Here is a 56944-nt window from a genome sequence, read left to right on the forward strand (position 1 = left end):
GCGGCAACGACGCCCGCGCCACCGCCGAAGCCGTGGCCGCCAACCCCGCCAACATCGTGGCGCTGACCACTGCGGGTGCCACAGCCTACGCCACGGCCACGGCCCAGATGGTGGGCACGCTGCGCGCCGCGGGTGCCAGCAACATCGTGGTGTGGAACACGCCCGATCTCAGCAAATCGCCCGCGGCCCTGGCCGGCGGGGCGGGTGCGGTTGGGGCGGCGAGCTTCATCACCGGCGCCTACAACAGCGCGCTGAACAGCGCCCTGGCCGGCAGCGGCGCGCAGATCTTCGACCTGGCCGGTCTGGTCGGCAGCTACGTGGCCAACCCGGGGGCCTTCGGCTTCACCAACGTCACCCAGGCCTGCGGCTTCAGCGGCAACAACTGCGATGCCGCCAGCGCGCTGTTCTGGGACGCCATCCACCCCACGGCCTACGCCCAGGGCCTGCTGGCCGGTGCGATGCTGAGTGCCGTGCCCGAGGCCGGCACCGTGTGGATGTTCATGGCCGGCCTGCTGGCCCTGGGCGTGATGGTGAAGCGCCGCCGCGCCTGAATCTCTTCAGACCTCCCACGCTGGCCGCGCCGGGTCGACCTCAAGGGGTCAGACGCCCGCCGCGGCCAGCGCGTTTTCCAGGGCCTGCAGTTCGCTGTCCAGCGTGTAGGCCTGCACGGACACACGCACGAACACCTGGCCGGCGTGTTGCGTCACCGGCACCTCGATGCGGTGCTGGTCGAACAGCCAGGCGCGCAGGCCTGCTGGGTCGCTGCTGCGCACGGGAATGGGCACCATCTGGCCGAAATCGGTGCCGTGGGCGATGGGCTGCAGCCCGTTGCGCGCCAGCACGCGCGCCTGCAGGGCCAGCGCGCGCTGGTGGCTCGCGCTGCGGTGCGCCGGCCAGTGGTTCGCGGCCAGGAAGTCCAGTGCCGCCGGCACGCTGAGCCAGGCCGCGATGTCGCGCGTGCCCTGCCATTGCAGGCGGCGCTCCAGCAGCGTGCTGCCGACGTAGGCGTCGAAACCCGTGTGGCCGCCGGTGCTGCCCGCACCGTCTTCACCCGCCACATAGCCCCAGCTCACCACCGGCGCGTGCACCTCGCGCTGGCGTTCGGGCCGCACGTGCAGGAAAGCCGCGCCCTTCGGCGCGCACAGCCACTTGTGGCAGTTGCCGGTGTAGAAGTCCGCGCCCAGCGTGTCGAGGTGCAGGTCGATCTGCCCGGGCGCATGGGCGCCGTCCACCAAGGTCGCAATGCCGCGTTCCCGCGCCGCGGCGCACAGTGCCGCCAGTGGGAAGACCAGCGCCGTGGTCGAGGTGAGGTGGCTCACGAAGATCAACCGCGTGCGCGGCGTCACCGCGGCCATCAGGCGATCGGCGAACTCGCTGGCCTCGAAAGGCAGCGGTATCTCCACGCGCCGGTAGACCGCGCCCGTGCGCTGGCAGACGTGGTGCCAGGTGGCGTCGCAGGCACCGTACTCGTGGTCGGTGGTGAGGATCTCGTCGCCCGGCTGCAGCGCGAGTGACTGCGCCACCGTGTTCACGCCGGTGGTGGCGTTGGGTACGAAAACCAGGTCGTCGGCCTGCGCGCCCAGGTGGGCCGCCAGCCGCTCGCGGGCCGTGCGCAGCAGCGCGGCCGAACGACGACCGAGAAACTCCACCGGGTTGCGTTCCATCGCCAGCTGCCACTGCTGCAGCGCCTCGAACACGGGCTTGGGGCAGGCGCCGAAGCTGCCATGGTTGAGGAAGTGGACGGTGGGGTCGAGCAGGAAGTGCTCGCGCATCTGTTCGGGCGTCGGTGCTGGCATGGTGCCGCCATCTTCTCACCCGGGGCGCTCATGCAGAATCGGCGCCATGGCCAGCAGTCTTCTCGCACTCCTCGACGACATCGCTACCGTGCTGGACGATGTCGCCATCCTCAGCAAGGTGGCGGCCAAGAAGTCGGCCGGCGTTCTGGGCGATGACCTCGCACTCAACGCGCAGCAGGTCACTGGCGTCAGTGCCGACCGCGAACTGCCCGTGGTGTGGGCGGTGGCCAAGGGCTCCTTCGTCAACAAGGCCATCCTCGTGCCGGCGGCGCTGGCCATCGGGGCTTTTGCGCCCTGGCTGATCACGCCTTTGCTGATGCTGGGCGGCGCCTTCCTGTGTTTCGAGGGCTTCGAGAAGCTCGCCCACCGCTTCCTGCACAGCCAGGAAGAAGACGAGGCCCACCGCGCCGCGCTGAGCGCCGCCTTGCAAGACCCGCAGGTCGACCTGGTGGCCTTCGAGCGCGACAAGATCAAGGGCGCCGTGCGCACCGACTTCATCCTCTCGGCCGAGATCATCGCCATCACGCTCGGCGCGGCCGCCGCGGCGCCCTTCACCACGCAGGCGCTGGTGCTGACCAGCGTGGCCATCGCCATCACCGCCGGTGTCTACGGCTTGGTGGCGGGCATCGTGAAGCTGGACGATCTGGGCCTGTGGCTCAGCCGCCGCCCGGGCGGCGCTGCGCAGGCCGTGGGCCGGGGCGTGCTGGCCGCCGCGCCGCTGCTGATGAAGACGCTGGGCATCGTCGGCACGGCCGCGATGTTCCTGGTGGGCGGCGGCATCCTGGTGCACGGTGTGCCGCCGCTGCACCACGGCATCGAACATGCCATCGCCGGCCTGCCGGGCGCGGTGAAGTGGCTGGCCGGCACGCTGGCCGAAGGCGCCACGGGCGTGGTGGCCGGTGGCGTGATCGTGGCCGTGTTCACGGCCTTCCAGAAGCTGCGTGGCAAGAAGGCCGCCTCGGCCTGAGGGCCGGCGGCGCTTCCCTCAGGGCATCACTTGTCGTTGATGCCCAGCAGTTCCACCTCGAACACCAGCGTCGCGCCGCCCGGGATGGGCCCGCGGCCGTTCGGGCCGTAGGCGATGGCCGAGGGGCAGGTGAGCTTGGCCTTGCCGCCGACCTTGAGCTTCTGCACGCCTTCGGTCCAGCACTTGATGACGCGGTTCAGCGGGAAGCTGGCAGGCTCGCCGCGCGAGTAGCTGCTGTCGAACTCGCGCCCGTCGGTGAAGGTGCCGCGGTAGTGCACCTTGACGGTGTCGGTGGCGGCGGGGCTGGCGCCCTGGCCTTCACGCAGCGACAGGTAAATGAGGCCGGAGTCGCTGACCACGGCCCCCTTTTCTGCGGCCGCCTTCTTCAGCGGGTCGGCGGTCTGGGCCCAAGCAGCCGTGCCCAGGCTCAGGCAGAGGGCCAGGGCGCCGGCCAAGGCCAGCAAGCGGGGGCGGGGTGAAGCGTGGAACAAGGCGGGTTCTCCAGGGGGGGACAGGGGTTGCGCTCAAGGCGCAGGGATGAAGGTGGCTTCGAACCAGCGCCGCACCAGCCGGCGTTCGTAGGCCATCTCGCCATCGGCGCTGTCGCGCGCTTGCAGCGAGCGGTGCAGGTAGTTCATGTCGACCAGGCGCTCTTCGCCGGTCTTGACCGTGCGCTCGCCGTCCTGCAGCGTGTAGCGCAGGGTGAGCACGGGCCAGTCGACGGTGCCGCGCATCACGCGCAGTTCGTGCCAGCCCCAGGGGCGGATCTCGCCGGCGAGGTCGACGTCGGTGACGTCGATGCGCAGGGTCTGCCCGTCGGGCAGGCGTGCCGCCAGGGTCTCGAACTGGGTGCTCAGTGTCTTCAGCACGCGTTCGCGGTCCCAGGTGCTGCGGCCGATGTCGGCGAACTGCTCGGGCTGCTGGTAGTTCACCACCACCTTGCCCGCGGCGTGCGCGGCAGGGGTGGCGCAGGCGGCAGCGGCCAGCAGCGCGGCGGTGCAGGCCGCGCGCGGCTTCGTCCAGAAGGTGCATCCGGTCATGGTTGGCTCCATCGCAGTGACGATGGCGCTCACTCTACGCCGCCCAGCTGTCCCTGAGGGTGGTGATGCGATTGAAGACCGGCGCCTCGGCCGAATGGTCGATGCGGTCGCTGATGAAGTAGCCGTGGCGCTCGAACTGGTAACGCGCTTCCCTCGGCGCACCGGCCAGCGAAGGCTCCAGCCAGCCCTGGGTGACGACCTTGCTCTTCGGGTTCAGCACCGTCAGGTGGTCTCGGCCGCCGGCCTCGGGCTGCGGCTCGCTGTAGAGCCGGTCGTAGAGGTTCAGCGTGGCCGGCACGCCGTCGGCCGCGGCCACCCAGGTGATGGTGCCCTTGACCTTCACGGCATCGGCGCCCGGCGTGCCGCTGCGGGTGTCGGGCACCACGCGGGCCAGCACGTTGTAGATCTCGCCGGTGTGCTGGTTGATCTCGTAGCCCGTGCACTCGATGACCAAGCCGTACTTCAGGCGCACGCGGTTGCCGGGGGTGACGTCGCCATCGGGCAGCAGGCGCGGCGGGAAGAGGCGGAAGAAGCCCTTGGGCGGCTCCATTTCGAAGTCGTCGCGCTCGATCCACAGCTCCTTGCCGAGCATGAAGCGGCGCTCGCCCAGTTCCGGCCGGGCCGGGTGTGCGGGGGCGGTGCAGGGCTCCAGGTGTTCATCGCTGCCGTAGACCTCGGCCCAGTTGGTGAGCACCAACTTGAGCGGGTCGAGCACGGCCATCGCCCGCGGCGCCTGGCCTTCCAGGTCGTTGCGCAGGCAGCCGTCGAGCACGCTGTAGTCGAGCCAGATGTTGCTCTTGCTGGCACCGCTGCCGTCGGCCATGGCGCGGATGGCCGCCGGCGTGTAGCCGCGCCGGCGCATGCCGAAGAGCGTGGGCATGCGCGGGTCGTCCCAGCCGGCCACGTGCCCTTCTTCCACCAGCTGGCGCAGCTTGCGCTTGCTGGTGACCACGTAGCTCAGGTTCAGGCGGCCGAACTCGTGCTGCCGGGGCAGCGGGTGGGCCAGCAGGCCGAGCGTGGCCAGGTTCTCGAGCAGCCAGTCGTAGAAGGGGCGCTGGTCTTCGAATTCCAGCGTGCAGATGCTGTGGGTGATCTGCTCCAGCGCGTCTTCGATGGGGTGCGCGTAGGTGTACATCGGGTAGATGCACCACCGGTCGCCGGTGTTGTGGTGGGTGGCGCGCTTGATGCGGTAGAGCGTGGGGTCGCGCAGGTTGATGTTGGGCGAGGCGAGGTCGATCTTGGCGCGCAGCACGGCGGCGCCGTCAGCAAGTTCGCCATCGCGCATCTGGCGCAGCCGGGCCAGGTTCTCTTCGGGCGTGCGGCTGCGGTAGACGCTGGGCGTGCCCGGCGTGGTGAAGTCGCCGCGGTTGGCGCGCATCTCCTCGGCGCTCTGCTCGTCCACGTAGGCCAGGCCGGCCGTCACCAGCGCCTCGGCGGCGCGGTACATGAAATCGAAGTAGTGGCTGGCGTAGAAAAGGTGGCTGGTGGTCTGGCCGCCGACTTCGGCGTTCCAGTCGAAACCCAGCCAATGCACGGCTTCCTTGATGGCGTCGACGTACTCCTGCTCTTCCTTCTCGGGGTTGGTGTCGTCGAAGCGCAGGTGGCACACGCCGCCGTAGTCGCGCGCCAGCCCGAAGTTCAGGCAGATGCTCTTGGCGTGGCCGACGTGCAGGTAGCCGTTGGGCTCGGGCGGGAAGCGGGTGCGGACCTTGGCGGCGTCCAGCGGGCCGGCGGCGTGGTGGGCGGCGTCGCCCGGCGTGCCGGCGAAACGGCGGCCTTGGTAAGTGCCCGCTTCCAGATCGCGCTCGATGATGCCGCGCAGGAAGTTGCTGGGCTTGGCCACCGCGGCGGCGCTGGGGACGGATTTTTTCGGGTCGGAGGCCATGCGTTCGCCGGGGCAACGGAGGCGCCGGATTCTATCGGGCGCCGGTGTGGCAAAACTTGAGGGCTGCAGGCTGGGCAGACTGCACGGTGCATCGAAGATGCGGGTGCACCGACATGTAATTCCACTCAAGCGTCCAGGAAGTGCTGCCGACAATAAATCATCGCCCTCAAGCGCCGTCGTGCCCCGTATCGAGGCCTTCGGCACAGCTCAGCAGTACCCGAGCACGTTGCAGGGTCTGCTGGCCGCACGGAGGGCACTTCTGGAGTGCCTGCAGTGAACGCCTTGAACAAACTGAATCTCGGTCCGCGCCTGGGCGTGGCCTTCGCCGCTGTCATCGGCCTGGCGGCGGTGGTGGTCGGCATCGGCATCAACCGCCTGGGGACGGTGACCGACGAACTCACGCTGATCGGCACCGACCGCGTGCCCAAAGTGCAGCAGGTGACGGCAGTCACCGACGACATGAACCTCGTCGCCCGCGAGTTGCGCAACGCCATCATCTTCAGCGAGGCGCAGAAGACCAGCGCTGCCATCGATGCAGCGGCGGCCGCCACCGAGAACATCGCCAAGACGCTGTCGGCTCTGGCGCCCACCATCACCAGCGACGAAGGCAAGCAGGTCCTGGCCGCGGTGATGGCGGCACGCGAGGCCTACATGCCGAAGCAGCAGCGTTTCATCGAGACCGTGCGGGGCGACAAGGAAAGCGCCATCGTGATGCTCGACACCGAGCTGCGCCCGGCCCAGCTGGCCTACATCGCGGCGCTGGACAAGCTGGAAGAACTGCAGATCGGGTTGATCAACGACGCGGCGCGCGCCGGCGAAGCGCAGTACGCCAAGGCCCGTGCGCTGATGCTGGGCCTGCTGGTGGCCATGGCGGCCCTCGGTGGCCTGCTCGGCTGGTGGATCACACGCTCCATCACCGGGCCCATCCTGGCGGCGGTGAACGTGGCCGAGCGCGTGGCCGACGGCGACCTGGGTTCGCGCATCGAGGCCCATGGCAACGACGAGACGGCCCGCCTGCTGGCCGCGCTGAAGCGCATGAACGAAGCGCTGGTGCGCATCGTCAGCACGGTGCGCAACAGCAGCGACAGCATCGCCACCGGCAGCGCCGAGATCGCCAGCGGCAATGCCGACCTGAGCCAGCGCACCGAAGAGCAGGCCAGCGCGCTGGAGCAGACCGCGGCCTCGATGGAGCAGCTGGGCAGCACCGTCAAACAGAACGCCGACAACGCCCGTCAGGCCAACCAGCTGGCCCAGAGCGCCAGCAGCGTGGCCGTGCAGGGGGGCGAGGTGGTCGGCCAGGTGGTCGACACCATGAAGGGCATCAACGAAAGCAGCCGCAAGATCGCCGACATCATCAGCGTCATCGACGGCATCGCCTTCCAGACCAACATCCTGGCGCTGAATGCCGCGGTGGAAGCGGCGCGCGCTGGCGAGCAGGGCCGCGGCTTCGCGGTGGTGGCTTCCGAAGTGCGCAGCCTGGCGCAGCGCAGTGCCGATGCGGCCAAGGAGATCAAGAGCCTGATCACCGCCAGCGTCGAGCGCGTGGAGCAGGGCACCGTGCTGGTGGACCGTGCGGGCAGCACGATGGAAGAAGTGGTGAATTCCATCCGCCGCGTGACCGACATCATGGGCGAGATCAGCAGCGCCAGCACCGAGCAGAGCCAGGGCGTGAACCAGGTCAGCGAGGCCGTGGGCCAGATGGACCAGGTGACGCAGCAGAACGCCGCGCTGGTGGAGCAAAGCGCCGCCGCGGCCGACAGCCTGAAACAGCAGGCGCAGCAACTGGTTTCGGCCGTGGCGGTGTTCAAGCTGGGCAGCGAAGGTGGCGCGCACGGCGGGGCCGCGAACGCGCCTCTGCCGGCGCTGAAGCACGCCACGCCTGCATTCACCAGCCCCACCAGCCTGCCAGCCGCTGCCTTGAAGGTGGAGCGCCGCGGCCCGAACCGCGCCACCAACGTGACACGCCCTGACTTCGGCAGCCGCAAGCCCGCCGCGGCCGCGCCCAGCCCGGCGGCCACGCCCGAACCGGCCGCGCGCACGGGCACGACCGACGAGTGGGAATCGTTCTGAGGCCGGCGCGCTGAAGCGCGCCGGGTCGAGAAAAAGGCGGCCCGCGGGCCGCCTTTGCTCTTCAGGGGCAGGACGCGCAGGTCCTGGACAGTGGCCCTGTCAGCAGCTGGCCGCCGGTGCCAGCGTTCGCGCGGTCTCCGCGTACTCCTCGATCTGGTCGAAGTTCATGTAGCGGTAGACCTTCTCGCCGTCCTTGTTGATCACGCCCATGTCGGCGTGGTACTCGGCCACCGTGGGCAGGCGGCCCAGCTTGGAGGCGATGGCCGCCAGTTCGGCCGAGGCCAGGAACACGTTGGTGTTCTTGCCCAGGCGGTTGGGGAAGTTGCGCGTGCTGGTGCTGACCACCGTGGCGCCTTCACGCACCTGGGCCTGGTTGCCCATGCACAGGCTGCAGCCCGGCATCTCGGTGCGTGCACCGGCGCTGCCGAAGTTGGCGTAGTGGCCTTCCTTGATCAGCTCGTCCTGGTCCATCTTGGTGGGCGGGGCCACCCACAGCTTGACCGGGATGTCGCGCTTGCCGGCCAGCAGGGTGCTGGCGGCGCGGAAGTGGCCGATGTTGGTCATGCAGCTGCCGATGAAGGCCTCGTCGATCTTGGTGCCCGCCACGTCCGACAGGAACTTCGCGTCGTCGGGGTCGTTGGGGCAGCAGAGGATGGGCTCCTTGATGGTGTCCATGTCGATCTCGATGACGTGCGCGTACTCGGCGTCGGCATCGGCCTCCAGCAGCGTGGGCGCGGCCAGCCAGGCTTCCATCTTCTCGATGCGGCGCTCCAGGCTGCGGCGGTCCTGGTAGCCGCCCGCGATCATGTTCTTCAGCAGCACGATGTTGCTGTTGAGGTACTCGATGATCGGTTCCTTGTTCAGCTTGATGGTGCAGCCGGCGGCGCTGCGCTCGGCGCTGGCGTCGCTGAGTTCAAAAGCCTGTTCCACCTTCAGGTTGGGCAGGCCTTCGATTTCCAGGATGCGGCCCGAGAACTCGTTGACCTTGCCGGCCTTGGCCACCGTCAGCAGGCCCTGCTTGATGGCAAACAGCGGAATCGCGTGCACCAGGTCGCGCAGCGTGATGCCGGGCTGCATGGTGCCCTTGAAGCGCACCAGCACGCTCTCGGGCATGTCCAGCGGCATCACGCCGGTGGCCGCGCCGAAGGCCACCAGGCCCGAGCCGGCCGGGAAGCTGATGCCGATGGGGAAACGCGTGTGGCTGTCGCCGCCGGTGCCCACGGTGTCGGGCAGCAGCATGCGGTTGAGCCAGCTGTGGATGACGCCGTCGCCCGGGCGCAGGCTGATGCCGCCGCGGTTGCTGATGAAGGCCGGCAGCTCGCGGTGCGTCTTCACGTCCACGGGCTTCGGGTAGGCCGCGGTGTGGCAGAAGCTCTGCATCACGAGGTCGGCGCTGAAGCCCAGGCAGGCCAGGTCCTTCAACTCGTCGCGTGTCATCGGGCCGGTGGTGTCCTGGCTGCCCACGCTGGTCATCTTGGGTTCGCAGTAGGTGCCGGGGCGCATGCCGGTGCCTTCGGGCAGGCCGCAGGCGCGGCCCACCATCTTCTGCGCCAGCGTGTACCCGGCCTTCGTGGCGGCCGGGGCCTGGGGCAGGCGGAACACGGTGCTGGCCGGCAGGCCCAGGAACTCGCGCGCCTTGGCCGTGAGGCTGCGGCCGATGATCAGGTTGATGCGGCCGCCGGCGCGCACCTCGTCGAAGAGCACGTCGCTGCGCAGCTTGAACTCGGTGACGGTCTGGCCACCCTTGGTGATCTTGCCGGCGTAGGGGTGGATGTCGATGACGTCGCCCATCTCCAGCGCCGTCACGTCCAGCTCGATGGGCAGCGCGCCGCTGTCTTCCTGCGTGTTGAAGAAGATCGGGGCGATCTTGCCGCCTAAAGTGACGCCGCCGAAGCGCTTGTTCGGCACGAAGGGGATGTCCTGCCCCGTGGCCCAGATCACGCTGTTGGTGGCGCTCTTGCGGCTGCTGCCGGTGCCCACCACGTCGCCGACGTAGGCCACGAGGTGGCCCTTCTTCTTCAGGTCTTCGATGAACTGCATCGGCCCGCGCTTGCCGTCTTCCTCGGGCTTGAAGGCCGCGCCGGGACGCGTGTTCTTCAGCATCGCCAGGTAGTGCAGCGGGATGTCGGGGCGGCTCCAGGCGTCGGGTGCCGGGCTCAGGTCGTCGGTGTTGGTCTCGCCCGGCACCTTGAAGACGGTGACGGTGATCGTCTGCGGCACCTCGGGGCGGGTGGTGAACCACTCGGCCTCGGCCCAGCTCTTCATCACTTCCTGTGCCTTGGCGTTGCCGGCCTTCGCCTTGGCGGCCACGTCGTTGAAGAAGTCGAACATCAGCAAGGTCTTCTTCAGGCCTTCGGCCGCGACGCCGGCCACTTCGGCGTCGTCCAGCAGTTCGATCAGCGGGTGGACGTTGTAGCCGCCGACCATGGTGCCCAGCAACTCGGTGGCCTTGGTCTTGCTGATCAGCGCCACGGCGATGTCGCCGTGCGCCACGGCGGCCAGGAAGCTGGCCTTCACCTTGGCGGCGTCGTCCACGCCCGGGGGCACGCGGTGCGTGAGCAGGTCCAGCAGGAACGCCTCTTCACCGGCGGGCGGGGCCTTGATCAGCTCGATGAGGGCGGCCACCTGCTTGGCGTCGAGCGGCAGCGGCGGGATGCCGAGCGCGGCGCGTTCGGCGGCATGTTGGCGGTAGGCTTGCAGCATGGGGTACGGCTCCGGAAGAAAGTGGGGAGTGGCGGGGTCAGCGCGTCATCAGGCCTGCGGCACGATGAGCTTGAGGCCCTTGAAGTAGTCGCGGTAGAAGCCCGCGTCACGGGTGATGAGGCCCTGGCACTGCAGCAGGGCGTGGGCGCCGATGAGGAAGTCGGCCACCACGCGCTCGCGACGGCCGCCGCGGTCGCGGAAGCGCCGCTGCATGTGGCCCGCGCGCACGGCGGCCTGTTCGCTGGTGGCCAGGTAGCGCACGCCAAAGGTGGCCAGCGGGTCCATCGCCGTCTCGCGCGTGTCGAGCATGGTCTGCACTTCGGCAATGACCGCGTCACAGACCACCACGTCGCCCTGGGCCAGCGCGTCGCCGATGGCATCGGCCGAGGCGGCGGCGAAGCGGGGGTCGTCGGTGAGCACGTCCAGCAGCACCGACGAATCGACGGCGATCAAGACCCGCCCTCCTCGGGCGGCGGGAAGGGGTCGCCGGGGGCGCGACCGCGCAGCGCCCGCATGGCTTCGTCGGTGCTTCTGAAGCCCTCGGCCAACTTGTAGCGGCCGCGCAGCTGGGCCAGGGCGACCGACACGTCCTTGCGCAGCACGATGCGGCCGCCTTCGAGCTCGATCTTGAGCTTGGTGCCTTTCGTCAGGCCCAAGGCATCACGCACGGCCTTGGGCAGGGTGATCTGCCCGCGTTCGGCAACGGTGGCTTCCATGCACGGCCTTTCTCGGTGAAGCCGGGTTGTCTGACAAACCCGGTATGCATCAACTATACATACTTGGGCCGGGCGTCACAAGGCACGGCCCCGCCGGCAGGCGGGCCGCGTAGCATGGCGCGGCCCCATCCGCCTGCCCTCGCCACAAGGCCGCCATGCCTGCTTCCGGGTCTGCCGAAGACGATCCCGACGCCACCGTCGTGCGGCCGCGCGCGGGCAGCACCATCACGCGCACGCAGGCGCTGCCGCCGCGCGCCCACCTCGGCCCCGACCCCAGCCTCGACCCCGATGCCACGGTGGTGAAGCCGCGCACGGCCCCGGTGGACCCCGACGCCACCGTGATCCTGCGCCCCGGCGCGGCGCCTGCCGTGCGCCTGCCCGAGCCGCGCCAGCTGCCGCTGGCGCTGGCGCTGGCGCCCGGCTTCCGGCTGCACGAGTACCGCATCGAGCGCGTGCTGGGCCAGGGCGGCTTCGGCATCACCTACCTGGCCACCGACGTGCACCTGAACAGCCAGGTGGCCATCAAGGAGTACCTGCCGGAGGAGATCGCCTTCCGCACCGGCGACCGCAGCATCAGCCCCAACGCCACCCAGCACCGCGACCGCTACCGCGAGGGGCTGGAGAGCTTCCTGGTGGAGGCGCGCACGCTGGCCACCTTCCGCCACCCCGCCATCGTGCGCGTGGCGCGCTTCTTCGAGGCCCACCGCACCGCCTACATGGTGCTGGAGTACGAGCAGGGCCAGCCCTTCAAGACCTGGTGGCCCGAGAACCGCCACCTCGGCGAGGCCGGCCTGATCGAACTGCTGCTGCCGCTGCTGGACGGCCTGGCCGCGGTGCACGAAGCCGGCTTCCTGCACCGCGACATCAAGCCCGACAACATCCAGGTGCGCGCCGCCGATGGCCGCCTGGTACTGCTGGACTTCGGCAGCGCGGGCCAGACCGTGGCCGTCGCCGGGCAGGGTGCCGTGGTGGTGACGCCGGGCTACGCGCCGCTGGAGCAGTACGGCTTCGGCCGCCAGGGCGCCTGGACCGATCTGTATGCGCTGGGCGCCACGCTCTACTGGGCCGTGACGGGCCGCAAGCCGCCCGACGCCGAGCTGCGCATGGCGAACCCGCGCAGCCACACGCCCGCCCTGGAGGCCGGCGCTGCCGCTGCTGGCGGCGTGGTCTACGGCCAGGCCTTCCTGCAGGCCATCGACTGGGCGCTGACGGTGGAGGTGGCCGAGCGCCCGCAGAGCGTGGCCGCGCTGCGCCGTGCGTTGTGCACCGACCACGTGGCCAGCCTCGACCTGCAGGAGGCCCTGCGCGACGGCGACACCCAGCCCGACGAAGCCCACCGCCCGCTGCGCGAGCGCCTGCGCACGCGGCTGCGGCGTTTCTTCGACACGCTGCTGCACCCGCCCTCGTGGCCGCTGGCGCTGAAGATGACGCTGGCGATGGTGGCCACGGCGCTGCTGCCCATGGGCGTGACGGCCGTCTACAACCTGCGCGCCGCGCAGGACGCGCTGACGGCGGGCGAGTTGCGCTTCGTCGAGCAAATCGCGCTGAGCTCGGCCGGGCGCATCTCGCAGTTCATCACCGACCACCGGCATCTCGCGCGGGTGCTGGCCAGCGAAGGCGAGTTGCTGCAGGCCGTGGCCTCGGCGCCGGCCGCCTCGGCATCGGCGCCCGCCGCGCCGGCGGTGGACGAGAAGTTCGGCCGCTTCGTGCGGGCCAACCCCGACCTCGAGCGCGTCTGGCTGGCCGATGCCCGCGGCCTGGTGCGGGCCAGCAGCGACGCCGCGCTGCTGGGGGCCGATGTCGCGCAGGCCGCGTGGTTCCGTGAAGCCGTGCAGGGCCGCGCCCACACGGGCGACCTCGCCCTGGGCCGTGACGAGACGCTGCCCGGCATGGTGCTCGCGCAGCCGGTGGCCGCGGCCGACGGCACGGTGGCCGGTGTGCTGGCGCTGCGCGTTCGCGGCAGCTCGCTGGTCACCATCGTGGACGAGGTGCGCAACGACGCCTCGCTCACGCCTTTCCTGCTCGACCGCGATGGCGTGGTGCTGCACCACCTGCAGGAAGACCTGGTCTACCGCAGCCTGGTGCCCCTGCCCCCCGAGCGCCAGGCCGCGCTGGCGGCCGAGCAGCGTTTTCGGCGCGAGCGCATCGAGAGCCTGGACGAGACCGCACTGGCCGCGGCCGTGCTGGGGGCGCAGCGCACCGGCCATGTGGCCTACCGCTCGGCCGTGCACGGGCGTGAAGAGATCGCCGGCTACGCCCCGGTGGCGGCGCACGACTGGGTGGTGGGCGTGGCCAAGAGCCGCACCGACTTCGAGGCGCCGCTGCAGCCGCTGAACACCCAGCTCTTGTGGAGCGTGCTGCTGGTCGGCCTGCTCTTCACCGGCCTGGCGCTGCGCTTCGCGCGCAGCATCGTGCGCCCGGTGCGCGCGCTGACGCAGGCCGCGGCGGCGCTGAAGGAAGGCCAGTACGAGGCCGCCGGCGTGGAGGTGAAGCGCCGCGATGAGCTGGGCCAGCTGGGCCGCACCTTCAACGTGATGATCGACGTGCTGCGTCAGCGCGACCGCGAGCGCCGGCGCGAAGGCGGCTGAACGCGGGCCGCTCAGGCCGGCGGCGGTGGCGCCTCGGGTTCGCCGGCGTCCAGCATGCGCTGCAGCAGCTCGTCGAAGCGCGCCAGGTCCAGGGGTTTGGCGATGTAGCCGTCGAAGCCGGCGGCCAGCACGCGCTTCACGTCGTCGGCCATGGCCTGCGCCGTCACGGCCACCACCGGCATGCGGCGCGTGGACTCGTCGGCACGCAGCCGTGCCAGCACCTGGAAGCCGTCGAGATCGGGCAGGTGGATGTCGAGCAGCAGCAGGTCGGGCTGGTGCGAACGCGCCAGGTCCAGGCCCAGGCTGCCCGAGGGCGCCATCAGCAGCTCCACGCCGACGTGGCGCGCCACGATCTGTTCCACCAGCTTCAGGTTGGCCGGGTTGTCCTCGACGTAGAGCACCCGCCCGCGGCGGCCCGGCCGCGGCGGCGGTGCGGCCACGCCCGGCGTCAGCAGCGGCGGGGGCGGGTCGGCGAGCTGGTCGCTGGGCAGCTCCACCCAGAACTCGCTGCCCACGCCAGGGGTGCTGTGCACGCCGATGCGCCCGCCCATCATCGCCACCAGGCGCTGGCTGATGCTCAGGCCGATGCCGGTGCCCTCGGCCGTGCTGCCGCTGACGCGGCTGAAGGGCTGGAAGAGCTGCGGCAGGCTGTGCGCCGCGATGCCGATGCCGCTGTCGCGCACGCGGATGCGCACGGTGAACATGTCCTGCACCTGCGCTTCCACCTGCACCGTGCCGCCGGCGCGGTTGTACTTGACGGCGTTGCTCAGCAGGTTGAGCAGCACCTGCTTCAGGCGCAGGCGGTCGGCGCGCACCACCAGGCCCTGCAGCGGCGCCACGCCGAGCGTGACCTCGCGCTGCTGCGCCAGCGGCTGCACCAGCGCGTGCGTCTCGCGCACCAGGTCGGCCAGGGGCAGCGGCTCGGGTGAGAGGCTCAGCCGGCCCGATTCGATGCGTGCGAGGTCGAGCACCTCGTTGATCAGCGTCAGCAGGTGGTGCCCGGCACGCAGGATCTCGTGCACGTAGCCGGCACTGCGTGCATCGAGATGGCGGTCGAGCTGCAGCAGCTGCGAGAAGCCCAGGATGGCGTTCATCGGCGTGCGCAGCTCGTGGCTCATGCTGCTGAGGAACTCGCCCTTGGCGCGGCTGGCCTGCTCGGCCAGGTCGCGCGCGGCGATGAGCTCGTGCGTGCGCTCCTCCACCAGGCGTTCGAGCTCGTCGCGGTGGCGTTGCAGCTCCTGCTCGGCGGCCACGCGCTCGGTCACGTCCAGCAGCGTGCCCACCATGCTGAGCGGAACGCCCGTGGCCGGGTCGCGCACCAGCTCTGCACGGGCGTGCAGGGTGCGAAGCTGGCCTTCGCGCGTGAGGGCGCGGTACTGCACGTCATAGGGACCCGTGCCCTGCAGGGCCTCGAGGTGGTGTTGAACGACCTTCTCGGCGTCTTCGGGGTGCACATAGCGCATGAACTCGGCGTCGGGCACCACGTTCTCCGACGTGGGCACGCCGAAGAGCCGGCAGGTCTCGTCCGACCACACGCTCTGGCGCGAGGCGGCGTCCCAGCGCCAGCTGCCCAGGTGCGCCAGGCGCTGCGCCTGCTGCAGCACGGTGTCGCGCTCGCGCAGCTGGTGCTCGGCCTGCTTGCGCTGCGTGATGTCGCTGATGAAGCCGCTCCAGACCGTGCTGCCGTCGGGCAGGCGCTCGGGCATGGCCCGCCCGTGCAGCCACTTCGGCGCCTCGCCGGGGACGATCACCCGGTACTCGCAGTCCCAGATCGCCAGCGACTGCGCAGAGGCCTGGATGCTCTGCACCACCCGGGGCAGGTCATCGGGGTGTCCGATGGCGAAGGCTGCGGACGCGTCTTCGCGCACGCTCTCGGGGCTGAGGCCATAGATTTCGCGCAGGCGATCGCTGGCATAGCTGAAGAACGAGCTGCCGTCGGGCCGCAGCACGAACTGGTAGACGACGCCCGGCACCTGCGCCGCGATGCGGCTCAGTCGCTGCTCGCGCTCTGCCAGGGCGGCCTGCAGCGCCTGCTGCTGGGCGATGTCGGCGTTGCGCTGGGCCACGGTCTGCTGCAGCTCTCGGCGCTGCCGGCGCAACTCCAGCTGCGTCATGACCTGGCGCGACAGCGCGGCCAGGGCCTGCGACTGGGCGGGCGTGATCTGGCGCGGCGCGTGGTCCAGCACGCACAGCGTGCCCAAGGCGTGGCCTTCGGGGCTGAGCAGCGGTGCCCCGGCGTAGAAGCGGATGTGATCGGCACCCTGCACCAGCCGGTTGTCGGTGAACCGCGGGTCGGTGCTGGCGTCGTTGACCACCATCACCTCGCCGGGCCGGCGCAGCGCGTGGTCGCAGAAGGCCTCGCTGCGGGGGGTGCTCTCCAGCGCCGTGCCGACACGGGCCTTGAACCACTGTCGGCCGGTGTCCACCAGGCTCACCAGCGCGATGGGCGTGCCCAGCATCGACGCGGCCAGTTGCGCGATGTCGTCGAAGTCCTGCTCGGGCCCGGTGTCGAGCACCTCGTAGCGCTGCAGGGCGGCGAGGCGTTCGGTTTCGTCGGGGAGCGGGGGGAGGTCGGCCACGGTGTCTGCAAGTCGGCGGCGCCAATGTACCCGAGGCACCCCGGTGGCATCGAAGAAGCTCAGCCGGGCCACAGCCCTTGCAGCGTGGCCCTGAAGCGTTCGGCCGCGGTCGGTGGGGGCGTGCGGCGGCGACCGGCGCTGTAGACGGCCGCGAAAGGCCTTGTGGGCGCTGCGAAGACAGTCGCGTCGAGCAGCCTTGCAGCGGGCAGGCCGATGAGCGCGGGGTCTGCGGTGTCCAGCACGACGAAGTCGGCCCGCGCGCCAGCCTGCAGGCCCCATGCGCCGAGACCCGCGGCGGCCGCGCCGCCGGCCCGCACGGTCTCGAACAACCGCGCCGCGGTGGCCGGCTGGCGGCCGGGGGCCGCGGCCACGTTGCGCTGTCGCCGCACCAGCCGCTGGCCGTACTCCAGCCAACGCAGCTCTTCCGGCCAGGTGCGCGTGACCTGGCTGTCGCTGCCCAGGCTCAGCGGCACGCCGGCGGCCAGCCAGCGTGGCAGGTCGCAAAAACCATCGCCGAGGTTGGCCTCGGTGCCCGGGCACAGCACCACCCCGGCGCCGCTGGCCGCCACGCCGTCGATCTCGGCCGGCGTGGCGTGGGTGGCGTGTACCAGCTGCCAGCGGGTGTCGAGCAGACCTTCGTGCAGCAGCCAGGCGATGGGGCGGTGGCCGGTGTGGGCCAGGCAGTCGTCGACCTCGGCCGTCTGCTCGGCCACGTGGATGTGCACGGGGCCGGGGTCGCCGGCGTTCAACACGGCCAGTTCGCGCAGCGACGCGGGCCGCGCGGCGCGCAGCGAATGCAGCGCCAGGCCGGCGCTCACCTGCGGCAGCGCCCAGCCGCGGAGGGCCTCGCGCCAGCGCAGCACGGTGTGCAGGTCGGTGGCGAAACGGCGCTGGTCGTCGCGCAGCGCCGGCTGGGCGAAACCGGCGCGTTCGTAGAGCACCGGCAGCAGCGTGAGGCCCATGCCGGTGGCCTGCGCGGCCTCGGCCAGCGCGCGGGCCATGGCCAGATCGTCACCGCCGTGTTCGCCGTAGCGCCGGCCGTCGGGCGCGTGGTGCAGGTAATGGAACTCGCAGGTGTGCGTGTAGCCGCCGGCCAGCAGCTCGGTGTAGAGGTGCTGGGCCACGTCGAACAGCTGCTCGGGCGTGAGGCGCAGGGCCACGCCGTACATGCGGTCGCGCCAGCTCCAGAAATCGTCACGCTCGCTGTCGCGCTGCTCGGCCAAGCCGATGAAGGCGCGCTGGAAGGCGTGGCTGTGCGCGTTGACGAGCGCCGGCAGCACCCGCCCGGGCAGGTGCTCGGCGTCGCTGGGGGCCGGCGTGCCGGGCGTCACCGCGGCCCAGTGGCCGTGGGTGTCGGCCTGCAGCAGCACGTCGGCGGCCCAGGCGCCGTTCACCCAGGCCGCGGGCGCCCACCAGCGTGTGGCGGCTGTGCTCATGCGCCCGGCCGCCAGGCGATCAGCGCCTGCACCAGCGCCTGCAGCAGCGGGCGCACTTCCTCGGCACGCGCGTCGTTCCAGGCCGATGGTGTTTCGTCCATGTAGGCGCGCCAGCACATCTCCAGCTGCACGGCGTGCACGCCCTCGGCTGGGCGGCCGTGCTCGCGCGTGATGTGGCCGCCCTTGAAGCGGCCGTCCATCACGTGGCTGTAGCGGTCTTGCGCAGCGAACACGGCCTGCACCTGCGCGCGCAGCGAAGGCGCGCAGCTCGCGCCGTTCACGGTGCCGATGTTCATGTGCGGCAACGTGCCCTCGAACAGCCAGGGCAGCTCGCTCTTGATGCTGTGCGCGTCCAGCAGCACGGCGTGGCCGTGGGCGGCACGCAGGCGCGCCAGCTCGTCGTGCAGCGCCTGGTGGTAGGGCTGCCAGTAGGCGAAGACGCGCCGGCGCACCTCGGCCTCGTCGGGCGCCTGGCCTTCGCGGTAGAGCGGCTCGCCGGTGAAGTGGCGCGTGGGGCAGAGCTCGGTGTTGTTCTGGCCCGGGTACATGGGCCGGTTGTCGCTGGCGCGGTTCAGGTCGATGAGGTAGCGGCTGTGCACCGGCACCAGCACGCTGGCGCCCAGCGGCTCGGCGAAGGCGTAGAGGCGGTCGAGGAACCAGTCGGTGTCTTCGACGTCCAGCGCTCGCTCGGTGTAGCGCGCACGCTGCTGCGGCGGTATCTGCGTGCCCACGTGCGGCATGCTGATCAGCAGCGGCTGCGTGCCGAGGTGCAGGGTGTGGGTGGCGGTGCTCATGGCGTGATGATCTCCCGGCCGCCTTGCACCACCCGCGGGCGGGGGCCTTGGCCGAAACGGTAGGCCAGCTCGCGCGGGTGCTCGGCGTCCCAGACGGCGAAGTCGGCGCGTTGGCCGGCGGCCAGCACACCGCGGTCGGCCAGGCCCAGTGCGCGCGCGGCGTTCACCGTCACGCCGCGCCAGGCTTCCTCCGGCGTCAGGCGGAAGAACGTGCAGGCCATGTTCAGCATCAGCAGCAGGCTCAGGCAGGGCGAGCTGCCGGGGTTGTGGTCGGTGGCGATGGCGATGGGCACGCCGGCGTCGCGCAGCGCCTGAACCGGCGGCCGCTTCGTTTCGCGCAGGAAGTAGAAGGCGCCGGGCAGCAGCACCGCCACCGTGCCGGCCTGGGCCATCGCGTGGATGCCGGCGGGGCTGAGGTGCTCCAGGTGGTCGCAGCTCAGCGCGCAGTGGCGGGCAGCAAGGGCGGCGCCGTTCTGGTCTGACAACTGCTCGGCGTGCAGTTTCACGGGCAGCCCCAGCGCCTGGGCGGCTTGGAAGACGCGCTCGGTCTGCGCGGGGGTGAAGCCGATGGTGTCGCAGAAGGCGTCGACCGCGTCCACCAGGCCGGCGGCGTGCTGGCCGGCGAGCCAGGTGATGGCCGCATCGATGTAGTCGTCGGCGCGGCCGGCGAACTCGGGCGGCAGCGCGTGCGCGGCCAGCGAGGTGGTGCGCACGGTGAGCGGCAGTTCACGGCCCAGGCGCCGCGCCACGGCGAGGCAGCGCGCTTCGTCGGCTTGCGTGAGGCCGTAGCCCGACTTGATCTCCACCGTGGTCACGCCCTCGGCCATCAGCGCACGGGCGCGCCGGGCGGCGGCCTGGAACAGCGCTTCGTCGCTCGCGGCGCGGGTGGCCGCCACCGTGCTGCGGATGCCGCCGCCGGCGCGGGCGATGTCTTCGTAGCTCGCGCCCTGCAGGCGTTGCTCGAACTCGGCCGCGCGGTCGCCGCCGTAGACGAGGTGGGTGTGGGCATCGATGAGGCCCGGGGTGACCAGCGCGCTCTGCAGGTCTTGGACCTGCAGGCCTGCCGGCAGACCGGCCGGCAGCGCCGAGTCAGGCCCCACCCAGCGCAGCGTGTCGCCCTCGACCCACAGCGCCGCGTCTTCGATCCAGCCCCAGGCCGTGCCGGCCTGGAAGCTGGCCAGGCGCGCGTGGCGCCAGAGCGTGGATCGGGGGGGGGCGGGTCTCATCGTGAGAAGTGCGTCAGGGGTTCGAAGGCCAGCCACCAGCCGCTGTCGCCGGCGCCGGTCAGCTGCCAGGCTTCGGCCTCGGTGTCGTCGCTGTCGCGCCACCACAGGCTGCCAGAGGGCAGCGCCTGCGGGGAGGCTGCACCGCAAGCCAGCCTGGCACCGCCGATGGTGAAGCAGGCGCGCAGGGGCGCGCGCGAGACCCAGGGCACACCGGCCACCGCGCGGCCCATCTCGGCGCGGCCGGCGTCCTGCCGCGCCATCAGGTTGAGGTCGAGCGTGGTGCCGGCCAGCAGCGTGCAGCCGGGCGCCAGCGCGCCGTCGAAGTGCAGCGGCGGGCTGTCGGGCGTAAGCACCCGCGGGCCGTCGGGGAAACCGAGTGCCACGCCCGCGCCCTGCAGCACGCAGAACCAGCGCGCGATGCCGGGGTAGGCACTGAAAGGGCCGCTGCGGGCGATCTCGGCCACGCTGATGCGCAGTTGCCAATCCTGCGCCGTGGAACCCGGCGGCCACAACAGCAGCTCGCGCGTGAGCCCGCCGCCGTTCTTCCACGGCACTGCGGGCACCTCGGCCAGGGTCACCAGTGCCTTCATGGCTGGAACTCGCCCTGCAGGCTGTAGAGCGCGCCCGGGTGCACCAGCCGCGCCAGCGTGATGGGCCCGCGACGGCTGAAAGTGCGGCGCAGCATCACCAGACATGGCGCGTCTTTGGCGATGCCCAGCAGCCGCGCTTCCTGGGCGGTGGGCTGCTGCGCCTCCACCGTGTACTGCGCGCGCCACAGCGCGGTGTGCTGGAAGAGGTAATGCGTGGGCGTGGTGGTGCTGAAGTCGGCCTGCAGGTAGCCCGGCGCCTCGGCCGGGTTGACGTAGCGGTCTTCGCACTGCAGCGGCTGGCCGTTCTCCAGATGGACGATGAGGGTGTGGAAGACCTCGGCCCCCGGCGCCAGGCCCAGCTGCGCGGCCAGCGCGGCGGGGGCGGCCTCGGCCTGCTGCAGGTGTACCACCGCGCGGTGCACGTGGCCGCGGGCGACGATCTCGTCGTGCAGGTCGTGGATGGTGAGCGTGCTGCTCACGCGGTGCAGTGGCGCGGCGAAGGTGCCCACGCCCTGGCTGCGCTGCACCAGGCCCTCGGCCTGCAGCTCGCGCAGCGCGCGGTTCACCGTCATGCGGCTGACGCCGAACTCGGCCACCAGCTCGGTTTCAGACGGCATCAGCGCGCCCGGCGGCCAGCGCCCGCTGGCCAGACCGTCTTTCAGGTGCTGCTTGACGCGGGCATAGGGCGCCTGCGTCAAGGTCGGGGTGGCGAGGGTGTCGGCCATGGCTGCATGCTACTTGCCTAGGCTTGTCTAGACAAGTACAGTGCGCCCACTTCCTGGAGGCCCGCCATGACCGACCTGTCCAACCTTGCCCACCTTGCCGGCCCTGCCGGAGGTACCCCGGCCGGCCCGCGCACGGTGCGCGCCCCGCGCGGCGCCGAGATCAGCTGCGCCAACTGGCTGATCGAAGCCGCGCTGCGCATGCTGCAGAACAACCTCGACCCAGAGGTGGCCGAGAACCCCGACGCCCTGGTGGTCTACGGCGGCATCGGCAAGGCGGCGCGCAACTGGGCCTGCTTCGACGCCATCGTCCAGAGCCTGAAGCAGCTGAAGCCCGACGAGACCCTGCTCATCCAGAGCGGCAAGCCGGTGGGCGTGTTCCGCACGCACGAGAACGCGCCGCGTGTGCTGCTGGCCAACAGCAACCTGGTGCCCAAGTGGGCGACCTGGGAACACTTCAGCGAGCTCGACCGCAAGGGTTTGATGATGTACGGCCAGATGACGGCCGGCAGCTGGATCTACATCGGCAGCCAGGGCATCGTGCAGGGCACCTACGAGACCTTCGTGGAAGCCGGCGTGCAGCATTACGGTGGTGATCTTTCGGGCCGCTGGATCCTCACCGCCGGCCTGGGCGGCATGGGCGGCGCGCAGCCGCTGGCGGCCAGTTTCGCGGGCGCGAGCAGCCTGACCATCGAATGCCAGCAGAGCCGCATCGATTTCCGCCTGCGCAGCCGCTACGTCGACGAGCAGGCCACCGATCTCGACGACGCGCTGGCGCGCATCCAGAAGTACACCGCCGAGAAGAAGGCCGTGAGCATTGCGCTGCTGGGCAACGCGGCCGAAGTGCTGCCCGAACTGGTGCGGCGCGGCGTGAAACCCGACCTCGTCACCGACCAGACCAGCGCGCACGACCTCGTCAACGGCTACCTGCCCGCCGGCTGGAGCGTCGCGCAATGGAAGGCGGCCGCGGCCGACCCCGCCCAGCACGCCGCGCTGCGCGCCGCCGCCGCCCAGGGCTGCGCCGTGCACGTGCAGGCCATGCTCGACTTCCAGGCCATGGGCGTGCCCACGGTCGACTACGGCAACAACATCCGCCAGGTGGCGCTGGATGCCGGCGTGAAGAACGCGTTTGCCTTCCCTGGCTTCGTGCCCGCCTACGTGCGGCCGCTCTTCTGCCGCGGCAAGGGCCCCTTCCGCTGGGTGGCACTGAGCGGCGACCCGGAAGACATCCGCAAGACCGACGCGAAGATGAAGGAGCTATTCCCGCAAGACGCGCACCTGCACCGCTGGCTGGACATGGCCGGCGAGCGCATCGCCTTCCAGGGCCTGCCGGCGCGCATCTGCTGGATCGGCCTGGGCGAGCGCCACCGCGCCGGCCTGGCTTTCAACGAGATGGTGAAGAGCGGCGAGCTGAAGGCGCCCATCGTGATCGGGCGTGACCACCTGGACAGCGGCAGCGTCGCCAGCCCCAACCGCGAGACCGAGGCCATGCAGGACGGCAGCGACGCCGTGAGCGACTGGCCGCTGCTCAACGCCCTGCTGAACACCGCCGGCGGCGCCACCTGGGTGAGCCTGCACCACGGCGGTGGCGTGGGCATGGGCTACAGCCAGCACAGCGGCGTGGTGATCGTCTGCGACGGCACCGACGAAGCCGCGCAGCGGATCGAGCGCGTGCTGTGGAACGACCCGGCCACGGGTGTGATGCGCCATGCCGATGCCGGCTATGAAAGCGCGGTCGCCTGCGCCCAAGAACAAGGCTTGAACCTGCCCATGATCACGAAGGCCTGAACGCCATGCTGCTGCGCCCCGGACAACTTTCGCTCGAAGAACTGCAGGCCATCCACGGCCTCGGACACGAGCGCCCGCAACCCCTGTTGATGGACCCGGCGGCCCTGCCTGCCATCCAGGCCAGCGCCGCCGTGGTACGCCGCGCCGCCGAAGGCAGCGAGGCCGTCTACGGCGTCAACACCGGCTTCGGCAAGCTGGCCAGCACGCGCATCAGCGAGGCCGACCTCGCCACGCTGCAGTGGAACCTGATCCGCAGCCACAGCGTGGGCGTGGGCGAGCCGCTCTCGGCGCCGGTGCTGCGCCTGATGCTGGCGATGAAAGCAGCAAGCTTGGCGCGGGGGCACAGCGGTGTGCGACCGGTGGTTATCGACACCTTGCTGGCCGTGCACAACGCGGGCTTGGTGCCTTACGTGCCGAGTCAAGGCAGCGTGGGCGCGAGTGGCGACCTGGCGCCGTTGTCACACATGACGCTGGCGCTGATGGGCGAAGGCGAGTTCGTGGTGGGCAACACCCGCCGCCCGGCCGCCGAGGTGCTGCGCGAACACGGCATCGCCCCGCTGCAACTGCAGGCCAAGGAAGGCCTGGCGCTGATCAACGGCACGCAGACCAGCGCCGCGCTGGCGCTGCACGCGCTCTTCAGCTTCGAGCCTGTGCTGGAAGCCGCGCTGGTGGTGGGCGCGCTGACGGTGGACGCCGCGCGCGGCAGCGACGGCCCCTTCGACCCGCGCATCCACGCGCTGCGCGGCCAGCCGGGGCAGATCGACGTGGCGCAGTACTACCGCCAGCTGCTGGCCGGCAGCGCCATCCGCAAGAGCCACGAAGAGGGCGACGACCGCGTGCAAGACCCCTACTGCCTGCGCTGCCAGCCGCAGGTGGTGGGCGCCTGCCTCGACCAGCTGCGCCACGCCGCCCTGGTGCTGCTGCGGGAAGCCAACGCGGTGACCGACAACCCGCTCGTGTTCTTCGAAGACGGGGCGATGATCAGCGGCGGCAACTTCCACGCCGAGCCCGTGGCACTGGCTGCGGATGCGATGGCCAACGCCATTGCCGAAGTGGGCGCCATCGCCGAGCGACGCATCGCCATGCTGATCGACAGCGGCGTGTCACGCCTGCCGCCTTTCCTCACGCCCAACGCGGGGCTGAACAGCGGTTTCATGATCGCGCACGTCACCGCCGCCAGCCTGGCCAGCGAAAACAAGAGCCTGGCCCACCCGGCCAGCGTGGACAGCCTGCCCACCAGCGCGAACCAGGAAGACCACGTCAGCATGGCCACCTTCGCGGCGCGGCGGCTGCAGCCCATGATCGAGAACGTGGCCCACATCCTCGGCATCGAGCTGCTGGCCGCGGCGCAGGGCGTGGATTTCCTGCGCCCTTTGCAGAGTTCGCCGCCGCTGGAGCAGGCGCACGCGCTGCTGCGCGCCACCTGCCCGCCGATGATGGAAGACCGCTACCTCGCGCCCGACATCGCCACCGCCAGCGCGCTGGTGCGCAGCGGCCGGCTGGCGCAGGTGCTGCGCGGGCTGGAAGGCCTGCCGGTGCTGTGGACACCGGTGTGACCTCCACCGGCGCAGCGCGCGGGGGCTGAAACAGCTGCTGACGTCTGCTACAGCCGGGGCCGGGGGTTCCGCGCCTAGGATGGACCCATGCAGCTCGGCCCCCACCCCACACGCCGCCTGTGCCTGCACACCGGGGCGGCGCTCGGTCTGCTCACGCTCGGCGCCTGCGCGGGCGGGCCGGCCGGGCAGCCCGGCGGCAGCGCGGCGCCTGCCGCAGCCCGAACGACGGGCAACCCCGCCGCCAACCCGGGCGGTGCCGGCAACGCCAGCGCGGCCAAGCCGCCGTCGCTGAGTGTCGAGCGCGACTGGCTGCGCGCCTGGTTCGAAGGCACGCCGGTGGTCATCGAGCAGCGTGGCGATGGCCCCTTGAGCGTGCAGGTGCCGCTGGCCTTCAGCTTCGAGCCGCGCCGCGCCACCGTGAAACCGGCCCTGGCCGCCGTGCTGGACAAGCTGGCGCAGAGCCTGCGCCGCACGCGCGCCGTGCTCCCGCTGATGTCAGCGCCCGCTGACCCTGGCGGGAGCCCCGCGCTGGCCGTGCAGCGCGCCACGGCGGTGCGGGCGCATCTGCTCTCGCGCGGCGTGCCCATCGCGCAGCTGGGGCCGCCCGCGGCCGCCGCTGGCGACAGCGTGCAACTGCGCGCCGAGCTCGACCCCGCCTGAGGCCGCGGGCCGGCTTCAGGCCCGCGTGAAGCGCAGCAGCCGCCCTTTGTAGCCGCCGCCCGGCACGCCCAGCTTCTCTTCGGCCACCGCGGCGAAACCCAGCGCCGCCAGCCCGCGCTGCAGCGGGCCGCGGTTGCCGCGGTCGGGGTCCACCACCCACACCTCGGCCGCGGGCAGCGCGTGGCGGCCGATGAAGCCGGCCAGCAGCACGCCGGCCTCGCGTTCGTAGAGCACGTCGCTGGCCACCAGCAGGCCGTAGCGGCCGTGCACGGCGCCGGTCCAGCGTGCACCGTCCAGCGGCCCGGCGCGCGCCGGCAGCGCCCATTCGCCGTGGCGGTAGGCCATGGGCGGCAGCGCGTTCAGGCGCAGGTTGTGCGCGAGGAAGGCCGCGGCCAGCGGGTGCTTGTCGCTGGCCGTCACGTCCATGCCGCGGCGGTGCGCCACCAGGCTGGCCAGCGCCAGGCCGCAGCCGATCTCCAGCACGCGCTGCCCCGGCTGCAGCGGGTGCAGGGCCAGGCACGCGGCCAGGTGCAGCGCCGAGGGCCACACCAGCCCGAACAGCGGCCAGGCGGCGGAAGAGATGCCCAGCGCCTCGGCGGCCCCTTGCGGGTCGCTGAACTGCTGGCGGTCGAGCAGGCAGCGGATGTGCAGGTCGGCGGCGCCGGTGATGGCGATGCGGCCTTGCTGCGTGCGGTAGCCGGGCATGGGCGCCCGGCGGGCCGGGTGGGTGATGTCGCCTGCGGTGCAGGTGCGGGCCGAGTATGGGCCGGCGGCGCCCCGGGCGCGGGTCTTGCGACAATCACAGGCTCAGGAGAACCCCCGCCGTGACCCACATCCTTCAGAACCTGCCCGCCGGCCAACGTGTCGGCATCGCCTTCTCGGGCGGCCTCGACACCTCCGCCGCCGTGCACTGGATGCGCGCCAAGGGCGCCATTCCCTGCGCCTACACCGCCCACCTCGGCCAGCCCGACGAGAGCGACTACGACGAGATCCCGCGCAAGGCCAAGGCCTACGGCGCCGACATTGCCCGGCTCATCGACTGCCGCGCCCAGCTGGTGGCCGAGGGCATCGCTGCCATCCAGTGCAGCGCCTTCCACATCAGCACCGGCGGCCAGACCTACTTCAACACCACGCCGCTGGGCCGCGCCGTCACCGGCACCGCGCTGGTGGTGGCCATGCGCGACGACGGCGTCAACATCTGGGGCGACGGCAGCACCTACAAGGGCAACGACATCGAGCGCTTCTACCGCTACGGCCTGCTGGCCAACCCGGCGCTCAAGGTCTACAAGCCCTGGCTCGACCAGACCTTCATCGACGAACTGGGCGGTCGCAAGGAGATGAGCGAGTACCTCATCGCGCACGGCTTCGACTACAAGATGTCGGTGGAGAAGGCCTACAGCACCGACAGCAACATGCTCGGCGCCACGCACGAGGCGAAAGACCTCGAGTTCCTGAACAGCGGCATGCACATCGTCAAGCCCATCATGGGCGTGGCCTTCTGGCGTGATGACGTCGAGGTGAAGCGCGAGACCGTGAGCGTGCGCTTCGAAGAAGGCGTGCCCGTGGCGTTGAACGGCCGCACTTTCGCCAACGCGGTGGAGCTGTTCGCCGAGGCCAACGCCATTGGCGGCCGCCACGGCCTGGGCATGTGCGACCAGATCGAGAACCGCATCATCGAAGCCAAGAGCCGCGGCATTTACGAAGCCCCGGGCATGGCGCTGCTGCACATCGCCTACGAGCGCCTGGTCACCGGCATCCACAACGAAGACACCATCGGCCAGTACCGCGCCAACGGGCGTGTACTGGGCAAGCTGCTGTACCAGGGCCGCTGGTTCGACCCGCAGTGCCTGATGCTGCGCGAAACGGCGCAGCGCTGGGTCGCGCGCGCCATCACCGGCGAGGTGACGCTGGAGCTGCGCCGCGGCAACGACTACAGCATCCTCAACACCGAAAGCCCCAACCTCACCTACGCGCCCGAGCGCCTGAGCATGGAGAAGGTGGAAGGCGCCTTCACGCCGGCCGACCGCATCGGCCAGCTGACCATGCGCAACCTCGACATCCAGGACACGCGCGCCAAGCTCGGCATCTACAGCGCCACCGGGCTGCTGGGTGCGGGCAGCGAAGGTTCGGTGTCGCTGCTGGCCGGGCCGGCGGCCGACTGACCCCACGGCGCGGCCGGGCCCAGCCCCGGCCGGCGCGGCAGGGCTACATGCCCTTGAAGAGGTGGGCGTAGAGCCGGCTGACCGTCAGCGTCTCGGGCCTGCCGCGCAGCGTGAGCGTGACCTTGCCCGATTCTTCGCGCCGCGCCGTCACCACCGCGCGCGCCTGCACCACGGTGCCGCGGTGCACCTGCCAGAACACGGCCGGGTCCAGCTGCGGCAGCAGTTCCTTCAGCGAGGCGCGCACCAGGTGTTCACGCTGCGCCGTGACCACGCGCACGTACTTGTCGGCGGCCTCGAAATACAGCACCTCGTTGACGGGCACCAGGTGCACGAGGTTGCCCACCTGCGCCTGGATGACTTCCAGCCGCGGCGCCGAGGGGGTGTTGCCGCCCACCGCGCTGCCGCTGCCCAAGAGCGCGCGCAGCTGCGCCACCGCGGCCTGCAAGGCATCGGCCGGCACGGCCGCCGGCGCTGCAGCGGCCGGCGCGCCGCGCTGGGCCAGGCGTGCCTGAAGTCGCGCGATGCAGGCCGCCAGGCGCTGGCGGTCCACTGGCTTGACGAGGTAGTCCACCGCCTGCGCCTCGAAGGCCTGCACGGCGTAGTCGTCGTAGGCCGTCACGAAGACCAGCAGCGGGAAAGGCGCGCCGCTGCCGTCGGCCGCCGGCTCGGGCCAGTCTTCGGCCAGCGCCTGCGCGGCTTCCAGGCCGGTGCTGCCGGGCATGCGGATGTCGAAGAAACAGACGTCGGGTTGCAGCGCCAGGGTCTGCTCGGCGGCGCGATGGCCGTCGCCCACCATCGCCACCACGTCCAGCGTGGGCCACAGCGTGGCGAGTTCGGCGCGCAGGCCGGCGGCCAGCAGGGGTTCGTCTTCGGCGATCAGCGCGCGGGCGGCGGGCGTGTTCATCGGTCAGGGCTTCCGAGGGTTTCAGGGTTCGGGATCGGCAACACCAGCGTCACCAGCGCGCCGCCTTCGGCATCGACGGCCGGGCTGAGGGTGAGGCTGGCGGCTGCGCCGTAGAGCGTGCGCAGCCGGGTGCGCACCTGCTCCAGGCCGAAGCCCGAGCCGGGCGCGGCGGTGTCTGGCGCGTGGCCCAGGCCCACGCCGGTGTCACGCACCTGCAGCACCAGTTGCGCGCCTTGCGGCCCGGCTTCGCGGCGGGCGCTCACGTCCAGCCGGCCGCCGTCCACCTTGGGTTCCAGCCCGTGCTTGATGGCGTTCTCCACCAGCGGCTGCAGCAGCAGCGGCGGCAGCGGCAGCGCGGCCAGCTCGGGCGGCAGTTGCAGGTTCACCTGCAGGCGCGGGCCCATGCGCACGGCCATCAGCGCGAGGTAGTCGTCGGTGTGGCGGAACTCCTCGGCCAGCGGGTGCAGCGCCTGGCGCGAGGCCGCCAGCGTGGCCCGCAGAAAGCCGATCAGCCGGTCGAGCATGGCCTGCGCGCGCTGCGGGTCCAGGCCGATGAGCACGCGCAGGTTGGCCAGCGTGTTGAAGAGCATGTGCGGTTCCAGCTGGCTCTGCAGCAGGCGCAGCTGGTTCTCGGCGGCCTGGCGCTGGGCGGCCTCGGCCTGGGCACGGGCGCTGGACAGGCGCTCCAGCGTGCCGATGAAGACCATGGTGAAGATGGTGGCCAGCAGGGTGATGACCAGCGTGATGCGCGAGCTCGGCCCGAAGTTCAGCAGGCTGGGCGAATGCAGGCCGGTGAACTGGTCGCCCAGCCACATGCCGCTGGAAGGGCCCAGCAGCACCGCCAGCAGGCCGCCGGGCACCACGCCGCGCCAGCCGTTGACGGCATGCGGCTCGTCCAGCGGCTGGCCGCGGGCGGTGCGGATGCGGTCGACCACCCAGCACCAGGCCACCCGGGTGCCGTCGACGATTGCGGTGCAGGTGATGCCGATGCAGGCCGAGTAGATGAGCTTGGGCCAGAAGCCCCGGCCGTCCAGCGCGGTGAGGAAGAGCGCGATGCCCAGCGACAACCCGGCCAGGATCAACGCCGTGCGAGGGCCTTCCTTGCGCAGGCGGTGCAGGGCCACCTGCACCGCCGTGGCGGGGGCGGTCGGCGCTGTGGGCGCGGTGGGCGTGACGCGGGGCGGCTCGGTCGTCGGCATGGCGGCATTGTCGGTGCCACCCAGCGCCTTGTTGCCGCGGCGGCGACGAAGCGGCAACTGCCGTCGCGAAGCGGCGCCCGGCAGGCGCCGGCGGTGTCAGGCCACGGCCATGCGCTGGCTCAGCAGCTGGCGCAGCTCGTCGCTGGAGCGCAGGTCGAGCGCGTCGTGGATCTTGCGCACGTGGTCGATGATGGTGGCCGTGGCCACGCCCAGCTGCTGGCCGATCTGCCCGTGTGTCTGGCCCTCGAAGAGACCGCGGCACACCGCCAGCTGCCCGGGCGTCAGCGGCAGGCCGCGCAGGCAGCGTTCCAGCGCCACGCGGTGGGGCTCGAGCCGGCGCAGCGTCACCTGTGCCAGCGGCGCTTCGCCGGGGCTGCGCGCGCGCAGCAGCGTGCCGCTGGCCACGAACTGCCCTGCGCCGTTTTCGTGCACCAGCGAGGGCGGCGGTGCCAGCACTTCGGCCGCGCCCGCTGCGGCACGCTCGCGCAGCCTCGCCAGCAGCCAGGCCATCAACGGCACGCGCACCACCGGCAGCGGATGGGCCAGGCGGTCGGGGGTGAGGCCGCCATCGGCCAGCAGCAGCAAGCGCTCGGCGCCGGGGCTGGCGTGGCAAAGCGCGCCGTCGAGCGTGAGCAGCAGCGACTCGGGGGCGTCGGGGCTGGGGACATGCCGGTCATCGGCCTGCGCCACGCCGTGGGCCTGCAGGGCCGCCGCAAAGGCCGGCAGCACGGCGGCCAGCAGTTGCTCGTCGCGCGGGTTGAAGGGCCGCTCGCCGGGGCCGCGGTAGAGCACGAGTGAGCCGAGCAGCGTGCCGCAACGACTGCGTAGCACGCCTTCCAGCCGCGTGTGCAGACCCTGCGGGCGCCAGATCTCGTTGTAGAGCGCGCTGCGGAAGAAGCCGGGGTGGTTCAGCTCTTCGGCGCTGCGCACGCCGGCGGGCAGGCTGCGCAGCGTGTCGAAGCGCGGCATGGCCTCGGCCTCGCGGCGGTTGTGGAACTCGGTGAAGTACAGGCGTGCGATCTCGGCATCCACCGGCCCTTCGATGAAGTAGCGCACCAGGCGGCCCTGGGCGTCGGTCCAGTCGAAGAGATTGCGCTGGCTGGGCACCAGCGTGTGCAGTGCTTCCAGCAGCGCGGGCACCAGCACTTCAGGGCGCAGCTGCAGGGCGCACAGCGCGCGCAGCGCGGCCAGGGCTCGGGTGGTTTTCATCGTGGGCCGCAGTCTGGCCAGCGGCCGAGGTGCTTGCATCCGCAGCCCTGGCGACGGGGCACGCGCGCCGCCCCCAGCGATGGGGGCGAATTCGGGCCAGGCCCTGCCTACGCTGGGGCCCTCTTCAACACCACCGCCAGGAGCCCCCCATGACCTTGCTTGCCAGCCGCAATGCCACCTCCATGCCAGAGCGCAGCGCCGTCGCGGTCTCGCTGCACGTGAACACCATCGCGCTGCTCGACCGTGCCTGCACGCTGATCCAGGCGGGCCGCGCCGTGGAGGCCTTCCGGCTGCTCACGCCGCCGCTGTCGGCGCTGTGGTCGGAGGCGCGCGCCACCGGGCGCGATGAAGAGATGCTGGCCTGGTGCCGCGCGCACCCGCTGCACGCGCTGGTGCAGCAAGACCCCTTCACGCACCGCGCCGCCAGCAAGCCGCGTGGTTATGCGGGTGACGCGGTGATGATGGACTTCATCTACACCGGCCGGCCGCCGGCCGGCACCACCGCGCAGGGCGCAGAGATCTTCAACGCCACCACCTGCGCGGGCATGGGCCTGTCGGTGCGTTACCGCCGGCAGTTGCTCAAGAGCCTGATCGACGACACCGTGGTGAGCCACGCCGCGCCGCGGCTGCTGAGCGTGGCCTCGGGCCACTGCCGCGAGCTGGAAGGCAGCCTGGCCGAAACGCCGCACTTCGCCGGCGAATTCGTCGCGCTGGACCAGGACCCGCTGTCGTGCGCGGAGGTGGCGCGTGTGCATGCCGCGCACCGCGTGCGCGTGGTCAACCACGGCGTGCGCGATCTCGTCAGCGGGCCGCTGGCCGCGACGCTGGGCCACTTCGACCTCATCTACTCGGCCGGCCTCTACGACTACCTGCCCGACGTGCTGGCGCGCCGCCTCACGCAGCGGCTGCTGAGCCTGCTGCGGCCGGGCGGGCGGCTGCTGCTGGCCAACTTCGTGCCCGGCGGCACGGGCCGCGGCTACATGGAGCTGTTCATGGACTGGACGCTGGTGCTGCGCAACGAAGCCGCCATGCGCACCCTGGCCGAAGCCGCGGGTGCCGCGCACACCGTGACTTTCCACGATCCCCACCGCAACGTCGTCTACGCCGAGCTGCAGCGCGAGCCGGCGGCCTGACGCCGGCCGCTCGCCGTGTTCAGCCGGCGGCCAGCCGCGCGCGCAGCGCTTCGATGCGCGCGCGGTTGGCGCCGCGGTCGCTGTAGCCCAGGCGCGAGGCCGAGCGCACCTGCACCACCTGCGCGACGGGGTCGAACCAGAACTCCACATCGTCGGTGTAGCGCATCAGCGGCGTGCTGAACTCGCAGCGCAGGTAGTCGCCTTCGCCCTGCACCACGCGCGCGCCGGGCGTGCTTTCCACCAGCTGGCGGATCCTGGCCAGCGTGGCCGGCCCGCTGCCGCCCACCAGCGCCAGCGGCGCGATCTGCGCATAGGCCGCACGCGGGTGGCCGGGCCACAGCGCCGTCTGGCTGCTGACGCTGTTGGGGCGCGTGGAAGGCGCTTTGAGCTTGCCTTCGCGCACGCCCAGGTCGGCCGGCGGGCTGCCCGCGAGCAGGCCCAGGCGGCCGGCGGCGATGCCCAGCAAGGCCAGGCCGCCCAGCGCGGCGACGATGATGAGAAGCCAACGGGTCATGCGTGCTTTCCGATGAGGCCGCCTCAGCGGCGCTTGCTGCCGCCGAGCAGCGAGCCCAGCACGCCGCGGATGATTTCCTTGCCCACCGCGGTGCCGATGCTGCGCACCGCCGAGCCGGCGGCTGCTTCCATCAAGCCGGGCCGGCGCCCGCCGCGCGGGCCGGTGCTGCCGAAGAGCACGTCTTTCAGGCCGCCCATCAGGCCGCCGTCGTCGGCCGCGGGCGCGGTGCCGGCCGGGCTGCCGGGCAGCGGGGCGCCGCCGGCGGCCGGGGCCTGGGCCGCGCCCGGGCCGGCGTCGGCACGGCCGCGGATCTTCTCGTAGGCCGATTCGCGGTCCACCGTCTTCTCGTAGGTGCCGGCCACCAGCGAACCCGCGATCAGCGCCTGCCGCTGCTGCGGCGTGATCGGCCCGATCTGGCTGCCCGGCGGCAGCACGAACACACGTTCGGTCACGCTGGGCCGGCCCTTGGCATCGAGGAAGCTCACCAGCGCCTCGCCCACCGCCAGCTCTTGGATGGCGGTGGCCATGTCGCCGATCTGGGGGTTGGCGCGCATGGTCTCGGCCGCGCTCTTCACGGCCTTCTGGTCGCGCGGGGTGAAGGCGCGCAGTGCGTGCTGCACGCGGTTGCCCAGCTGCGCGAGCACGGTGTCGGGCACGTCCAGCGGGTTCTGCGTCACGAAGTACACGCCCACGCCCTTGCTGCGCACCAGGCGCACCACGAGTTCGATGCGCTCGGTGAGCGCCGGCGGCGCGTCCTTGAACAGCAGGTGGGCCTCGTCGAAGAAGAAGACGAGCTTGGGCTTGTCCAGGTCGCCCACCTCGGGGAGCAGCTCAAAAAGCTCCGACAGCATCCACAGCAGGAAGGTGGCGTACAGGCGCGGCGAGTTCATCAGCTGGTCGGCCGCCAGCACGTTGATGACGCCCTTGCCATCGACGGTCTGCATGAAGTCGCTGATGTCGAGCATGGGCTCGCCGAAGAACTTGTCGCCGCCCTGTTCCTCGATCTGCAGCAGGCCGCGCTGGATGGCGCCCACGCTGGCGGCGCTGATGTTCCCGTACTCGGTGGTGAAGTTCTTGGCGTTGTCGCCCACGTACTGCAGCGCGGCGCGCAGGTCCTTCATGTCCAGGATCAGCAGGCCGTTGTCGTCGCAGATCTTGAACACGAGGTTCAGCACGCCGGCCTGCGTTTCGTTCAGCGCCAGCATGCGCGCCAGCAGCAGCGGGCCCATGTCGCTGACGGTGGCGCGCACGGGGTGGCCGTCCTTGCCGAACACGTCCCACAGCGTGGCCGGGCACTGGAAGGGTTCGGGCTCGGGCAGGCCGCGTTCCTTCAGGATGCCGGCCACCTTGGGGCTGAGCGTGCCGCGCTGCGTGATGCCGGTGAGGTCGCCCTTCACGTCGGCCATGAAGACCGGCACGCCGATCTTGCTGAAGCTCTCGGCCAGGGTCTGCAGCGTGATGGTCTTGCCGGTGCCGGTGGCGCCGGTGATGAGGCCGTGGCGGTTGGCCAGGGCGGGCAGCAGGTGGCACTGCACGTCGCCGTGCTGGGCAACGAGGATGGGTTCGGGCATGGGCGCACTCCGCAAGGTGACGCCCTGCAGTCTAAGGGCCTGTCTTTGCCCCCTCGGCGGCTGCCGGTGGCGTTTGAAGCGCCTTCAGCGTCGCGGCACACCAGCCCCGGTCGGCCTCGCTGAGCTGCGGGAAGGCGGCCGCCGCAGCGGCCACGGCGGTGGCCCGGCCGGTTTCGTCGCCCGCGGCGGCGGCCACGCGGGCCAGGGCTTCCCAGGCGAAGAAGAACTCCAGCGCCGGCGCCGGCGGTTCCTGCGCCTGCACTGCGGCCAGGCAGGCCTGCGCGTGGGCGCGGGCCTCGCCCAAGGCGCCGGCGCGGGCGCAGCTCAGCGCCAGGCGGTAGTCGGCCCGTTCCACCTCCAGCCAGGTGCCGGCACGCGCCCAGGCGCGGCGGGCCTGGTGGGCGGCCTGCAGCATCAGCGCCACCTGCGCGGGGCTGAGCGTGGTTTCGTCGTGCAGGTGGCCCGCGGTGTTGTTGGCGCTGACGGCCAGCGCGCGCACGGCCGGGTCGGCATCGGGCAGGGCGGCGCAGGCGGCTTCGGCCTGCAGCAGCAGGGCGCTGGCACGGGGCGCGTCGGTGAAGGTGAGCAGGGCGCCCACCTGGGCGTCGAAGCGGGCGCGCTCCGCGGGCGGTGTGTCGGCAGGCAGGACGCCTGGTTCGCCGGCTGCCAGGCGCAGTGCCGTGCGATGGCGCTGCAGCGCCTGCGCGGTGCTGCCGTCAGCGGCCACCACGGGCAGGGCCGCCAGCGCCTGCTGCAGCGCCAGGGCCTCGCCCCACCGGCCCAGGTGCAGACCCTGCACGTGCTGGGCGAGGAAGGCGAGCTGCGCCACCTGCTCGTCGGTCTGCACCAGGGCCAGACCCTCGGGCTGCAGGCGGGCCGCCACCCGGGCGGGATGCGTGGCGTGCTCGTTCCAGGCCTGGTCGAGAAAGGTGTCGAAGTCCATGGCGCGGCTGTGTCGGCGGTGGCTGGGGGCGATACCTTAGGGGCCCTTCGGGTGCCTGACCAGCCCCCAGTCCCGCGCCCGCGGCCCCGGCGGCTAAAATCACGGGCTGTCTTTCAGGAGCTCTGCATCTCATGGCCGGTCATTCCAAGTGGGCGAACATCCAGCATCGCAAGGGCCGCCAGGATGAAAAACGCGGCAAGGCGTGGACGCGCGTGATCCGCGAAATCATGGTCGCGGCCCGCCTGGGCGGTGGCGACCCCGCCGCCAACCCGCGCCTGCGCCTGGCCATCGAGAAGGCCAAGGCGGTGAACCTGCCCGTCGACACCGTCAAGCGCAACATCGACAAGGCCACCGGCAACCTCGAAGGCGTGAGCTACGAGGAAATCCGCTACGAGGGCTACGGCATCGGTGGCGCCGCGCTCATCGTCGATTGCATGACCGACAACCGCGTGCGCACCGTGGCCGAGGTGCGCCACGCCTTCAGCAAGCACGGCGGCAACATGGGCACCGAAGGCAGCGTCGCCTTCCAGTTCAAGCACTGCGGCCAGCTGGTGTTTGCGCCCGGCACGAGCGAAGACAAGGTGATGGAAGTGGCGCTGGAAGCCGGCGCCGACGACGTGATCACCGGCGACGACGGCAGCGTGGAAGTGCTGTGCCCGCCCGCCGAGTTCGAAGCCGTGAAGGCCGCGCTGGAAGCGGCCGGCCTGAAGGCCGAAATCGCCGAAGTGACCTGGCGCGCCGAGAACACCGTGGAGGTGACTGGCGAAGACGCGGTGCGCATGCAGAAGCTGCTCGACGTCATCGAAGACCTGGACGACGTGCAGGACGTCTTCCACAACGCGGTTCTGTCCGAGTGACCGGCGCATGAAGGTCCTCGTCATCGGCGGCGGCGGCCGCGAGCACGCCCTGGCCTGGAAGCTGGCCCAGAGCGAACGTGTGCAGCGCGTCTACGTGGCCCCCGGCAACGGCGGCACCGCCACCGACCCCGCGCTGCACAACCTGCCGCTGCACACGCCGCACGAGCTGGCCGATTTCGCGCAGGCCGAGAAGATCGCGCTCACCGTGGTGGGCCCCGAGGCGCCTCTCGCCGCCGGCGTGGTGGACGTGTTCCGCGCCCGCGGCCTGCGCATCTTCGGCCCCACGCGCGCCGCGGCCCAGCTGGAAAGCAGCAAGGCCTACGCGAAGGAGTTCATGCAGCGCCACGGCATCCCTACCGCGCTGTACGCCACCTTCACCAGCGCCGCCGAGGCGCACGCGCACGTCGACAAACACGGCGCGCCCATCGTCATCAAGGCCGACGGCCTGGCCGCCGGCAAGGGCGTGGTGGTGGCCATGACGCTGGCCGAGGCCCATGCCGCCATCGACGACATGCTGGTCGCCAACACCTTGGGCGTGCAGCACAACGTCGAGGGCGCGCGCGTCGTCATCGAAGAGTTCATGCAGGGCGAAGAAGCCAGCTTCATCGTGCTGTGCGACGGCAAGAACGTGCTCACGCTGGCCACCAGCCAGGACCACAAGCGCATCGGTGAAGGCGACACCGGCCCCAACACCGGCGGCATGGGCGCCTACTCGCCGGCCCCCGTGGTCACGCCCGATGTGCATGCCCGTGTGATGCGCGAGATCGTGCACCCCACCATCGCCGGCATGGCGAAAGACGGCGTGCAGTACACCGGCTTCCTCTATGCCGGCTTGATGATCGACGCGCAAGGCCACCCGCGCACGGTAGAGTTCAACTGCCGCCTCGGCGACCCCGAGGCGCAGGTCATCCTGATGCGCCTGAAGAGCGATCTCTTCGAGGTGCTGATGCACGCCACCGACGGCACGCTCGACCAGGTCGAGCTGCAATGGGACCGCCGCAGCGCCCTGGGCGTGGTGATGGCCGCGCACGGCTACCCGGCCGCGCCGCGCAAGGGCGACGCGATCAGCGGCCTCCCCGCCGGCACGGCCGACCTGCAGGTCTTCCACGCCGGCACCACGCTGGATGGCGGCGTGCTCCAGACCAGCGGCGGCCGTGTGCTCTGCGTCACCGCCTTGGGCGATTCGGTGCGCCTGGCGCAGCAGGCGGCGCTGACCGCGGTGCGGCAGATCCAGTTCGATGGTGCGCAGTGGCGCAACGACATCGGCCACTGCGCCATCCGCCACTGAGCCGGCCCGCTTGAGCGACACCCTGGCCACCGTGCCGAGCCCGTCTGGCCTGCCGCAGGAACTGCGGCAGCGCCCGGTGCAGTTGCAGGGCAGCGCGCTCGCGCGCTGGTTGCTGCGCCTGGGCCGCTGGCAGGTGCACTTCGACGGCCTGCCGGCGGCGCAAGGCGTGTTGATCGTCTACCCGCACACCAGCAACTGGGACTTCGTCGTCGGCCTGCTGGCCAAATGGGCCGTTGGCATCCGGGTCAGCTTCTGGGGCAAGGACACCCTGTTCCGCGTGCCGCTGTTCGGCCGCTGGGTGCGCTACCTGGGCGGTGTGCCGGTGCTGCGCGACCGCCCGCACGGCCAAGTGGGCCAGATGGTGCAGGCCCTGGCGCAGGCGCGTGCCGAAGGCCGTTTCATGTGGCTGGCGCTGGCGCCCGAGGGCACACGCGCCCGCACCGAGGGCTGGCGCACGGGTTTCTACCGCGTCACCACGCAGGCCGCGGTGCCGCTGGGCCTGATCCGGCTCGACTACGCGCAGCGCAAGATCACCTTCGACAGCTATTGGCGCTGCAGCGGCGTGCTGGCCACCGATTTCGAACTCTTCGCCCGGCGCCTGTCGTCCGGCCGCGGCCTGCGCCGCGAGCAGGCCTCGCCCGTGCGACCCTTGTCCCCGCCGAACGAGAACCGCCCATGATCGACACCGCCGCCGTCCGCACCTACCTGCTGGGCCTGCAGGAGCACATCGTCAGCACGCTGCAGGCCGAAGACGGCAAGACCTTCCTGCGCGACGGCTGGCAGCGCCCGGCCGGCGGCAAGCTGGAAGGCGACGGCCTCTCGCAGCTGGTGGAAGAGGGCGGCCTGCTGGAGCGTGGCGGCTGCAACTTCAGCCACGTCAAGGGCGCCAGCCTGCCGCCGAGTGCCACGCAGCACCGCAGCGAGCTGGCCGGCGCGCCCTTCGAGGCCCTGGGCGTGAGCCTGGTGATGCACCCGCGCAACCCTTACGTGCCCACGGTGCACATGAACGTGCGGCTGCTGGCGGCCTTCCCGGAAGGCAAGCCGGCCGTCACGTGGTTCGGCGGCGGCATGGACCTCACCCCCTACTACGGCTTCGAGGACGATGCGCGCCACTTCCACCGTGTGAACGCCGACGCGCTGGCGCCCTTCGGCGCCGACAAGTACCCGCGCTTCAAGGCCTGGTGCGACGAGTACTTCTTCCTCAAGCACCGCAACGAGCCGCGCGGCGTGGGCGGCGTGTTCTTCGACGACTTCAACGAAGGCAGCTTCGAGGAAGGCTTCGCGATGATGCGCGCCGTGGGCGATGCCTTCATCCCGGCCTACCTGCCCATCGTGCAGCGCCGCCGCGAGACGCCTTACGGCGAGACGCAGCGCGATTTCCAGGCCTACCGGCGCGGCCGCTATGTCGAATTCAACCTCGTGTGGGACCGCGGCACGCACTTCGGCCTGCACGGCGGCGGCCGCACCGAGAGCATCCTGATGAGCATGCCGCCCATCGTGAAGTGGCGCTACGACTGGAAGCCCGAGGCCGGCAGCGAAGAAGCGCGCCTCTACAGCGACTTCCTGCGCCCGCGCGATTGGCTGAACGAATGAAGGCCGAAGGAATGGCGCTGCGTGAATAAACGCGTCGGCCTCTTCGGCGGCACCTTCGACCCCGTGCACCGGGCGCACGTGGCGCTGGCTCATGCTGCGCTGCGCGGCCTGCAGCTCGACGAGGTGCGCTGGGTGCCCACCGGCCACTCGTGGCAGAAGCACCACCGCGCCGCCAGTGCCGAGCACCGCGCGGCCATGGTGCGCCTGGCCATGGGCGACGAGCCGCGCTTCGTGCTCAGCCGCATCGAGATCGACCGCGCCGGCCCGAGCTACACGCTGGACACCGTGCGCGCGCTGCATGCGGCCGAGCCGGGCCACGAGTGGGTGCTGATCATTGGGCAAGACCAATACGCCCGGCTGCACACCTGGCGCGACTGGCCGGTGTTGCTGAGCCTGGTGACGCTGGCCGTGGCCAACCGGCCGGGCACCGACCTCGCGCCTTCACCCGAAGTGCTGGCCCACCCGCACCGCGCCGTGCCGCTGCCGATGCTGGACATCAGCGCCACCGACATCCGCGCCCGCCTCGCTGCGGGGCAGGACATCTCGCAACTGGTGCCGCCCGAAGTGGCGCGCTATATTGAAACCCACGGCCTGTATCAGGCCCTCGCCACCCGCGAGCCCACACCCCCAGGGAGCTGAATCTGGACATCCGCAAGCTGCAACGCGCCATCGTCGACGGTCTGGAAGACGTGAAGGCCCAGCACATCGCCGTCTTCAACACCGAGCACCTGAGCTCCATGTTCGAGCGCGTGATCATCGCGTCGGGCACCAGCAACCGGCAGACCAAGGCCCTGGCCGCCAGCGTGCGCGACAGCGTGCGCGGCCAAGGCTTCCAGGTGATGAGCACCGAGGGCGAGGACAACGGCGAGTGGATCATCGTCGACTGCGGCGCCGCGGTGGCGCACATCATGCAGCCGGCCATCCGCGAGTACTACCACCTCGAGGAGATCTGGGGCGGCAAGGCCGTGAAGATGAAGCTGGGCGCGGTGAAGACCGGCCTGGTGAAGGCCAGCGAGCCCGACGAAGACGAAGCCCCCGCGAAGAAGCCAGCGCGCAAGGCTGGCGGTGCTGCCGCGGCGCCTGCAAAGAAGGCTGCGCCCAAGAAGACCGCGGCCAAGGCCGCACCCGCGAAGGCGTCCAGCGCCCCGCGCAAGGCCGCCAGCAAGACGGCTGGCAAGACGCCGGTGAAGACCATCGTGGCGCCGCAGCCCAAGTCTGCCGCCAAGAAGACGGCGGCCAAGACCGTGGCCAAGAAGGCCGCGAACAAGAGCGCGGCCTACCAGCGCGTGGGCGCCCGCCGCCCCTCGGCCAAGACGGCCGGCGCTGCCGCCGCCCCGGCCGCCCGCAAGGCGCCGGCGCGCAAGAAGAGCGCCTGAGCGCACGCCGCGTTCCTGCGGGCTGAAGCCGGCCGCTGGCCATGAAGCTGCTCGTGGTGGCCGTGGGCCAGCGCCAGCCCGGTTGGGCCGACGAAGCCTGGGGCGATTTCGCCAAGCGCTTTCCGCCCGAGATGCGCCTGGAACTCAAGGCGCTGAAGGCCGAGCCGCGCAGCGGCGGCAAGACGGCCGCGCAATGCATGGCGGCCGAGGCCGCGCGTTTCGAGGCCGCCCTGCCCAAGGGCTGCCGCCGCGTGGTGCTGGACGAACACGGCACGCGCCGCACCACGGCACAGTTGGCCGAGCGCCTGCCCTTGTGGCGCAGCGAAGGGCGCGACGTGGCGCTGCTGATCGGTGGCCCCGACGGCCTGGCACCGGAACTCAAGACCACGGCCGACGAAACCCTGCGGCTGAGCGACCTGACCTTGCCGCACGCCTTTGCGCGTGTGCTGCTGGCCGAGGCGCTGTACCGCGCCTGGACGCTGGCCAGCGGCCACCCCTACCACCGCGAGTGAAGCCGCACGCGGCCCGCTGCGCTTGCGTGCGGCCGTGCCGGGCTTGGCCTGGCCAGCGCCCTGTGGAGAATGGGGCCCATGACACCGCACGATTTCGTCTACCTCGCCTCGCAGAGCCCGCGCCGCGCGCAATTGCTGGACCAACTGGGCGTGAAGCACCGCCCGCTGCTGCCTGATGCCGGTGAAGACGCCGAAGCCCTGGAGGCCGAGCGCACCGGCGAGCTGCCACTGGATTACGTGCAGCGCGTCACCCGCCTGAAGCTAGAGGCCGCGCGCCGGCGGCTGCGCCGCCGCGGCCTGCCGGCAGCGCCCATCCTCTGCGCCGACACCACCGTGGCGGTGGGCCGCCGCATCCTGGGCAAGCCGGCCGATGCGGCCGAGGCCGCCGAGATGCTGCACCTGCTGTCGGGCCGCACGCACCGCGTGATGACCTGCGTGGCGGTGCAGGCCGGCAACCAGGCGCACACGCTGACGCAGGTCTCGCGGGTGCGTTTTGCCGACCTTTCGGAGACCACCATCCGCCGCTACATCGACAGCGGTGAACCGATGGGCAAGGCCGGTGCCTATGCCATCCAGGGCTGCATCGCGGCCTGGATCGCGCACATCGAGGGCAGCCACAGCGGCATCATGGGCCTGCCGCTGTTCGAAACCACCCAACTGCTGGCGCGCGCACGCGTGCGGCTGGAACTCTGAACCGTCATGGCCACGCAAGACATCCTGATCAACTGGAGCCCGCAGGAAACGCGCGTGGCCGTGGTGGAAAACGGCGCCGTGCAGGAACTGCACATCGAGCGCACGCTCGAGCGCGGGCAGGTGGGCAACGTCTACCTGGGCAAGGTGGTGCGCGTGCTGCCGGGCATGCAGAGCGCCTTCATCGACATCGGCCTGGAGCGCGCGGCCTTCCTGCACGTGGCCGACCTGCTCGGTGGCCCGCCGCGCCACGAGGGCCGCAACGACGCCGCGCTGGTGCCCATCGAGAAGCAGGTCTTCGAGGGCCAGACGCTGACGGTGCAGGTCATCAAGGACGCCATCGGCACCAAGGGCGCGCGCCTGTCCACGCAGATCAGCATCGCCGGGCGCATGCTGGTCTTCCTGCCGCACGACAAGCACATCGGCATCAGCCAGAAGATCGGCAGCCACGAACTGCGCGAAGCCCTGCGCGCGCGCATGCAGGCGCTGGCGGGCGAGGGCGGGGGCGGCTTCATCCTGCGCACCAACGCCGAAGAGGCCACCGATGCCGAGCTGGCGGACGACATCGCCTACCTGCGGCGGGCCTGGGCGCTGATCCGCGAACGCAGCCAGAAGCTGCCGCCGGGCAGCCTGCTGCACCAGGACCTGAGCCTGGCCGAACGCGTGCTGCGCGACCTGGCCAACGAACACACGCACAGCATCCGCATCGACAGCAAGCTGCAGCGCGAGGCGCTGCACCGCTTCGGCGAAACCTACATGCCCGGCGCTGTGAACAAGCTCGAGCACTACAAGGGCGAGCGGCCGATCTTCGACCTCTTCGGCATCGAGGAGGAGATCGCGCGCGCCCTGGCGCGGCGCGTGGAGCTCAAGAGCGGCGGCTACCTCATCGTCGACCAGACCGAGGCGCTGACCACCATCGACGTGAACACCGGCGGCTTCGTCGGCGCGCGCAACTTCGACGACACCATCTTCAAGACCAACCTCGAGGCCGCCGGCGCCATCGCGCGGCAGCTGCGGCTGCGCAACCTGGGCGGCATCATCATCGCCGACTTCATCGACATGACGCGGCCCGAGCACCAGGAGGCGGTGCTGGCCGAGCTGCGCAAGCAGCTCGCCCGCGACCGCACGCGCACCACGGTGAGCGGCTTCACGCAGCTGGGCCTGGTGGAGATGACGCGCAAGCGCACCCGCGAAAGCCTGGCGCACATGCTGTGCGAGCCCTGCCCCACCTGCCAGGGCCGCGGCCAGGTGAAGACGGCGCGCAGCGTGTGTTACGACATCCTGCGCGAGATCCTGCGCGAGGCGCGGCAGTTCGCGCCCAAGGAGTTCCGCGTCATCGCCTCGGCGGCGGTGGTGGAGATGCTGCTGGACGAAGAGAGCGTGCACCTGGCCGGGCTGAGCGAATTCATCGGCAAGCCGATCTCGCTGAGCGCCGAGCCGACGATGAACCCCGAGCAGTACGACATCGTGTTGATGTAGCCGCGGCGCACGCCGGCCTGCCAACGCTCCCCGATGACCCCTTCGCTGCCCGACACGCTGCGCCAGAAGCAGCGCTGGCTCACGCCCGAGTCCCTGAACCTGGCGCCCGACCTGGCCGGCCAGCCCCTGGGCACGCCCTGGCGCCGTGCGCTGGCGATGGGGGTGGACCTGGCGGTGGTGGGCCTGCTCACCGGCGTCAGCGGGGCCTGGCTGTGGGCGGGCCTGGCGCTGGTGCTGCTGCAGTTGCGCAACCGGCCTCGCTTCGCCCCGGCCAGCCGGCGCCAGTGGGTGGGCTGGGTGGCGGCGGCCTTCATCGCCTGGCTGGCGCTGGAAGAGGCGGGCAACCAGTGGCGTGAATGGCGCGAGCCCACCGCAGCCGCGGCGGTGCAGGCAGCTGCAGCGCCTGACGATGACGAGCCTGACAGCGCAGCCACGGCGGCTTGGGCGGCCGCTTCAGCAGCCGCCAGCGGGCCGGCTCTGGCCGCGAGTGCCGCGGCGTCTTCGGCCAGCGCCCCCACCGATGCCGAACGCATCGCCAGCCTGCAGGCGCGCCTGCAGGCCGCCGAAAAAGAGGCCCGCGACGCCCAGCGCGCGCTGGCCGAACGCCCCACCGGGCTGCGCGAGCAGGTCTCGCACTTCCTGGACGAACTCGGTGCGGGTCTGGGCTGGGGCATCGTCTACTTCTCGCTGCTGCCGGCGTGGTGGGGCGGGCAGACGGTGGGCAAGAAGCTGCTGCGCCTGCGCGTGGTGGAGCTCACCGGCAAGCCCATCACCGTGATGCGCTCGCTCAAGCGCTACGGCGGCTATGCGGCCGGGCTGGCCACGGGCGGGCTGGGCTTCCTGCAGGTGCTTTGGGACCCCAACCACCAAGGCCTGCACGACAAGGCCGCGCACACCGCGGTGCTCGATCTGCGCCCCGGCCGCGAGCCTGCACCCCTGCCGGTCGCGAAGCCGACCGAGCCCGAGGGCGCCGCGCCCGCCGCGCAGACCCGGGCCTGAAGGCGCCGCCGTGGATCCGAACACCACCGTCACCCTGCTGGCACTGAACCTGTTGTGCGTGGGTGGCCTGCTGCTCCTGATTGCAGGGCGCATGCCCGACCCAGCGGGGCTGCGCGATTTCGGCACCGGGGCGCTGGTCTTCGGCTTCAGCTATCTGCTGCGCCTGCAACTCGGCTTGGGCTCGGGCTCGGCGCTGGGGCTGCTGCCGGATGTCGGCATGATCTTCGCGACGCTCAGCTTCGCCAACGGGCTGCGCCAGTTCACAGGGCGCGCCCCTCTGGGCCGGGGTCGTCTGGCCGCCGTGGTGGCGGTTTATGCCGCAGTGGCGCTGGGTGCCCTGCTGCTGGCCGGTGGGGTGGGGCGCCATGTGGTGCTGAACCTGGCGCTGGGCCTGGGTTACGTGCTGCTGGGCCTGGTGGCGCTGCGGGCGACCCGCCGCGAGGTGCCGCTGCTGCGCACGCCACTGCGCCTGCTGGCCGGCCTGGTGGGGGTGCTGGGGCTGGTGACGGCCGCGCGTGGGCTGGTGATCCTGGCGCTGGGGCTGACGGCGGTGTTCGAAGGTGCGCTGGCCCAGGCCTACTACGGCTACAGCGTGGCCGTGACGGTGCTGCTGTGCCCCACGCTGCTGTGGATGGTGTTCCTGCGCCTGAACATGCGGCTGGGCGAACTCGCCACGCACGACGCGCTGACTGGCGCGCTCAACCGTCGTGGACTCGACGAGGGCCTGCTGCGCCTGCACGCGCAGCGCCCGTCGCCGCTGCTGGTGGCCATGCTGGTGGACATCGACCACTTCAAGCAAGTCAACGACCAGCAGGGCCACGCCACGGGTGATGTGGTGCTGCGCGACATCGCCAAGACACTGGCCGAGGGCGTGCGCGGCGGTGACCTCGTGGCGCGCTGGGGCGGTGAAGAGTTTCTCGTCGTCGGCCAGGCCGGCGAGCCTGGGGCGGTGCAGGCTCTGGCCGAAAGGCTGCGCGCCCGGGTGCAATCCGCGGGCCTTGGCGAGCAGGGAACGCTGGCCTGTACGGTGAGCATCGGCGTCTCGGCGCCCTTCGCCGGGCCCGATGCTTGGGCCGCGGCCCTGCGCGCGGCCGATGCCGCGCTCTACGAGGCCAAACGCGCGGGGCGCAACCGCGTGGTCTTCGCCCCGGGCCTCACCGCCAGCTGACGCGGCCGGGCCTCCACGTTTGCCGCAGCTTGTGGCCGCTGGGTGGCCTGCCTAGACTGCCGCGCACGATGCAAGCCGCCCTCAACGAACGCCTCACCCGCATCGGCCCCGGCACGCCCTGTGGAGAGCTGATGCGCCGCTACTGGCAGCCCGTGGCGCTGCTCGACGAGTTCGACCCCGCGCTCGACCCGCGCATGGCCGTGCGCCCGCTGAAGGCCGTGCGCCTGCTCGGGCAAGACCTGGTGCTCTTCCGCGACGAGGCCGGGCGCTGGGGCCTGCTCGACCGCGACTGCCCGCACCGCGGTGCCGACCTCGCCTATGCGCGCCACGAGGGCGACGGCCTCCGCTGCCCCTTCCACGGCTGGAAGTTCGACGCCAGCGGCCGCTGCCTGGAAACGCCCGCCGAGCCGCCGGTGAACGGCCAGCCCAGCACACTGTGCCAGCGCGTGCGCCAGCGCAGCTACCCGCTGCGCCAGGTGGCCGGCGTGCTCTTCGCCTACTTGGGGCCCGAAGACCAGCCGCTGCCCGCGCTGCCGGCCTTCGATGCCTTCACCGCACCGGCCTCGCACCGCTTCGCCTTCAAGGGCCTGTGGCACGCCAACTGGCTGCAGGCCTTCGAAGTGGGCATCGACCCCGCGCACCCGAGCTTCCTGCACCGCTACCTGGAAGACGAAGACGCCGACCCGGCGCGCGCCTACGGCCGCCAGTTCCGCGCCGCCAGCGCCGGCGAGGTGGCCGGCGAACGCTGGCCCATGACGCGCGTGATGCGTGAGTTCTGCAGCCCCGAGATCCAGCACGCCGAGGTGGCCCCCGGCCTCACGCGGCTGACGGCGCTGCGGCGCCTGAACGACGAGCTCACGCACGTGCGCGTGACGCACGCCGCCTTCCCGCACACCTTCGTCATCCCCTTGAGCGAAACGCTCACCATCACGCAGCTGCACGTGCCGGTGGACGACACCCACACCTACTGGTACAGCTTCTTCACCAGCTTTGCCGGCCCGCTGGACCAGGCCACCATGCGCGCGCAGCGCCTGGCGCACATCAGCCTGCCCGACTACGTGCCCAAGAACGGCCGCCACAACCAGTGGAACTTCAACCCCGAAGAGCAGCGCTCGCGCACCTACCTCGGCATGGGCGAAGAAGACATCAACCTGCACGACCAATGGGCCGTGGAGAGCATGGGCCCGATCCAGGACCGCACGCGCGAGCACCTGGGCACGAGCGACAAGGTGATCATGGCGAACCGGCGCACCTTGATGAAGGCCATCGACACTGTGGAAGCCGGCGGCACGCCGCCGATGGTGCTGGCGGCCGAGCAGGCCGCGGGGCTGCAAGGCCCCGACACCATCGACTGCATCGCGCCCACCGAAGGCTGGGCCGCGCATTGGCAGGCTGCCGCGGCAGCCAAGCGGGCCGGGGCGGCTTGGCTGGCGGATGCGACCGCTGCGGCCGCCGAACAGCAGCCCGCATGAGCCTCGCCCAGCGTTGCGGCGCGCACGGCCCGGCGCGCGAGGCGGCCTGCGCCAGCGTGCTGCAGCAGGTGCGCGATGCGGGCCTGCAGCAGGTGCGCGTGGCCTGGGCCGACCTGCAGGGCCAGCACCGCTGCAAGACCCTGCCGGTGGCCGGTGCCGATGGCCAAGCCGCGCTGGCCGCGGCGCTGCAGGGTGGCATCGGCATGGTCAGCACCTTGCTGCTGAAGGACAGCAGCGACCGCACCGCGCTGCCGGTGTTCGAGGCCGGCGCGCTGGCCGCCGTGCCCGGCCTGGCGGGCTACGGCGCGGCCAACAACGTGCTGTTGCTGCCGGCGCCCGAGAGCTTCACCGTGCTGCCCTGGGCGCCGCAGGTGGGCTGGCTGCGGGCCGAGCCCTGGTGGCCCGACGGCCGCCCCGTGGCTGCCGACCCGCGGCGCGTGCTGCAGCAGGCGCTGGCCGAGTTGGCGGCTTTCGAGGGCAGGGGCTGCACGCTGCGCTGCGGGTTGGAGCTGGAGTTCCATGTCCACCGCATGACCGACGACAGCCTCACGGCTGACGGCCCGTCCGCCGGCGCCTGGCCGGCCGAAGCGCCCGCGCTGCGCCACACCCACCCGGGCTGGCAGCTGCTGAGCGAAGCGCACACCGACGCCTGCGACGAGGTGCTGCAGACCGTGCAGCGCACCGCACTCGGCCTGGGCCTGCCGCTGCGTTCGCTGGAAATCGAGATGGGCCCGAGCCAGTTCGAGGCCGTCTTCGCACCCACCGATGCGCTCACCGCGGCCGACCAGGCCCTGGCCTTTCGCAACGGCCTGCGCCAGGCGCTGCGGCGCGTTGGCTACCACGCCAGTTTCGCCTGCAAGCCGCCGCTGGCCGGCAGCGTGGGCAGCGGCTGGCACCTGCATCAGTCGCTGGTGGACGCACAAGGCCGCAACGCCTTCATGCCGCTGGCAGGCGGGCGCGCCGAACGGCCGGCCCACGACGCCCAGCGCTGGCTCTCGGCCACCGGCGCGCACTGGCTGGCCGGGCTGCTGGCGCACGTACGCGGCCTCACGGCGCTGTGTGCGCCCAGCATCCCGGCCTATGCGCGCTACCAGGGCGGCGTGATGGCGCCGCGCGCGGCGGTCTGGGGCCGCGACAACCGCGGCGCGATGCTGCGCGTGGTGGGCAACGACGCCGCCGACGAGACCGACACCGCCACGCGCGTCGAGAACCGCCTGGCCGAGCCCTTGGCCAACCCCTACCTCATGCTGGCCGGGCAGGTGTTCGCCGGCCTGCACGGCCTGCGCATCGCACTGCCAGCCCCGGCCGGCAGTGAGGCGCCCTACGACCCCGCGCACCCTGCGCTGCCGGCCACGCTCGACGAAGCCCTCGTGGCGTTGGAAGCCGACCCTGTGCTGATGCAGGGCCTGGGCGCGCCCATGGCCGCGGTCTACGCCGCGGTGCGCCGGCAGGAACTGGCGCGCCATGCGGCTGCTACGGACAAGACCGAGTGGGAACGCAGGGAATACTTCGCCAGATCCTGAGGCCGTCAACGGGCCCACAACAACGACATGACCAAGATCCAACTCCACTTGCAGGACAAGGACGGGACCCTGCACACCGTGCAGGCCCGCGTGGGCCGCAGCCTGATGCACGCGGCCGTCGACTCCGGGCTCGACGGCATGGCGGCCGACTGCGGCGGCAGCCTCAGCTGCGCCACCTGCCACGTCATCGTGGCGCCGGCCTGGGCCGAGCAGTTGCCCGAGCCCGCCGCCGATGAACTGGCGATGCTGGAGATGACTGCCGCCCCGCTGGAGCCGGGCAGCCGGCTGTCGTGCCAGATCCGCCTGAGCACCGCGCTCGACGGGCTGCAAGCCCGCATGCCCGCCACCCAGTACTGACCCCCCCCGAAAGCCGCCGCCCCATGCGTTTGCTCTCCACCCTGGCGCGGCTGTGTGCCGTGCTGGCCGGTGTGCTGCTGACGGTCATCACGCTGATGACCTGCGCCAGCCTCATCGGCCGCAACACCACCGGCTGGACGCTGGTGGGCGACTTCGAACTCAGCGGCGCCGCGGCGGGCGCGGCCATCGCGCTGTTCATGCCCTGGTGCCAGGTGCGGCGCGGGCACATCCTGGTGGACTTCTTCACCTCGCGCGCCAGCGCCGCCACGCAGAGCGCGCTGGACCGCGTTGGTGCGCTGCTGCTGGGCCTTGTGATGGCGCTGCTGGCCTGGCGCACCACGCTGGGCGGGCTGAACGCGTGGAACACGCAGTCGACCACGATGATGATGGGCCTGCCCGAGTGGATCGTCTACGCCGGCATGGTGCCGCCGCTGGCGCTGACGGCGCTGATCGCGCTGCTGCAGGCGCTGCGCGGCTTTGACGAGGAAGGGGCTGTGGCATGAGCCCCATCACCCTGGCCTTGATGATCTTCGCGGTGATGCTGGTGCTGATGGCGCTGCGCACGCCCATCGCCATTGCGATGTTCGCCGCCGGCTGCACCGGCTATGTGCTGCAGGCCGGCTGGCTGCCGCTGGCGAACTTCCTCAACACGCAGGCCTTCGCGCGTTTCGCGAGCTACGACCTGAGCGTGATCCCGCTCTTCATCCTGATGGGCAACTTCGCCACGCAGGGTGGCCTTTCGCGGGCGCTGTTCCAGTTCGCGGCGGCGGTGATGGCCCGTTTCAAGGGCGGGCTGGCCATGGCTTCCGTGCTGGCCTGCGGGGCCTTCGGCGCCATCTGCGGCAGCAGCGTGGCCACGGCGGCCACCATCACGCAGGTGGCGCTGCCCGAGATGCGCCGGCATGGCTACAGCGGGCGCCTGTCCACCGGCGCGCTGGCCGCCGGCGGCACGCTGGGCATCCTGATCCCGCCCTCGGTGCCGCTGGTCATCTACGCCATCCTCACCGAGCAGAATATCGCCAAGCTCTTCGCCGCAGCCATGGTGCCGGGGCTGATCGCGGTGCTGGGCTACCTCATCGCCATCGCGGTGTACGTGCGCCTGGTGCCGGGCCACGCGCCCGAGCATGAAGAGGTGCCCAAGCTCACGCTGCAGGCGCTGTCGGGCATCGTGCCCATCGCGCTGGTCTTCCTCATCGTCTTCGGCGGCATCTACAGCGGCAAGTTCACGCCCACCGAAGGTGCGGCCGTGGGCGCGGCGGCCACCTTCGTGGCGGCGCTGCTCAAGCGTGAGATCACCTGGGCCGGCTTCAAGCAGTGTTTCCTGGCCACGGCCGAGACCTCGGCCATGATCTTCATGATCTTCCTGGGTGCCGACCTGATGAACTCGGCACTGGCGCTCACGCAGGTGCCCGGCCAACTGGCCGGCGTGGTGCAGGGCTGGGGCCTGCCGCCGCTGGCCGTGGTGGGCGCCATCCTGCTCTTCTACGTGGTGCTGGGTGCGGTGATGGACGAGCTGAGCATGATCCTGCTCACCATCCCCATCTTCTTCCCGGTGGTGATGGGCCTGGATTTCGGCCTGCCGCGCGAGAGCGTGGCGCTGTGGTTCGGCATCATGGTGCTGATGACGGTGGGCTTCGGCATGCTGGCGCCGCCGGTGGGCTTGAACGTCTACGTCGTCAACGGCATGGCGCGCGACGTGCCCATCGCCGAAAGCTACAAGGGCGTGATGCCCTTCCTGCTGAGCGACACCGTGCGAACGCTGCTGCTGCTGTTCTTCCCGCCGCTCAGCCTCTGGCTGGTGAAGTACGTGGGCTAGGGCCGGGCGACCCGCCGATCCTCCCGACGCATGACGCGCCACCGAGGTGGGCGGTATCCACGGCGCGGGCGCTGGCCGACAATTTGCACGCGGTTACACCATCGCAGCACCCTCAGGAAATCCCCATGATCAAGCACGTCCGCCCGCTCGCCCGAGCCGCCACGCTGGGCCTGGCAGCCCTCGCCCTGGCGCCGCTGGCCTCCGCGGCGATCGTCACCGGCAACTGGGACCCCAAGCTCCCCTCGTCGTTCGGCAACTACGGCTGGACGGCCACCGTGAACGTCAGCGTCGACCCGGCCTGCGCTGTCGGCACGCAAGCGCTGACCATCGTCAACCTGCTGGGTTTCAGTTTCGGCTGCAACACCGCGACGCCCACCACGGCGTTCCGCATCCTCAGCGCTGAAGTCGGCATCTACAACTACAGCACGAACGTCATCGTCGACGTGCTGCGCTTCAACCGCAATTCCTTCGGCGAATTCATCGTCGGCGAGCTCCAGCTGGGGCCGAACGGCTCCATCATGTCCCTGGTGACCCCGGCCGATTCAGACATCCAGGGCAGCAGCATCGTGTTTGCCGACGGCTTCCGGTACGACTTCAGGCTCGACCTGCCCGGCGCCGATCCGAAGCTCAAGTACCGCCGGGACAACGCCTCTTTCCTCACGCCCTTCACCACCGCCACCGAGCCTGTCACCGAACGGCGCTTCGTCGTCGACACCACCTCGACCGCAGCGCAGGTGGTGGCGGCCACCCGCCTGGAGATCGGCCAGACCATCTTCGCGGTGCCGGAGCCTGGCTCGCTGGCCCTGGCGCTGCTGGCCCTGGGTGCGGCCGGTGTGGCGGCACGCCGTCGCATCGGGTTGCCGCGCGCGCTGCCGGCGGCCTGAAACTGGCCTGGCGCCGCTCCGGCGCCTGTCTCACACGGGCGCAGCGGCCTCTGCCGGCGCCAGGGCGAGCCGCGCGGCGGCTTCCAGGCCCAGGTCGTGCGCGGCTTCCCACAGCGCCGTCCACTGGCTGTCATCGGCCAGCTGTGCGCGCAAGGCGTCTCTCTCGGGGGCCCAGGCCGCCGTTTCTTCGGCGGGCAGGGCCGCGCCGATCAAGGCCAGCCCGCTTTCAGCCGCCGACATCAGGCGTACCGCCAGCGCCGTGGCCCCGCTGCGCGCCTGCCATTGCGCCAGGTCGCGCAAGCACCACAGGGCCTCCAGGCGGCGGCCTGCGGCGATGAAGGCCTGCAGCGCCAGCGCCAGGGCAGGCTGCGCTTCTTCCAGCGCACCGGCGCGCAGCGCCAGCCGTCCCTGCCACCAGTGCGCCGAGGCTTCGCCCTGCCGGTCCCCCGAGGCCTCGCACACCGCCTGAGAACGCGCGAAGCGCTGCGCGGCCTCCAGGGGCTGGCCTTGCTGCAAGGCCAGTTGGCCCAGCACGAGCTCACACTCGGCTTCCACTTCCTGGTGGCTGATGCGCCGGGCCAGACTCAGGCCCTCCTGCAGGTGCTGGCGAGCGGCTTCGGCATGGGCCAGCCGCAGGTGGAACTGCCCCAGGTGCAGCAGTGCCACCGCCTGGCCCACCTCATGGCCGCTGCGCCGGAACAAGGCCAGCGCTTCCTGCTCGCCAGCCAGCGCACCGGGCGCATCGCCGCGGCCGAAACGTGCCAGCGCCAGCGTCGACAAGGTGGCCGCGATCTCGGTCTCTGCGCCGAGTTCGCGCCGCAGGGCCAGGCAGGTCTCGAGCATGCTTTCGGCCTCGGCGTAGTCGCTCTGGCTGGCCGCCAGCGCCGCGCCGACGTACAGCGCGTGGGCCTGCGCCATCGGCGAGGCCTGCACGTCGGGCAAGGCCAGTGCGGCGCGCACGGCGGCGCGGCCCTCGGAGAGGTAGCCGCGCAGGGTCCAGAAACCCTGCATGGCCACGGCGATCTTCACCGCGATGAAGGCGTCCACGCCGCCGGCCAGGGCGAGCGCCAGCGCCGCGCGGGTGTTGTCCAGCTCGGTTTCCATGCGGCGCACCCACTCGGCCTGCTCGGGGCCTTGCAGGCCGCGGTTGGTGCTCTTGGCCAGCGAGAAGTAGAACTCGCAGTGCCGTGCCGCCACTGCGGCAGAACCGCCGGCCTGCTGCAGCTTCTCGCGCGCGTAGTCGCTGATGGTTTCCAGCATGCGGTAGCGCGGCGGCTCGCTGCGCTCGTCGTTCATCACGAGCGATTTCTCCACCAGCGAGCCCAGCAGGTCCAGCACGTCCAGGCTGTCGATGGGCTCGATGCCGCACACCTGCTCGGCAGATTCCAGGTCGAAGCCGCCGCGGAAGACCGACAGGCGCTGCAGCAGGCACTGCTCGCGTTCGTCGAGGATGTCGTAGCTCCAGTCCACGAGCGCGCGCAGGGTCTGCTGGCGTTCCTGCAGCACGCGGCTGCCGCCCGTGAGCAGGCGGTAGCGGTCGTTCAGGCGCAGGTTGATGTCGGCCACGCTGAGCGAGCGCACGCGCGCCGCAGCCAGTTCCAGCGCCAGCGGTATGCCTTCCAGGCGCGCCACCAGCTCGGCCACTGCCGGTGCCTCGCGTTCGCTCAGCGTGAAGGCCGGCTTGTGCTGCTGCGCGCGTTCGACGAAGAGCCGCACCGCGGTGAGCCTGGCGAGCTGCTCGACACTGTCGCCGCGCTGCGGCACCGGCAGCGGCAGGATGGGGTAGGCCTGTTCGCCCGGCACGTGCAGCGCCTCGCGGCTGCTGGTGATCAGGCGCACCTCGGGCGCGGCCTTCATCAGCGCGGCTACCATGGTGGCGCAGGCCTGCACCACCTGTTCGCAGTTGTCCACCACCAGCAGCGCGCGGTGGCCGCGCAGGTGGGCGCAGACGCTTTGCAGCAAGGGGCGGCCGGGCTCTTCGCGAACGCCCAGCACCTGCGCGAGCTCGCCCACCACCAGCGCTGCGTCGCGGATGGGCGCGAGGTCGATGAACCACACGCCGTCAGGGAACTGCGCCATCAGCTCGCCCGCCACCTGCAGCGAGAGCCGCGTCTTGCCCAGCCCGCCCATGCCCAGCAGCGTGACCAGCCGCGACTTCGACATCAGCGCGCGCAGCTCGGCGCGCTCGCGTTCGCGGCCGATGAAGGAGGTGGCCTGCAGCGGCAGGTTGTTGGCGATCTCGCGCACCGGGCGCCACTGCCCCTGCACCTGCACCACGCGCCAGGCCTTCTCGGCATCGGGCGGGCAGGGCATGGGGCGTTCGGCACTGCCGATCTCGAACAGCTCCACCGGCTCGCTCACGCCCTTGAGCAGCCAGTGCCCGTGCGAGACGCTGCGCCAGCCGGCGGGCAGCGCGCCCAAGGCGGCCATCGCCTCGGGCGTGAGCAGCGTCTGCCCGCCGCCGGCCACCGAGACCACGCGCGCCGCGATGGGCTTGGCCAGGCCGTCCACCTCCAGGGGCTTGGCGCCGCGGGCCACGTCGTCGGGCAGGTTTTCGCGCAGCACCACCGGGCCCACGTGCAAGCCGGCCCGCGCGTGCAGCGGCGTGCTCAGCCGCTGCAGCGCCTGGTGGTAGGCCGCGGCGTAGGCCACGGCGTCGGCCGCCTGCTCGAACATCAGCAGCATGCCGTCGGTCTTGTCGATCTCGCGCCCGCGGTGCGCAGGCAGCAGATCGCGCGCGCAGCGGTCGTGGGCTTCCCAGAGCCGGGCCACGGCTTCGTCACCGATGCGTTCGGTCAGCTCGGTGCTGCCGACGACGTCGGTGATCAGCAAGGCGCGGACTTCAGACATCGGTCTCCAGGAGCAGGGTGGTGGAACGCGGCGCACACCGGTGGCGCGCCCAGCCAAACCCGCGAGTCTAGAGGCGCCCGGCAGCCCTCGCATGGGCCCTTGGGCGCAGGGGTCCGCAGCGCCCGTCTCAGCCTTCCAGCACTTCCACCTCGCCAGTGAGGCGCGCCGTGGTGGCTGCGGCGCTGCGCAGCAGGCCCTTGAAGATGCGCAGGGCCAGGGCCGGGTGTTCCTGCTCGGCCAGGCGCAGCGCAGCCACCGAGAGCACGGCGCACTCCACCTCCACGTCGGCGCGCACGTCGGCGCCGCGCACCGCGGCGTCGAGCAGCGCCGCTTCGCCGAAGCTGGCGCCCGCGCTCAGCGTCGACAAGCGCTGGCTGCCGCCCTTGGGCAGGCCGATGAGCACGCTCACCTCGCCGCGCAAAAGCAGGTACAGGCTGTCGGCGGCATCGCCGCGGCGCAGCACCCAGCTGCCCGGCTCCCAGGTCTGACGCGGTGCATGGGCTTCCAGCCACGCAAGATCACGGTCAGGCGCCCCGGCGCACAAAGGGTGCGCCGAGAGCGGCATCGGCTCGGTGCGCGGGCGGGCGGGGGTGTGGCGTTCGAGCAGCCGGCGTTCGCACCATTCCAGGCCCAGGTCGAGCTGTGGCTGGAAGAGCACGGCCGTCTGGTGGCGCGGGTGCACCTCGGCCTGGAAGTCGTCTTGCAGGTCGCCGCGCCGCACGCGGCTGAGCACCACCTCCTGGCCGCGCGCGGCGCAGGTGTTCACCAGGGCGGCCAGCAGCCGTGTGGCGGCGGGGTCGATACCGGTGACGCGGCGGAAATCGAGCATCACCAGCGCCAGCGTGTCGCCAGCCTGTTCCACCTCGCGCAGCACCGGTTCCAGTGTGGAGAAACGCAGGTCGCCCTGCAGCTCCAGCACCTGCGCGGTGTGGCCGTGTTCGGCCAGGCGCTGGCGTTCCTCGGCCGTGCGCTGGCGCTTGGAGCGCATCTGCGCCAGCGTGTAGCGTGTGCGCACGGTGCTGGCCACCAGCCGCGGCGGCCGCAGGAAGTGCAGCCCGAGGTCGCGCGAGAGCGCTTCGCACACCTTCACGCCGCGCACGCTGTTGCCGCGTTCGTCGAGCAGCGGCGAGAACACGCCGATGCCCAGCTGCCCCGGCAGCACGGCCATGATGCCGCCGCCCACGCCGCTCTTGGCCGGCAGGCCGACGCGGTAGACCCACTCGCCGGTGAAGTCGTAGACGCCGCAGGTCGTCATCACGCTGAGGATGGGGCCCACCAGTTCCGCCTGCACCGCGCGTTCGCCGGTGGCCGGGTTCACGCCGCCGTTGGCCAGCGTGGCGGCCATCATGGCCAGCGCGTGCGCGTCCACCAGCAGCGAGCACTGGCGGAAGTACAGATCCAGCGTGGCTTCGGGGTCGGTGTCGAGGATGCCGAAGCTGCGCAGCAGGTGGCCGATGGCGCGGTTGCGGTGGCCGGTGTCGCGCTCGCTCTCGAACACCGCCTCGTCGATGGCCAGCGGCCGCCCGGCGTAGCGCGACAGCGCCGAGACGATGCGCGCCAGCCGCTCCTGCGGCCCCGCCCCGCCCACCAGCGAGGTGGCGGCGATGGCGCCGGCGTTGATCATCGGGTTCAGCGGCCGGCCGGTGCCGGGCTCCAGGCTGATGCTGTTGAAGGCTTCGCCCGAGGGCTCCACGCCCACCGTGCGGCGCACGCGCTCGGCACCCGCGTCTTCCAGCGCCACGCCGTAGACCAGCGCCTTGCTCACGCTCTGCATCGTGAAGGGCTGGCGGCTGTCGCCCACCTCGTAGACCTGGCCGTCCACGGTGGTGATGACGATGCCGAACCAGGCCGGGTCGGCCTTGGCGAGTTCGGGGATGTAGCTGGCGGCCTGGCCCGAGAACTCGGCGCTCAGCGTGCGGTGCAGCTTCTGCAGGTAGGCCTGGATGGGGAAGGTCGGGGCCTCGGGGCGCGGGGGGCTCATGCCCGGTTGGTATGCAAGCTTCGTGCGCGCGGGCGCCTCAAGGCGGGGCGGGATGCGGTCAACCGCCGTGCGCGAGGCCTGCACCCTGGGGCGGTCTTGCACCACTGCGGTGCCTTCGGGGCCTCGGGGCGCCGCATGCGGCCGTGCCTGCCGGTTTTCATCGAACTGTCACGCAAGCCGCGCACGATGAAAAGTTTTGCGGATTTCGCTCTCTACTCCGCCCCGCCTCTTGCCCGCCGACACCACCACCGCCGCACCCGGCCGCCGCCCTCAGGCCGCGCGGCTGCTGGCGGCCGTGCTGACCCATGCGCCCGAAAACGCGGCCTACGGCTTGATGGCCTTCGCGCCACTGGGGGTGGCCTTCGGGCCGGTGGCGATGTCGCTGGCGCTGCTGGCCGCCGTGGCAGCCAACGCCCTGGCTTCGATGCTGGGTGGCGGGCACCTGGTGGGCGGGCCGCGCGCCGCCCTGGCGCTTCTGACGGCGGCGCTGATCCAGTCGTTGCTGCCGCTGTGGCAGAGCGGGCAGGCTGCCACCGACACCGCGCTGATCCTGGCCCTCGTGGCCGCAGGTGTGGCGCTGGCCGGTCTGCTGCAGGTGGGCTACGGTCTGCTGCGCCTGGGCAGCCTGGTGAAGTACATGCCGTACCCGGTGCGCCTGGGCCTGACCAGCGGCATCGGTCTGCTGCTGGCGCTGAGCGCGTGGCCGCTGATGACCGGCATGGGCCTGGCCGCCCCAGGCGGTGGCGCGGTACCGGCGCTGCCTCACTTCCAGCCCTGGACCCTGGCCGTCGGCGCCCTGGCGGCCGGCATCACGGGCTTGGCCGCGTGGCGCCGCTGGCCGGTGCCTGCTTTGCTGGCGGGCCTGCTGGCGGGCGTGGTGCTGTATGGCCTGCTGCATCTTTTCTGGCCGTCGATGGCGCTGGGCTCCTTGGCCGGTGCACCCAGCCTGAGCTGGGGTGCCGTGCAGTTCTGGCTGGGTGGGTTGGCGCTGCCCGCCGACCCCTTGCCCTGGATGGCGACGGCCGAGTTGCTGTTCGGCTACGCGCTCACCGTGTCGGCGCTGGCCAGCCTGGACACCCTGCTGGCGACTTCGCTCGTCGACGGCCAGCGCCGTGTCTGGCGCGACGCCGACCGCGAGCTCGTCGCGCAGGGCCTGGGCCAACTGGCGGGCGCAGCGGCGGGTGCGCAGCCGTCCTCGCCCTCGGTGCCGCGCTCGCTCAGCCTGCTGGGCGAGGCGGCCCCGGGTGCAAGCTCGGGCCGCATGGGAGTGCTGGCCTACGCGCTTGTGATGCTGGGCGCGGCGCTGGCGGCGCCCTGGGTGCTGGCCTTCCTGCCGCTCAGCGCCTTG

Annotated in this window: 49 protein-coding genes (2 of these 49 cut by a window edge); 27 read left to right on the plus strand and 22 right to left on the minus strand. The window is 71.5% G+C overall.

The window, feature by feature from the left end; all coding sequences use genetic code 11:
* Positions 1–551 carry the 3' portion of an SGNH/GDSL hydrolase family protein gene (locus EOE66_RS17520; RefSeq protein WP_164885152.1) on the plus strand. 496 nt of this gene lie to the left of the window's left edge, so only the last 551 of its 1047 coding nucleotides appear in the window; its start codon lies beyond the left edge, outside the window; the stop codon is at positions 549–551.
* A 48-nt stretch (positions 552–599) separates the two neighbouring features.
* On the opposite strand, the gene EOE66_RS17525 is transcribed toward EOE66_RS17520, so the two are convergent.
* Positions 600–1796, minus strand: coding sequence for an aminotransferase class V-fold PLP-dependent enzyme (locus EOE66_RS17525; protein ID WP_245479089.1), 1197 nt, complete (start codon positions 1794–1796; stop codon positions 600–602).
* A 46-nt stretch (positions 1797–1842) separates the two neighbouring features.
* On the opposite strand from EOE66_RS17525, the gene EOE66_RS17530 reads away from it, so the two are divergent.
* Positions 1843–2763: a DUF808 domain-containing protein gene (locus EOE66_RS17530; RefSeq protein WP_128230011.1), complete on the plus strand. Its 921-nt coding sequence runs from the start codon at positions 1843–1845 to the stop codon at positions 2761–2763.
* Between the two features lie 26 nt (positions 2764–2789).
* Here EOE66_RS17530 and EOE66_RS17535 read toward each other — a convergent pair whose 3' ends face one another.
* Genes EOE66_RS17535 through EOE66_RS17545 form a run of 3 tightly spaced genes read right to left on the minus strand, consistent with a single transcriptional unit; the run spans position 2790 to position 5688 of the window.
* Positions 2790–3254: an FKBP-type peptidyl-prolyl cis-trans isomerase gene (locus EOE66_RS17535; RefSeq protein ID WP_375137491.1), complete on the minus strand. Its 465-nt coding sequence runs from the start codon at positions 3252–3254 to the stop codon at positions 2790–2792.
* Between the two features lie 33 nt (positions 3255–3287).
* Complete coding sequence (locus EOE66_RS17540; RefSeq protein ID WP_164885153.1) at positions 3288–3803, minus strand: DUF3016 domain-containing protein; 516 nt, start codon at positions 3801–3803, stop codon at positions 3288–3290.
* A gap of 34 nt (positions 3804–3837) precedes the next feature.
* On the minus strand, positions 3838–5688 hold the full coding sequence (locus EOE66_RS17545) for a glutamine--tRNA ligase/YqeY domain fusion protein (RefSeq protein ID WP_128230013.1): 1851 nt from the start codon (positions 5686–5688) through the stop codon (positions 3838–3840).
* 273 nt (positions 5689–5961) lie between these two features.
* Between EOE66_RS17545 and EOE66_RS17550 the strand changes: the two genes are divergently transcribed.
* A complete protein-coding gene (locus EOE66_RS17550; RefSeq protein WP_245479090.1) occupies positions 5962–7758 on the plus strand; it encodes a methyl-accepting chemotaxis protein in 1797 nt (598 codons plus the stop codon).
* 99 nt (positions 7759–7857) lie between these two features.
* On the opposite strand, the gene acnB is transcribed toward EOE66_RS17550, so the two are convergent.
* Genes acnB through EOE66_RS17565 form a run of 3 tightly spaced genes read right to left on the minus strand, consistent with a single transcriptional unit; the run spans position 7858 to position 11177 of the window.
* Positions 7858–10461, minus strand: a complete 2604-nt coding sequence (gene acnB, locus EOE66_RS17555) for a bifunctional aconitate hydratase 2/2-methylisocitrate dehydratase (protein WP_128230014.1) — start codon at positions 10459–10461, stop codon at positions 7858–7860.
* Between the two features lie 48 nt (positions 10462–10509).
* On the minus strand, positions 10510–10914 hold the full coding sequence (locus tag EOE66_RS17560) for a type II toxin-antitoxin system VapC family toxin (protein WP_128230015.1): 405 nt from the start codon (positions 10912–10914) through the stop codon (positions 10510–10512).
* Positions 10911–11177 carry an AbrB/MazE/SpoVT family DNA-binding domain-containing protein gene (locus tag EOE66_RS17565; RefSeq protein ID WP_128230016.1) on the minus strand — a complete coding sequence of 89 codons (267 nt, stop codon included), beginning with the start codon at positions 11175–11177 and terminating at the stop codon, positions 10911–10913. Before EOE66_RS17565 ends, EOE66_RS17560 begins: the two co-directional genes overlap by 4 nt.
* Positions 11178–11332: 155 nt before the next feature.
* On the opposite strand from EOE66_RS17565, the gene EOE66_RS17570 reads away from it, so the two are divergent.
* A complete protein-coding gene (locus EOE66_RS17570; protein WP_128230017.1) occupies positions 11333–13765 on the plus strand; it encodes a serine/threonine protein kinase in 2433 nt (810 codons plus the stop codon).
* A gap of 11 nt (positions 13766–13776) precedes the next feature.
* Here EOE66_RS17570 and EOE66_RS17575 read toward each other — a convergent pair whose 3' ends face one another.
* From EOE66_RS17575 to hutC, 6 genes are read right to left on the minus strand one after another with little or no spacing between them, the layout of a single operon-like run.
* Entirely contained in the window at positions 13777–16344 is a 2568-nt protein-coding gene (locus EOE66_RS17575) for an ATP-binding protein (protein WP_128230018.1), read from the minus strand.
* A 59-nt stretch (positions 16345–16403) separates the two neighbouring features.
* Complete coding sequence (gene hutF / locus EOE66_RS17580; protein WP_128230019.1) at positions 16404–17780, minus strand: formimidoylglutamate deiminase; 1377 nt, start codon at positions 17778–17780, stop codon at positions 16404–16406.
* Positions 17777–18574 (minus strand): N-formylglutamate deformylase, encoded by a 798-nt coding sequence (gene hutG, locus EOE66_RS17585; RefSeq protein WP_128230020.1) that lies wholly within the window; start codon positions 18572–18574, stop codon positions 17777–17779. The genes hutF and hutG overlap by 4 nt, the downstream gene beginning before the upstream one ends.
* The gene (gene hutI, locus EOE66_RS17590; RefSeq protein ID WP_128230021.1) at positions 18571–19800 is read right to left on the minus strand and encodes an imidazolonepropionase; all 1230 of its coding nucleotides are present in this window, start codon (positions 19798–19800) and stop codon (positions 18571–18573) included. The genes hutG and hutI overlap by 4 nt, the downstream gene beginning before the upstream one ends.
* Positions 19797–20390, minus strand: a complete 594-nt coding sequence (locus EOE66_RS17595) for a HutD/Ves family protein (protein ID WP_164885154.1) — start codon at positions 20388–20390, stop codon at positions 19797–19799. Before EOE66_RS17595 ends, hutI begins: the two co-directional genes overlap by 4 nt.
* Positions 20387–21115, minus strand: coding sequence for a histidine utilization transcriptional repressor HutC (gene hutC, locus EOE66_RS17600; RefSeq protein ID WP_128230023.1), 729 nt, complete (start codon positions 21113–21115; stop codon positions 20387–20389). The genes EOE66_RS17595 and hutC overlap by 4 nt, the downstream gene beginning before the upstream one ends.
* Before the next feature lie 66 nt (positions 21116–21181).
* On the opposite strand from hutC, the gene hutU reads away from it, so the two are divergent.
* The 3 genes from hutU to EOE66_RS17615 all read left to right on the plus strand — a co-directional run bounded on the left by hutU (position 21182) and on the right by EOE66_RS17615 (position 25116).
* Entirely contained in the window at positions 21182–22900 is a 1719-nt protein-coding gene (gene hutU, locus EOE66_RS17605) for a urocanate hydratase (protein ID WP_128230024.1), read from the plus strand.
* Positions 22901–22905: 5 nt separating this feature from the next.
* Positions 22906–24456: a histidine ammonia-lyase gene (gene hutH, locus EOE66_RS17610; RefSeq protein WP_128230025.1), complete on the plus strand. Its 1551-nt coding sequence runs from the start codon at positions 22906–22908 to the stop codon at positions 24454–24456.
* 87 nt (positions 24457–24543) lie between these two features.
* Positions 24544–25116 (plus strand): OmpA family protein, encoded by a 573-nt coding sequence (locus EOE66_RS17615; protein WP_128230026.1) that lies wholly within the window; start codon positions 24544–24546, stop codon positions 25114–25116.
* Between the two features lie 15 nt (positions 25117–25131).
* Here the strand turns inward: EOE66_RS17615 and EOE66_RS17620 are convergent, their stop codons facing one another.
* The gene (locus tag EOE66_RS17620) at positions 25132–25821 is read right to left on the minus strand and encodes a class I SAM-dependent methyltransferase (RefSeq protein WP_128230027.1); all 690 of its coding nucleotides are present in this window, start codon (positions 25819–25821) and stop codon (positions 25132–25134) included.
* 119 nt (positions 25822–25940) lie between these two features.
* Here EOE66_RS17620 and argG point away from each other — a divergent pair, with 119 nt between their 5' ends.
* Positions 25941–27278: an argininosuccinate synthase gene (argG, locus tag EOE66_RS17625; RefSeq protein ID WP_128230028.1), complete on the plus strand. Its 1338-nt coding sequence runs from the start codon at positions 25941–25943 to the stop codon at positions 27276–27278.
* Between the two features lie 43 nt (positions 27279–27321).
* Here the strand turns inward: argG and EOE66_RS17630 are convergent, their stop codons facing one another.
* From EOE66_RS17630 to EOE66_RS17640, 3 genes are all read right to left on the minus strand, one after another.
* Complete coding sequence (locus EOE66_RS17630; protein WP_128230029.1) at positions 27322–28182, minus strand: LytR/AlgR family response regulator transcription factor; 861 nt, start codon at positions 28180–28182, stop codon at positions 27322–27324.
* Positions 28179–29381, minus strand: a complete 1203-nt coding sequence (locus EOE66_RS17635) for a sensor histidine kinase (RefSeq protein ID WP_128230030.1) — start codon at positions 29379–29381, stop codon at positions 28179–28181. Before EOE66_RS17635 ends, EOE66_RS17630 begins: the two co-directional genes overlap by 4 nt.
* 96 nt (positions 29382–29477) lie before the next feature.
* Positions 29478–30590, minus strand: coding sequence for a helix-turn-helix transcriptional regulator (locus EOE66_RS17640; RefSeq protein ID WP_128230031.1), 1113 nt, complete (start codon positions 30588–30590; stop codon positions 29478–29480).
* Positions 30591–30739: 149 nt separating this feature from the next.
* Between EOE66_RS17640 and EOE66_RS17645 the strand changes: the two genes are divergently transcribed.
* A complete protein-coding gene (locus EOE66_RS17645; protein WP_128230032.1) occupies positions 30740–31723 on the plus strand; it encodes a class I SAM-dependent methyltransferase in 984 nt (327 codons plus the stop codon).
* A gap of 19 nt (positions 31724–31742) precedes the next feature.
* On the opposite strand, the gene EOE66_RS17650 is transcribed toward EOE66_RS17645, so the two are convergent.
* The 3 genes from EOE66_RS17650 to EOE66_RS17660 are packed head-to-tail and all read right to left on the minus strand — an operon-like array spanning position 31743 to position 34751.
* A complete protein-coding gene (locus tag EOE66_RS17650; protein WP_128230033.1) occupies positions 31743–32237 on the minus strand; it encodes a DUF1499 domain-containing protein in 495 nt (164 codons plus the stop codon).
* 23 nt (positions 32238–32260) lie between these two features.
* A complete protein-coding gene (locus EOE66_RS17655) occupies positions 32261–33808 on the minus strand; it encodes a helicase HerA-like C-terminal domain-containing protein (RefSeq protein WP_128230034.1) in 1548 nt (515 codons plus the stop codon).
* Between the two features lie 31 nt (positions 33809–33839).
* Positions 33840–34751 (minus strand): hypothetical protein, encoded by a 912-nt coding sequence (locus tag EOE66_RS17660; RefSeq protein ID WP_128230035.1) that lies wholly within the window; start codon positions 34749–34751, stop codon positions 33840–33842.
* 131 nt (positions 34752–34882) lie between these two features.
* Between EOE66_RS17660 and EOE66_RS17665 the strand changes: the two genes are divergently transcribed.
* From EOE66_RS17665 to EOE66_RS17745, 17 genes are all read left to right on the plus strand, one after another.
* A complete protein-coding gene (locus tag EOE66_RS17665) occupies positions 34883–35608 on the plus strand; it encodes a YebC/PmpR family DNA-binding transcriptional regulator (RefSeq protein ID WP_128230036.1) in 726 nt (241 codons plus the stop codon).
* A 7-nt stretch (positions 35609–35615) separates the two neighbouring features.
* Positions 35616–36896, plus strand: a complete 1281-nt coding sequence (purD, locus tag EOE66_RS17670) for a phosphoribosylamine--glycine ligase (protein ID WP_128230037.1) — start codon at positions 35616–35618, stop codon at positions 36894–36896.
* Between the two features lie 10 nt (positions 36897–36906).
* Positions 36907–37575 carry a 1-acyl-sn-glycerol-3-phosphate acyltransferase gene (locus tag EOE66_RS17675; protein WP_164885155.1) on the plus strand — a complete coding sequence of 223 codons (669 nt, stop codon included), beginning with the start codon at positions 36907–36909 and terminating at the stop codon, positions 37573–37575.
* Positions 37572–38489 carry an oxygen-dependent coproporphyrinogen oxidase gene (gene hemF / locus EOE66_RS17680; protein ID WP_128230039.1) on the plus strand — a complete coding sequence of 306 codons (918 nt, stop codon included), beginning with the start codon at positions 37572–37574 and terminating at the stop codon, positions 38487–38489. Before EOE66_RS17675 ends, hemF begins: the two co-directional genes overlap by 4 nt.
* Positions 38490–38510: 21 nt before the next feature.
* Positions 38511–39128, plus strand: coding sequence for a nicotinate-nucleotide adenylyltransferase (gene nadD, locus EOE66_RS17685; RefSeq protein ID WP_128230040.1), 618 nt, complete (start codon positions 38511–38513; stop codon positions 39126–39128).
* 2 nt (positions 39129–39130) lie between these two features.
* On the plus strand, positions 39131–39865 hold the full coding sequence (gene rsfS / locus EOE66_RS17690; RefSeq protein WP_128230041.1) for a ribosome silencing factor: 735 nt from the start codon (positions 39131–39133) through the stop codon (positions 39863–39865).
* Between the two features lie 41 nt (positions 39866–39906).
* On the plus strand, positions 39907–40377 hold the full coding sequence (rlmH, locus tag EOE66_RS17695; protein ID WP_128230042.1) for a 23S rRNA (pseudouridine(1915)-N(3))-methyltransferase RlmH: 471 nt from the start codon (positions 39907–39909) through the stop codon (positions 40375–40377).
* Positions 40378–40455: 78 nt separating this feature from the next.
* Positions 40456–41070, plus strand: coding sequence for a Maf family protein (locus EOE66_RS17700; RefSeq protein WP_128230043.1), 615 nt, complete (start codon positions 40456–40458; stop codon positions 41068–41070).
* A gap of 6 nt (positions 41071–41076) precedes the next feature.
* Positions 41077–42546, plus strand: coding sequence for a ribonuclease G (rng, locus tag EOE66_RS17705; protein WP_128230044.1), 1470 nt, complete (start codon positions 41077–41079; stop codon positions 42544–42546).
* 33 nt (positions 42547–42579) lie between these two features.
* Positions 42580–43545, plus strand: coding sequence for an RDD family protein (locus tag EOE66_RS17710; RefSeq protein WP_128230045.1), 966 nt, complete (start codon positions 42580–42582; stop codon positions 43543–43545).
* A gap of 10 nt (positions 43546–43555) precedes the next feature.
* The gene (locus tag EOE66_RS17715) at positions 43556–44713 is read left to right on the plus strand and encodes a GGDEF domain-containing protein (RefSeq protein ID WP_164885156.1); all 1158 of its coding nucleotides are present in this window, start codon (positions 43556–43558) and stop codon (positions 44711–44713) included.
* 68 nt (positions 44714–44781) lie between these two features.
* Positions 44782–46185 carry a Rieske 2Fe-2S domain-containing protein gene (locus EOE66_RS17720; RefSeq protein ID WP_128230047.1) on the plus strand — a complete coding sequence of 468 codons (1404 nt, stop codon included), beginning with the start codon at positions 44782–44784 and terminating at the stop codon, positions 46183–46185.
* Positions 46182–47708 (plus strand): glutamine synthetase family protein, encoded by a 1527-nt coding sequence (locus EOE66_RS17725; RefSeq protein ID WP_128230048.1) that lies wholly within the window; start codon positions 46182–46184, stop codon positions 47706–47708. The genes EOE66_RS17720 and EOE66_RS17725 overlap by 4 nt, the downstream gene beginning before the upstream one ends.
* 27 nt (positions 47709–47735) lie before the next feature.
* Entirely contained in the window at positions 47736–48065 is a 330-nt protein-coding gene (locus EOE66_RS17730) for a 2Fe-2S iron-sulfur cluster-binding protein (RefSeq protein ID WP_128230049.1), read from the plus strand.
* 23 nt (positions 48066–48088) lie between these two features.
* Positions 48089–48568 carry a TRAP transporter small permease gene (locus EOE66_RS17735; protein ID WP_128230050.1) on the plus strand — a complete coding sequence of 160 codons (480 nt, stop codon included), beginning with the start codon at positions 48089–48091 and terminating at the stop codon, positions 48566–48568.
* Positions 48565–49881: a TRAP transporter large permease gene (locus EOE66_RS17740; RefSeq protein ID WP_128230051.1), complete on the plus strand. Its 1317-nt coding sequence runs from the start codon at positions 48565–48567 to the stop codon at positions 49879–49881. The genes EOE66_RS17735 and EOE66_RS17740 overlap by 4 nt, the downstream gene beginning before the upstream one ends.
* Before the next feature lie 125 nt (positions 49882–50006).
* On the plus strand, positions 50007–50765 hold the full coding sequence (locus tag EOE66_RS17745) for a PEP-CTERM sorting domain-containing protein (protein ID WP_128230052.1): 759 nt from the start codon (positions 50007–50009) through the stop codon (positions 50763–50765).
* Positions 50766–50795: 30 nt separating this feature from the next.
* Here the strand turns inward: EOE66_RS17745 and EOE66_RS17750 are convergent, their stop codons facing one another.
* Positions 50796–53615, minus strand: coding sequence for a winged helix-turn-helix domain-containing protein (locus tag EOE66_RS17750; RefSeq protein WP_128230053.1), 2820 nt, complete (start codon positions 53613–53615; stop codon positions 50796–50798).
* A gap of 127 nt (positions 53616–53742) precedes the next feature.
* Positions 53743–55596 carry a glutaminase A gene (gene glsA / locus EOE66_RS17755; protein WP_128230054.1) on the minus strand — a complete coding sequence of 618 codons (1854 nt, stop codon included), beginning with the start codon at positions 55594–55596 and terminating at the stop codon, positions 53743–53745.
* Positions 55597–55825: 229 nt separating this feature from the next.
* On the opposite strand from glsA, the gene EOE66_RS17760 reads away from it, so the two are divergent.
* On the plus strand, positions 55826–56944 hold the start of the coding sequence (locus EOE66_RS17760; RefSeq protein WP_128230055.1) for a SulP family inorganic anion transporter. The gene runs 1239 nt beyond the window's last position; only the first 1119 of its 2358 coding nucleotides appear in the window; it begins with the start codon at positions 55826–55828; its stop codon lies beyond the right edge, outside the window.

This window comes from Rubrivivax rivuli (assembly GCF_004016505.1).
Classification (GTDB): domain Bacteria; phylum Pseudomonadota; class Gammaproteobacteria; order Burkholderiales; family Burkholderiaceae_C; genus Rubrivivax; species Rubrivivax rivuli.

Bases quoted from the DNA above. Each gene is read 5' to 3' on its own strand.
- hutU (WP_128230024.1), top strand. From the start codon at position 21,182: ATGACCGACCTGTCCAACCTTGCCCACCTTGCCGGCCCTGCCGGAGGT.
- EOE66_RS17655 (WP_128230034.1), bottom strand. From the start codon at position 33,808: ATGCCCGAACCCATCCTCGTTGCCCAGCACGGCGACGTGCAGTGCCAC.
- EOE66_RS17635 (WP_128230030.1), bottom strand. From the start codon at position 29,381: ATGCCGACGACCGAGCCGCCCCGCGTCACGCCCACCGCGCCCACAGCG.
- EOE66_RS17745 (WP_128230052.1), top strand. From the start codon at position 50,007: ATGATCAAGCACGTCCGCCCGCTCGCCCGAGCCGCCACGCTGGGCCTG.
- EOE66_RS17735 (WP_128230050.1), top strand. From the start codon at position 48,089: ATGCGTTTGCTCTCCACCCTGGCGCGGCTGTGTGCCGTGCTGGCCGGT.
- hutG (WP_128230020.1), bottom strand. From the start codon at position 18,574: ATGAGCACCGCCACCCACACCCTGCACCTCGGCACGCAGCCGCTGCTG.
- EOE66_RS17750 (WP_128230053.1), bottom strand. From the start codon at position 53,615: ATGTCTGAAGTCCGCGCCTTGCTGATCACCGACGTCGTCGGCAGCACC.
- rng (WP_128230044.1), top strand. From the start codon at position 41,077: ATGGCCACGCAAGACATCCTGATCAACTGGAGCCCGCAGGAAACGCGC.
- glsA (WP_128230054.1), bottom strand. From the start codon at position 55,596: ATGAGCCCCCCGCGCCCCGAGGCCCCGACCTTCCCCATCCAGGCCTAC.
- EOE66_RS17545 (WP_128230013.1), bottom strand. From the start codon at position 5,688: ATGGCCTCCGACCCGAAAAAATCCGTCCCCAGCGCCGCCGCGGTGGCC.
- purD (WP_128230037.1), top strand. From the start codon at position 35,616: ATGAAGGTCCTCGTCATCGGCGGCGGCGGCCGCGAGCACGCCCTGGCC.
- EOE66_RS17530 (WP_128230011.1), top strand. From the start codon at position 1,843: ATGGCCAGCAGTCTTCTCGCACTCCTCGACGACATCGCTACCGTGCTG.
- hutI (WP_128230021.1), bottom strand. From the start codon at position 19,800: ATGAGACCCGCCCCCCCCCGATCCACGCTCTGGCGCCACGCGCGCCTG.
- EOE66_RS17630 (WP_128230029.1), bottom strand. From the start codon at position 28,182: ATGAACACGCCCGCCGCCCGCGCGCTGATCGCCGAAGACGAACCCCTG.
- hutF (WP_128230019.1), bottom strand. From the start codon at position 17,780: ATGAGCACAGCCGCCACACGCTGGTGGGCGCCCGCGGCCTGGGTGAAC.
- acnB (WP_128230014.1), bottom strand. From the start codon at position 10,461: ATGCTGCAAGCCTACCGCCAACATGCCGCCGAACGCGCCGCGCTCGGC.
- EOE66_RS17620 (WP_128230027.1), bottom strand. From the start codon at position 25,821: ATGCCCGGCTACCGCACGCAGCAAGGCCGCATCGCCATCACCGGCGCC.
- EOE66_RS17740 (WP_128230051.1), top strand. From the start codon at position 48,565: ATGAGCCCCATCACCCTGGCCTTGATGATCTTCGCGGTGATGCTGGTG.
- EOE66_RS17595 (WP_164885154.1), bottom strand. From the start codon at position 20,390: ATGAAGGCACTGGTGACCCTGGCCGAGGTGCCCGCAGTGCCGTGGAAG.
- EOE66_RS17665 (WP_128230036.1), top strand. From the start codon at position 34,883: ATGGCCGGTCATTCCAAGTGGGCGAACATCCAGCATCGCAAGGGCCGC.
- hemF (WP_128230039.1), top strand. From the start codon at position 37,572: ATGATCGACACCGCCGCCGTCCGCACCTACCTGCTGGGCCTGCAGGAG.
- EOE66_RS17720 (WP_128230047.1), top strand. From the start codon at position 44,782: ATGCAAGCCGCCCTCAACGAACGCCTCACCCGCATCGGCCCCGGCACG.
- EOE66_RS17710 (WP_128230045.1), top strand. From the start codon at position 42,580: ATGACCCCTTCGCTGCCCGACACGCTGCGCCAGAAGCAGCGCTGGCTC.
- EOE66_RS17640 (WP_128230031.1), bottom strand. From the start codon at position 30,590: ATGAAAACCACCCGAGCCCTGGCCGCGCTGCGCGCGCTGTGCGCCCTG.
- EOE66_RS17525 (WP_245479089.1), bottom strand. From the start codon at position 1,796: ATGCCAGCACCGACGCCCGAACAGATGCGCGAGCACTTCCTGCTCGAC.
- EOE66_RS17730 (WP_128230049.1), top strand. From the start codon at position 47,736: ATGACCAAGATCCAACTCCACTTGCAGGACAAGGACGGGACCCTGCAC.
- hutH (WP_128230025.1), top strand. From the start codon at position 22,906: ATGCTGCTGCGCCCCGGACAACTTTCGCTCGAAGAACTGCAGGCCATC.
- EOE66_RS17645 (WP_128230032.1), top strand. From the start codon at position 30,740: ATGACCTTGCTTGCCAGCCGCAATGCCACCTCCATGCCAGAGCGCAGC.
- rlmH (WP_128230042.1), top strand. From the start codon at position 39,907: ATGAAGCTGCTCGTGGTGGCCGTGGGCCAGCGCCAGCCCGGTTGGGCC.
- EOE66_RS17650 (WP_128230033.1), bottom strand. From the start codon at position 32,237: ATGACCCGTTGGCTTCTCATCATCGTCGCCGCGCTGGGCGGCCTGGCC.
- hutC (WP_128230023.1), bottom strand. From the start codon at position 21,115: ATGGCCGACACCCTCGCCACCCCGACCTTGACGCAGGCGCCCTATGCC.
- EOE66_RS17660 (WP_128230035.1), bottom strand. From the start codon at position 34,751: ATGGACTTCGACACCTTTCTCGACCAGGCCTGGAACGAGCACGCCACG.
- EOE66_RS17700 (WP_128230043.1), top strand. From the start codon at position 40,456: ATGACACCGCACGATTTCGTCTACCTCGCCTCGCAGAGCCCGCGCCGC.
- EOE66_RS17540 (WP_164885153.1), bottom strand. From the start codon at position 3,803: ATGACCGGATGCACCTTCTGGACGAAGCCGCGCGCGGCCTGCACCGCC.
- EOE66_RS17565 (WP_128230016.1), bottom strand. From the start codon at position 11,177: ATGGAAGCCACCGTTGCCGAACGCGGGCAGATCACCCTGCCCAAGGCC.
- EOE66_RS17615 (WP_128230026.1), top strand. From the start codon at position 24,544: ATGCAGCTCGGCCCCCACCCCACACGCCGCCTGTGCCTGCACACCGGG.
- EOE66_RS17725 (WP_128230048.1), top strand. From the start codon at position 46,182: ATGAGCCTCGCCCAGCGTTGCGGCGCGCACGGCCCGGCGCGCGAGGCG.
- EOE66_RS17570 (WP_128230017.1), top strand. From the start codon at position 11,333: ATGCCTGCTTCCGGGTCTGCCGAAGACGATCCCGACGCCACCGTCGTG.